We start from the raw sequence: 55,462 nt of genomic DNA on the forward strand, positions 1-55,462 counted from the left end.
TCAGGGCACATGGGTGGCCGTAAGGACACTCGCGGAACATGCAAGGGCGGCACGGCGGATAGTCGGCAAGCACGCGGTGCCGCTCATGATCGAGCGGCGCCCATCGGCGCGTATTGCTGCCCGACGCGACGACGACGGACGCGGTCGCCATGGCCGCGGCGATATGTGAAATACCCGTGTCGTTGCAGACGACGAGTCGCGCGTGCGCGACGAGCGCAGCCAGTCCGCCGAGCGATGTCGAACCGGCGAGGTGCAACGCGGGCGCGGTCATCGCGCCCAGCACCGCGCCGGTCAGCGACGCTTCCGCCGCAGTGCCGGTGATGGCGATCTGCCAGCCGTCGGCGGCGAGGCGGTCCGCGACTTCCGCGAAACGCTCGACCGGCCAGCGGCGCGAGGGCAATTGCGCACCTGGATGAACCAGCACGAGGCGCTGCGCTTCGATGCCGTGCGCCGCCACCAACGACGCGTATTCGTCGCCATCCCGCTCGCAAAGAGGGAACGACAATTGCCGCTCGGTGGTTTCGGCGCCGAGCGCGCTCATCAATGCAAGGTAGCGCTCGGGTTCGGGCAGGTCGTCTGGCCAGTCGATAAACACGCCTTCGCGCGGCTGCTCGTCAGGCTGTACGAAGCCCGCATAAGCGTTGGCACCGAACTGAAGCAGCAGATCGTTTGCAATGCCGCCGCTGCCATGCAGCTGGACTGCGAGATCGAAGCGTTGGGCGCGCATCCACTCACGGAATGCGGGCAGCCCTTCGTCCGATTCGGGTTGCTCGGGAAAGCCTGCGGCTCCTGGAAACACGATCAGTTCGTCGACGAGATCGGCGTAGCGCTCGACAAACGACTGCGCCCACGGCAAGCCGATCAGCGCGATATGGGCTTGCGGCGCGGCTGCGCGCAGCGCTCGCAGCGCGGGCACCGAGCAGAGCATGTCGCCCAGTTGCAATGCACGGAAGATCGCTATGCGGCGCGGCGCGGCAGAGGCGATGAACGAGTCTGCATTCATAAGAAGAGCACCTTGTAACGTACAGCGCCGTAGAGCCGCCAGAAGATCGACAGGAATGGAATCGGGATCGACGTCCACGCCATTTCGGCAATGTGGCGCAAACTGCGGTCCCTCCCTCGCAAACGCATTGCACAGAAATACGCGGTCAATGCGAACCACGCCAGCACTGCTAGCGTCACGGTATTGGCATCGCCCACGAAAACGCCGATTAGCGCTGCCAATGCGGCGCAGAGAATGAGGTAATACAGCAATGGAGGCGACGAGCGAATCCGCGTTTTGAACAGTTCGGGGTGCTTCTTGTAGAGCAACGCGTCGAACTGACTCTTTTTCTGCTGCGAGATGCTCACGCCCCAACGCGCGGGGCGCACCGGGTGCACGACCACCGCATCGCTTGCACGCACGATCTTGCCGCCCGCTTGCAGCAGCGTGAACTGCAAATCGGAGTCTTCGCGCCACGCCGAGGTGAAACGCTCGTCGAAGCCTCCTGTCATCGTCAGAAAGCTGCGCGCTACGAATACGTTTGCGGTCGCGAATTCCGCACGCTCGAGGCCGCTCGCATCCGCCTCGTAGTCGGTCGGCGAAGAGGGCAGCGGAACGACGATCCGGCCCGCGGCGGCTGCCGCTCCCTGGCGAATCGCCGCAAGCCCTTCTTGCAGCCATTGCGGATCGGGCAGCGTGTCGTCGTCGGTAAAGGCGATCACCGGCGAGCGCGCATGTTGCCAACCGGCATTGCGTGCGCCTGCAGGGCCTTGTGTGCGAGTCACCGGCACGTAGCGCACGGCGAGGCCGCGCTCAGCCTGCTCGCCGGAAATGCGCGCGACGCATGCGCCAGTCGCTTCGTCGGGACCGTCGTCGCAGACCACGATCTCGTAGCGATCTGCGGGAAAGTCCTGTTCCGTCAACGCGCGAAGACACGACGCGAGCATGTCGGGCCGCCGATAAGTCGGCACGACCACCGACACGTCGAGGTGCGCGAGCAACACGCCCGGATACCCGGCTGCAATCGGCTCGGCTTCGCTATGCGGATTGCCGAAGCTGCCTCCGACGTCGATCGGTCGCGTAGCGGATGGACTCATGCGCCGCTCCGCGCTTTCTCGACGACGAAGGGGCCGATCACGAGCGCGTCGAGCGGCGAAGTCCAGAACGACTCGACCGCATCGCGGGGCGAATTCACCATCGGCTCGCCGCGCGTATTGAACGATGTGTTGACGAGAATCGGCACGCCGGTGCGCTGGTTGAACGCGGACAGGAGATCGTAGTAAAGCGGGTGCTGCGAGCGGTTCACGGTCTGCACGCGCGCGGTGCCGTCCACGTGACGCACTGCCGGAATGCGCTCGGCCTTGTCGGCGCGCACGTCGAACACGAACAGCATGAACGGCGCGACCTGGCCGTTCACGAACCACTCGCTCGCATGTTCTTCCATGACGACCGGCGCAACCGGGCGGAAGTCCTCGCGATCCTTGATCTCATTGAGCTTCGCCTGCATGTGCGGATCGACCGGCGAGGCGAGGATCGAACGCGCCCCGAGTGCCCGCGGACCGAACTCGGTGCGGCCCTGATACCAGCCAATCACCTTGCCGCTCGCGAGCAGGTCGGCGGTCTCGCCGGCAATGTCGTTGAGCCGCCGATACGGCACCTTCGACCATTGCAGGAACTGTTCGATCTCCTGTTCCGGATATTCGGGACCCAAATACGCGTGGTCCATCACCCAATGACGCTTGCGATCGCCGCGCTCGCTTCGTTCGCGAGAATCGATCCACAACGCTGCGCCAAGCGCGGTGCCCGCGTCGCCCGCTGCGGGCTGAACCCACACATCGTCGAATGGGCCCGCGTCGCGCAGCTTCGAATTCATCACGCAGTTCAATGCGACGCCGCCTGCCATGCTGAGCTTGCTCAAGCGGGTTTTCTCATGCAGCCAGCCCGCGAGTTGCAGCACCGTTTCTTCGAGCACACGCTGCAACGAATGGGCAATATCGAAGTGGCGCTGTTCGAGCGGGCCGCCGCGTTCGCGGGCCGGGCCGAAGCGTTTGACGAGGCGCGGGGCGTCGACCGTATAGCTGCCGTCGCCGCGATAACGCACGATATCGCGGAACACGTCGAGATATTCCGGCTTGCCGTACGACGCCAGTGCCATCACCTTGTACTCGTCGGACGAATGCAGGAAGCCGAGCCAGTCCGTTACCGCTTCATAAAGCAGGCCGAGGGAGTGCGGCAGTTCGACCTGCTTGAGCCGCGTGTATTTCCCGTCGACGAACTGGCCCATGCTGGTCGTCACGCCTTCGCCGCGGCCGTCCATGGTGAGCACCGCCGTATCCTCGAAAGGGGCGGCGAGAAATGCGCTGGCCTCGTGCGCGAGGTGATGATCGACGAAATGCCACTTGAAGCCGTTGTCGCGGTCCACACCCTGAAAGCGCTTGCGCAAATGATGCGGCGCGCCGTCGAGCAATTGGCCCTTGGCGTTCGCGATATAGCTGAGAAAGAGCGGGTCCCACGGCGATGCAGACGGGTCGGACAGACGCGTGTTGGCCGGATCGAAGGGCAACTCGATAGTCGCGCCGGGACGCTTCGGCATGCCGCTAAAGAGGCTCGGATCGTATGAGTAGGCCACATGATCGACGTCGGCCAGCGTGATGCCGGCGGCTTTCAGGCAGTAGTCGATCGCGTCGAACGGCAGTTCCCAGGTCGAGAAGGGCACGGGGCGCTTCGCATGCTTGACGTGCGTGAAGCGTTCGTCTTCGGCGGCGGCGAGCACCACACCGTCGCGCAGCAGGGCTGCGGCGCTGTCGTGATAGACGGCATTGATTCCGAGTGTGTACATGGGCGTTCGCAGTAGGAGTGGGTTTCAGGGAGCCACGGGTTCGTCGGCGAGCGGCGGCGCCGCGTCGCTGTGGTGGGCGTTGAATTCGATAGCGTCCGGGCGGCGAGCGCCGGAGTCGACGGAGGCTGCGCGAGTTCGCGCTTCGGCGCGCAACTCGAGCGCCGCTGTCACGACCTCACCGGGCGTGACGCCCAGCAGACACGCATGATGATGCTGAGGACACACGCTGCGGTAGCACCAGCGGCATTCGACATCGCGAAACAGCACGCGATTGGGCGTCTGCCACGGCGTGTGCTGCGGATTGGTCAACGCATACAGGTCGACCACCGGCGTGCCGAGCGCGGACGCGAGATGCACCGGGCCGCTGTTGTTCGACACCAGCACGCTCGCTTGTTCGATCAGCGCTGCCAGTTCGCCGAGCGTGAGCGCGCCGCTCATATCGTGCAGTTGTGAGCGAACTCGAGGCGCGGCGGCGGCGATCACCGCGTCGACGAGAGGACGCTCGCTCGCACTGCCGGTAATCAGAAGCGGCGCTCCGGTTTCGGTGGCAAGGCGCGTCGCGATCTGACCGAAGCGCTCGGGCGGATAGCGCCGCGATGCGGCGGTTGCGCCGGGGTGCAACACGATGCACGGCGTGTCGGCTTTTACGCCGCTGTGCACGCCTCTCGCGGCCAACTGCTCTGCAAGCGTTCGACGGTCCGGCTCCTGCACCGTGAAGCGCATACGCGTGTCGGGGGCTTCTGCGGCGACCTGGCGCACGAGGTCCAGTTGCCGTTCCACCTCATGACGGGTGCGCTGCTGCGGCTCCGGTTCACGCAGCCAGTCTGTCAGCAACTCATACGGGTTCTCACGGCAATGCGCGAGCCGCCGCGGAATGCCCGCGAGATGGCACAGCATTGCCGCGGGCAACGGGCTCTGGCTATAGACCGTGAAAATCACGGCGGCATCGAAGCCGCCGCGCCGCAAACGTTCCTGCATGCGCTGATCGTCGGCGAGCGAACGCGCGCTCGTCGGCGGATTTGCGACCCAGGGCGCTTCGTATTCGATCACGTCGTCCACATCGTCGAGAAACGGCGCAAGCGCAACGCCGCTGCGCGACGCAAGCAGCGTGATGTGGCGGCCGGGTGAGGACTCGCGCAGTGCGTGCAGCGCGGGCGTAGTCATCAGCACGTCGCCGAGATTGTCGAGCCGCACGCACAGAATGCGTTTGATGTCCTCGCCCCAATGCGCAAGCTGTGGGCTGTCGGGCACGCGAGCGTGAGCGAGTGTCGGCTGGGCGATCAGAAGCGGCGCATTCATTGAGCGGTTTCCTCGCCGGCGGGCGCGGGCGGCGCCACTGCTTCCACAGCGTTTGCGACGATCCAGGCAGCCTCGTGCAGATCCGCGGCGCGCGCGGTCGGAACGCGCTGGGGTCCTTCTATCCACTCGGTCTCATGGCCGTTGTCGAGCAGAATCGTGCGGCATCCGGCGCGATTGCCCGCTTCGACATCGTCGAGAATGTCGCCGATGAACCAGCTGCGCGCGAGGTCCAGCCGATGCTCGCGGGCAGCGCGCAGCAGCAGGCCTGGCGCCGGCTTGCGGCAATCGCAGGCGGTCGCATAAGGGGCAACGATGCCGTCCGGATGATGCGGGCACCAGTACGCGCCAGAGAGCGTCGCGCCGGATTCGGCGAACTTGTGCGTGAGTTCGGCTTCCACGTTCTTTAACGCCGCTCGCGGGAATTTGCCGAGTGCGACACCTGACTGATTGCTGATCACGAACAGCTCGAACGGCTGGGTCGCGAGCAGCGTCAATGCTTCGCGCGCGCCCGGTGCGAGGCGCATCAGCGAAGGTTCGATGTTGTAGGGCACGTCCTCGAGCAACGTGCCGTCTTTGTCGAGAAATACAGCGGGTCGCAGCATGACAAAGGCGGTGCAGAAAAATGTGAGCGGAATCGCCGCAAGCGGACCATGCGTCCGCACCGGCTCGACACAACTGGCTGCGCTATCAGCGCTGCAATGCTGCGCAGCACCTAACGGAACGATGCGCCGGCTGCTGCTCGCAGCGGAATTTCCACGCGGTCTTCCGTGGCTTTGGCGGGCACGAGCCGCGCGGTGCGCATATAGATCTGCGCGAGCGATTCGCCCACGCCGCGCCATGTGAACTCCTTGCGCGCGCGTTCGACGCCTGCTTCGCCCATCCTGCGAGCGAGCGCGGGGTCGCGCCGCAACTGGTTCAGGCGCGCGGCGAGCGCGGCCGGATCGCGCGGCGGCACGAGAAAGCCGGTGATGCCGTCCGCAACCGAATAGCGGATGCCGCCGACATCGGCACCGATCACCGGCGTGCCGCAAGCCATCGCCTCGACCGGTGTGATGCCGAACGGCTCGTACCAGGGCGTCGTCACGAACACGTCTGCCGCGCTGTAGTAGTAGCGCAATTGCGCGCGCCCGCGCCGTCCCACGAAAATGGTTTGTTCAGCCACGCCGCATTCACGCGCGATGCCGCGAAGGCGCGCGATTTCCGGCGTGGCCTTTTCATTCGGCGCGTCGGAGTTGCCGCCCACCACGTAGAGTTGCGCAGACGTTCTGAAGGCTTTCTTCAGTACACCCACGCCGCGAACCACGTTGTCGATGCCTTTACGCTGCACGAGCCGTCCGAGCTGGAGCACGGTGAACTGGTTCTGCTGCCAGCCGAGTGCGTCGCGAGCGGCTGCACGGTCCATCGGGTGAAATTCATCAGAGTCGAAACCGCACGGCACGATCTCGACGCGCGCCGGGTCGGCGTGGTAAAGCTCGATCAGGTCTGCTTCGTCCTGCGGACATTCCGCGACCACCACGTCGGACTGCGCGACGAGGTCGTCCTCGATTGCGAAGCGCTCGTCAGGAAAGCCGTCGCTCGCGCCTTGATGTATCCGCCGAACACGGCCGAGCGCATGAAACGTCGTGACGAGCGGCACGCCGAGCGCCGCTTTGACCTTCAATGCCGCAAGGCCCGACATGAAGAAGTTCGCGTGCATGACGTCGTAAGGGTTTTTCTCGCGGCGGAAGAACTCGATCAGGAACGCGGCGAACTCATCCATGAAGGGCAGTAGCAGTTCTTTCGGCAACTGCATAGGCGGCCCTGCCGGGACGTGGATCACGCGGACGCCCTCCATGTCGGATATGAGCGGTAGCAACGCGCGATCGCGCCGCGTGAACACGTCCACCTGATGGCCCATCTCGGTCAGTTCACGCGCAACATTCGCGACATAGATGTTTTGTCCTCCGCTGTCGACGCCGCCGGCGACGGCGAGGGGCGAGGCGTGTTCACTGATGAGGGCGATCTTCATTGACATTCCTTCGCGGAGATTGGCATTAACGGGGGCGTCCATGGCGCGTTTTGCTGAGCACTCTTATGCAATTTCACGCAATACAACGCTGTTCCCCGGCATCAGCATGCGGTGTGCCTATGCGCTCTGATTGACGCGCGAAGCGCAATGCGGCGTTGGGTGCGGAGAAGCGCTGTAGCGTTCCCTTTTTTCGCGCGAGGAAACGGTGTGGCGTTCCCTTTTTCTACAAGCGGCCATGTAAGTTCGATCAGCGTCAGCGACGTAGACGAACATATTTTCTTCGACGGACGGCGCTCATCGCGTCCCGCTGATGTGTCGTCTATGCTAAGTTTTGTCCGGCGGCGGGCGCGGGGTTTGCTGCGCGGTGTGCTCCGCGGTGTACTCATTACTGCCCTAGGCGCACGTGCCCGATGCACGCTACTCGTCGCGCCGCTTTGCTAATCCGCTTTGTGGAATCTAATGCCGGTTGCAGTTCACGCGCAGCCGCGGCCTTCTCAGGACACCATGCCGAACTCCGCAACGCTGCCCCGTTCCCAGTTGACCCGCCGCATTGCCGCCGACCTGATGCGCGCAGTCTGGCGTTATCGCAACCAGACCGTCGCTGCGTTGCTGCTGATGGTGGCCGCGAAGCTCTCCACCGTTCTGATTCCGCTCGTGCTCAAGCATGTGGTGGACGAGCTGGGGCACCCGGTCGCGCAGGCGCTGTTCCCGGTGTTCCTCGTGTTGGCTTATGCATTACTGCGTTTTCTCGGCGATGCATTGAACGAAGCGCGCGACGTGGTGTTCAGCATCGTCACGCAGCGCACCGTCGCCGCATTTACCGAGCGGACTTTCGCGCATCTGCATCGCATGAGTGCGCGCTTTCACACGAAACGCGAGACCGGCGCAATAGTTCGGGACGTGCAAAAGGGCGCCGACGGCATTGGCTTTCTGCTCGGCGTCGCGCTATTTACGATTGTGCCGACCGCGTTCGAGATTGCCACCATCGTCGCGATCATGGTCCACAATTACGCGCGCGAATTCATGATCGCGATTGCGGCAACCTTCGTTTGCTATGCGGCATATACATTCGTGTTCACCCGGCGGCGCGTTGCGTTCCAGCGCGCGGTGAATGCTCTGGAGGCGCAATCGGACGGCCGGCTCGTCGACAGTCTGCTTAACTACGACACGGTCAAATACTTCGCCACCGAAGACACCGAAACGAAGCGGTTGTCTGTCGTGCTCGACAAGTGGGTGCACGCCAGAACGGCGAATCAGCGCGCGCTGACGGCGCTGCACGTCGGGCAGAGCGCGGTGATCGCGTTCGGCATTGGCGCAATCATGCTGCTCGCGGCGCAGCACGTGGTGGCCGGAAGCATGACTGTCGGCGATCTGATTCTGGTGAATGCGTACATCATCCAGATCTGCATGCCGTTGAATACGCTCGGCTTCGTATTTCGTGAGACAAACGACGCGATGGTCAACGTCGAGCGCATGTTCGAAATATTGGCCGCGCGTGGGCGCGTTGGCGAGGATATCGACGAACCGGCCGCGAAACCGTTGGTGGTCAGCGCAGGGCAAATCTCGTTCGAGCACGTGGACTTCGGCTACGACCCGGCTCGGCAGATTCTGCGCGACGTGGACTTTCATGCCTATCCTGGCAAGACGCTGGCGATTGTCGGCGGCAGCGGGTCGGGCAAGTCGACACTCGTGAAGCTGCTCTTTCGTCTTTATCAGCCAAACAGCGGCAGGATTCTTATAGACGGACAGGACATCGGTCATGTCACGCAAAAGAGCCTGCGCGAAGCAATCGGTATCGTGCCGCAAGACACCGTGCTGTTTAACGAAACCATTGCCTATAACATTGCGTACGGCAGGCCTTCGGCAACGCGCGCGGACGTGGTGCGGGCGGCGCGCGCGGCGCAACTCGACGAATTTATCGAACGTCTGCCCGATCATTACGACACTCGCGTCGGCGAGCGCGGTGTGCGGCTCTCGGGCGGCGAGCGCCAGCGCATCGCCATTGCACGCGCCATTCTGAAGGACCCGCGCATCATCGTATTCGACGAGGCGACCTCCGCGCTCGACACGCGTTCCGAACGCGCGATCCAGACCGAGTTGACGCGGCTTGCGCAAGGCCGCACGTCGATTGTGATCGCGCACCGGCTATCGACGGTAGTCGACGCCGATTGGATTCTGGTGATGGAGCATGGCCGCGTGGTCGAGCAGGGCACGCACCGCGAGTTGCTCACGCGTGAAGGCGTGTACGCGAAGATGTGGTCCCTGCAGTGGCAGCAGGGCGAACTCGAACATGCGCAGCGCAAGCTCACCGCGCAGTCTGTCAGCCTCGCGGCGCTGATGGCCGGCGTGATCGACGCGTTGCACGACGAAATTGCCGCGCAGCGGGTGACGTTGTACCCGCAGATCAGCGACAACGATCTGCGCGTGACCGGCGACCCGAGCGTGCTGCAACCGCTGATCGCCGAACTGTGCCGCAACGAGATCGTGCACGCGAGGCCGGGGCAGCGAATCGAGCTTCGCGTCGAGCGGCATAACAATCAGGTGTGGGTCACGGTACTCGGCATGAGCGAAAAACCCGCTGAACTGTCGCAAGCGGCCGCTCGCTATATGGAGGAAGCGCTGGCTGCGGCGGGCGGCAGCTTCACGCTAATGACGCTCAACGGGCGGCTCGCCTATGTCGCCATGCTGCCGTTGCGTCCGGTGGCCGACGCTGATTCCGGCGCCGGTTCGGCGGCAATACCGTTGACCTCGGAAGTTGACGGCGCAGCGCCGCTAGAAGGTCTCTTTGTCATGGCTATCGACGACCAGGAAGACGCGCTCGACGCATTAGAAGCGGTGCTCGCGTCGAGTGGCGCGCGCGTGCGAACCGCGTCGTCGGGCAAGGAGGCCCTGGACTGGTTCGCCGCCACACCGACCACACAATGGCCGCACGCGTTGTTATGCGACATCGTGCTCGCGGACGAAGACGGTTATGACGTACTGCGCCGTTTGCGACGCCTCGAAGCCGATCGGCAGCTGTCGCTGCAGGATCGCGTGCCGGCGATTGCAATCACCGGCTACGCGGAGGGGGAAGACCGTATGAGAGCGAAGGTGGCCGGTTTCCAGGCGCATCTCTCGAAGCCGGTTGCACCGGAAAAGCTGATAGGCGAAATTCGCAATCTCGCCATGGCGTCCGCGCGCACGGGCGCATAAAAAACTCGAGGCCGTGTGCGTTCGCCGCGCGCGCCTATCCACGCGCGGCGGCTCAGGTACGCGCGTCGACCTTGCTTACCGTTGGCTTTGCGCGGGTGGTGGCTGGCACCGGCGCCGTCATTTGGCGCTCGCCTGTGCGTACTCGTTCGCGCAGGTTTAGCACCTGATGCGGCACTGGCTTGCGGTGTCTCAATGCCCATGCCAGCCCGCGCAACAGCGGAACGGCGTCGCGCGCGAGGGTGCCTTCGCGTGAGAACGTCGCGAGCGCATGCATGGTCGCGCGGCTCGCCTCGGGCCAGGGCAGGCGCAGGCACGCGATCCACGCGGCATTACGCGCGAGTGTGCGGCGCCGCAAGCCGCTATCGCGTGACGGCGACGGATGATGGTGCACGGTCAATTGATCGCAATAGACAATCGCATGCCCGGCTGCCAGCACATCCAGCGCGACGAGTTCTTCTTCGCCGCCGATAAAAAGGCGCGGCTCGTAGCCGCCCAGTTGGCGAAACAGCGACGTGCGAAAAACACATGCACCTGCCATAAAGCCGATTAACGCGGGGCCCGGCAGCCCTTCGCTGCCGAGCGGGCTTGCGCGCATGACCGAGCAGGTTGGGTCCGTGACGTTATCCTCGCCGACCACCACGCGCGCGCTCAGTACGCCCGCGTTCGGCCACGCATCGAGCAGTTGCACCGCGCGATCGAGGGAGCCGGGCTCCCACCACGTGTCGTCGTCGCAGAAGGCCACGTAGTCCGTGCCGACATACGCGGCGGCGCGATTACGCCCGGCGGCGCCGAGATTCGCCCCGCATTCGACGATGCATACAGTGGGAAACAGCGCCTTCACGAGCGCGACGGTGTTATCGCTGGAGCCGTTGTCCGCGACAAAAATGGGCGGGTTCTCGGGAAGGGCGAGTAGGCGCTCGAGGGTGGCCACAAGCTCATCGGCGCGGTTGTACGTCAGCACGACGACCGAAATGCGCCGGGAAAGCGATTTCTTTTCCATGCGGTTCTTTATTCTTGACGAGGCGATGCCCCGTTCAAGCAAACCGTGTGCCGTCCGCTTTCAACTAGCTTGAGGCTCTTTGCAGTCGCCAATACATTTCGGTCGAATAAAGCGCGCTTTGCCCCTGCGGGCCGAATGCGCGCAACTGGCTCGCGTAGGCGGCAATGGCTTCTCGCTTGATCTGCTCATGCGCGCTGAATGCATTGACCGGCGCGCCCATGTCGGTGGTGGGCGACAGCGCGTAGCCGCTGTTGGTCAGTTCTCCAATGCGCTCCGATACCGCTTCTTGCCTCTGCCTATACGGCACGTCTTCATAGGCATGAAATGCGGTGTCAGGCATAACGTCGATCAGCGCGAGACATGCATTCGACACTAAAGTGTGGTCGGAATGGAAGATGCCCAGCGGGAAGAACACGTTCTCTGGACTGTGCTCGTTGAGCGTGCGGCGAAGTGCTTCGACCAGATCATCGGGGCTCGGAGTCAACAGGTATTGCGCGTCGCAGAAGGGCAGATGTACCGGTTGCGCGCCGAGCTTTTGCAACGCCCGAATGTCCTCCTGCTCGCGCATCTGCATTGCCTGGAACGCGTCCGTGAAACCGGATTGCCGATCCCAGTCCGTGGACATGTTCTCGGGTGGTGGCGCGGTAAACACCGTGCACACAACGGCGGATGGTTTAGCTGCGAGCAGCAGCCCGCAACTTAAAACGGCGTCGTCGAGATGTGGAGAAACGACGAGCAGACGGGCACGCGATTGCATCATTTTATGATGGACTTGCTTAAAGACGACAGGAACAGCTGGATTGCAAATAGCGGGCCTGGCACTGAAACATGACCTGAAGCTGACAGGAATGACCTTTGCAAACCCGTGGGCGTATTGTTTCCGATGAGCCGAAGGGATCAGCATGACAGACAACGACAAAACCGGAACCGAGCGGCGCAGGCTTGGCGGCTGGCTGCCATCCAACGAAAAGCATCTCGCGCGATATCGCACCGACCTCGCGGAAAAAGCCCGCGCTCGCGCGGTGCATGCGCCGCGCACGTCGGCGGTGGAAGATCTGGCCGCGCTTCTGAGCGGCGACCCCGTTCTTCGGATGGACATGACGCGTGCAATCAATCAGGCCCGTGAAGCGGGTTATGTGCTCGGCTATTCGTCAATAGACGAGTTGATGGTCATCATCGATTACGTAATGACTTATGCGCCGCCGTTCAGCGAGACCAGTCTGATTCACTGCCCATTGAATGCGGTGCTGGACTGGCCGATGTGCATGCCGTCCGGCTACGCGCTGTTTCGCGACCCGGCATTGAACCAGCGGCTCAAACGCGTGCTCAATTGCTGGTGCGGGTTCCTGAGTGGGCCGCATTCGCGTGAACACCTGAATACGTCGGCGCCGAATGGATGGTTTTCGCCCGAGGCCGATGAGAAAATCGGCATGTCGCAGTTCGTCTGCGATACCGGCAAGCCGTATTGGGGCTTTTCGTCATGGAACGACTTTTTCACGCGCCGGTTCCGCGAGGGCGTGCGGCCAGTCGATCAGCCGGATAACGACAAGATCATTGTCAGCGCCTGCGAGGCGGCTCCGTATAACATCCAGACAGACGTCAAGCTGACCGACACCTTCTGGATAAAGTCACAGCCTTATTCGCTACTGGATATGTTTTCTGCAAGCCAGCGCGAAGTTGCACAGCGCTTTGTCGGCGGCTCGATCTATCAGTCCTTTCTCAGTGCATTCAATTGCCACCGGTGGCATGCGCCGGTAAGTGGTGTCATCAAGAAAGCGTACGCGCTGGACGGCACCTATTATTCCGACGCCGATTCGGAAGGCCGCGACGCCGGCGGTCTGAACGATTCGCAGGGCTACATTACCGCGGTGGCGGCGCGCGCCGTGATCGTTATTGAAAGCGACGATCCCGCGATCGGCCAGGTCGGCTGTCTCTTCGTCGGCATGGCCGATGTGTCGTCGTGCATGATAGAGGCGTTGCCTGGCCAGCGCGTCGCCAAGGGCGATGAAATAGGCTTTTTCCAGTACGGCGGTTCGACCTGCTGTCTCGTCTTCGAACCGGGTGTCATCAGCAGTTTCGTGCCGCAGCCCCCGTTCGACAACCCGCCGCCAGTCAAGGTGAACGCGCACATTGCGACTGCGAAGTAATCCAGCTGCGGTCACCTCTGATTTTCAACGAGCGTGGACATTATGTTCGAATGCCGCGAAGCGCACTGCGCTCCGCGGCATTTTTTCTTCTTGATCGCGACTTCGGCTGCGGCAATTATCGTGTCGAATGCCGCGCAGTTATTGAACGGCGGGGCAGCCCGCCGTGGCAATCGCTTAGCCCGGCTGCTTACCCGAGCCAAGATCGGCGCCCGTCATCGGATCCGATTCCGTATCCGATGCGGTTCTCTCGGCCAGCGCGCCTAGCACTTCGACATCAGCTTGCGTCACGTTGACCGATGGCAGACCGTCGCCGCCATCCACTGCCGGCTGCGGTGCCTCGACGAATTCCCATTCAGGGCCCTCGTTCCACGGACCGCGTGCGTCGCCTTCGCCGGCCGACATGTTGTAGTACACGTTTGTAAATTCCGGAACACCCGGCAGCTTGCCTTGCGGGAAGTTCGGCTGAATTGAGTGCAGTGCTTTCTCGAACGACTTCTGGTGAGCGATCTCGCGTGTCATCAGGAAACCGAGCGCTTCCTTGATGCCCGGGTCGTCCGTGACATTCAGCAGGCGCTCATAGACGATCTTCGCACGCGCTTCCGCAGCGATATTCGAGCGGAGGTCGGCGGTCGGTTCGCCAATCGTGTCGATGTACGCAGCCGTCCACGGTACGCCCGCGGAGTTCGTGAGCGCAGGCCCGCCGCCGTACAGCAGTGCGGTGGTATGCGAGTCGTTGCCGCCGCCTGTCAGTGAGCGATACAGCTCTGCTTCCTGCTCGACGCCTTCGGCGAGTTGGCCTTTCGCGCCCTTGTTCAACATAGCGACGATGGAGCCGATTACTTCAAGGTGACTCAGTTCTTCAGTAGCGATGTCGAACAGCAAATCCTTGCGGCCCGGGTCGTCTTCTGCGACGGCCTGAGTAAAGTACCGGCACGCGGCTGCCAACTCGCCTTGAGGTCCGCCGAATTGCTCGAGCATCAGATTGGCGAGGCCCGGATTGGGGGCGGCGACACGCACGGTATATTGAAGTCGCTTGTTGTGGACGAACATTGGTTTCTCCGTTGAGTATGGTTGGGAAACTTTCGACTGCACGCTTCCTTGCGCATCCCGCATACCTGAGCGATTAAATGGTCATAGCGCGCACGCCGATGTTCTGGCACACGCGTTGCGGATTGCAGGGCTCCTAACCACTACCTTGGGAGTTGCACATGACACAGCGAAAGACCATCGACGATCTGTTCGTTCACATGCTGTCGGACATCTATAGCGCCGAGAAGCAGTTGACCAAAGCATTGGCGAAACTCTCGCGTGCTGCGTCCGATCCGCAATTGAGCGAGGCGTTCAAAATTCACCTGGAGGAAACGCAAGGACAGGTGGAAAGAATCGATAAGGTTGTAGAAACGAGTGGCGTGAAGTTGAAAAGAATGAAGTGCGTCGCGATGGAAGGCTTGATCGAGGAAGGGCAGGAACTGATCGACGAAATGGAAAAGGGCGCAGTGCTCGATGCGGGTTTGGTCGCCGCCGCGCAAAAGGTCGAACACTACGAAATCGCCGCATACGGCAGCCTGTGCGCGATTGGAAAGCAGTTGGGCTTCACGGAGGCCGTCAATCTGCTGAAGGAAACGCTGGAAGAAGAGAAGGCGACGGATTTGAAGCTGACCGAATTCGCTGAGCGAGCCGGCAACGAAAAGGCGAAGCAGCAGAAGTAAATGGGAAGTCCCGCCGACTGAACAACGGCGCGAGGCTGATAGAGCGGTATTGATGTTGTGATCCGGCCCGTTCAGGGCCGGTTTTCTTGCGAGCCACGCGCACCGCATGGTCCGCGACAATTTCGCGCGTCAGGTCTTGTCGCCGACCGCACGGCTGCCGACTGCGTCGAGCTTGCCTTGCAGTTCCATCTTGCGCTGCGCGATTTTCTGACCGAGCCCCTTCACGTTGAGGTTGGCCTTTCGCAATTCCGGAAACAGTTCGGTCTCTTCTTCCTCCACGTGATGTTGCACCATTTCGCTCATCACCTTGAACGTCGCGTCGAAGCCTTTATCGCCTGCCTTGAGCGTTTCGAATTTGCTGATCAGTGTTTTCACGAGAAAGTGCTCGACGTACGCTTCCTCCACGTCGACCACATCGCCTGACGGCAGCGCTTCAGCAGCAGCGGGGTAAAGCAGTTCTTCTTCGATGATGGTGTGAATGGTGAGCTCTTCGCACGCACGTTGTGCGAGCGTGGCTTTCGCTTCCAGATCGTCTTCTTTAGCTTCTTTGAACGCGGTGAATAGTCGCTCGACGGCGCGGTGATCCGCGATCAGCAGTTCGAGTGCATCGTCTGTATTGGGGTTCGGTTGTTTTTCGGGCATGTCGCTCTCCGTGTTGAAACGCCGCCTGGCGGCAGGTTTGAACGGGGTAACGCAAGCACTGTGCCCATGCGCCGCAGTTCAGCTTTTGCTCTTGCGCGGTGCTACAGCGTTCAGCAGCGGATTGAACGCTGCCGTTCTCTTCGGCTGCTGCGTGGGTGCGTCGGAGTCTCTCTCTTTGTTTTTGGCGGTGTCTTTCGCTTTGTCTTTCAAGTTCGCGGCACGGCCGCGCCGCGTAGCGCGAGCACTGCCGGACAGTTGCTGCGCCAGTTCTGCACTGTCGTCGTCCTGGTCCGCGGATTCTTCTTCGTGGTCGTTTACGTCCTCCGCCGCGCTCGCTGGATTTTTAGTTCGCGATACGCCGGCTATGTGCTCGATTACCGACAGGAAGGATTTGCTCGCCGAACGTAACGATTCGCCAGGCAGCATGGTGAGAACAACGACTTCGTGAAGGGAGCGTCCGTCGACCGTGCGTTGAGACGGTTTCGTGTCCCAGTCAGTGTTCTCTTGTGCGAAAACGGCCAATAGTCGTTCGAGGACAGCGGGCGATAGAACGCCGCCGTCGTACAGGCTGATGATTGCGCGCTCGGCAAGAGCGAACGGCGAAGCGGAAGTTTTAGGCATCGTGTTGTGCTCCTCGCCGGGCGCGCTGCTTCGACGATCTGTGGCCGGTCAGACGTTTTGCCTTGCTTCGCTGCCCTTTAGCTCGCCGTGCCGATGCGCGTGCGTGGCCGCGTATTTGAGCTCAAAGTGCGCGCCTTTGCCACTGCGCGTAGGTGGAAAATGTTCTCCCTCCACGCACGTTACTTCGAAGGTGTCTTTGCCGTCGTCGTGAACGACTGAATAGATGCCGGAGGTCTTGACGATTTCGCCGGGCTTGAACGAGTTATCTCCTGCCATTGTGAAACTCCGTGGGTAAGTAAGCGACAAGCGTCGTCATGCAACGCTCGTGCCACGCGTCCAGGTGCCCTCAGAACGCCCGCAATGGGCTCGATCTCCGCGCGGGCCCCATCGGACTGCTCTCTTCCAGAAGGATCTGAACGATGCCGCGAGTCGACACGCTGACCCAAGCCGAATGAATGTCTTTCGCGCTGACCCAGCGGCATCGGCTGATCTCATTGCCTGGTATCGGCTCGACGTGCTCGGGAATGCGCGCGGCAAATACATAGTGTCGAGTGCGGGCGCCCCAGAACTCGAAAATGTACTGCAGCGCCATGTCGCTCATTTGAGTTTCTTCAAGAAGCTCGCGAGCGGCCGCGTCGAACGCGGGCTCGCCCTCCTTGCATCGACCGCCGGGCAGCGCCCACCGTCCGTTGGATCTCGCGACCAGCAGGATGTGATTAGCGCGCAGGCAGAGGACGGTGGCTCGATGCTTCATGGCATGTCGGGGTAATCAGTGCGACTTTGGCGCATGTTGCATGTTGCATGCCTTGCCGATGAGTCCACCGGGAACCGTAAATGCTACTTGCAAAAACGGCTCTTTCGGCCAGGCGGTTAGCTTTTCTCGTGTAATCCAATTCGAATCATTGTCTGCAGAGGTGGTGAATATGTCGAAGCCACATCGGTTTCCTCCCGCACTTGCCGTCCCCGCTGTCGTCTTTATCATTATTGGCCTGGCGCTAGCAGGGGGCGGAGTCCCGCTCGTCGCGCTGGGTGGTTCGTGGTATTACGTGGTGACTGGGATCGCGATTGCGCTGACCGGCGTGCTGCTCAGCATTCGCCGACGTTCGGCGCTATGGTTATTTGCGCTGATTCTCTTCGGTTCGACGATCTGGGCCGTGGTGGAAGCGCGCTTCGACTTCTGGCAATTGCTGCCGCGCTTGTGGGTGTGGCTTGTACTTGCTCTGTGGCTATTGCTGCCGCCCGTCACACGCAAACTGGTGTTTGGGCCACCGGCCGCGCATCGCGAGGGCGTCGTGCCGTTGACTGCCGCCGTGATCCTGACCGTACTTCTCGGCCTCGTCACAGCGTTCAACCATCCGTATGATCGCGCGGGTACCTTGGCTTCCACTGCCGCTCCCCCTACTACGCCAATTGCCGGCGACGCGAACCGGCAGGCGGCCGACTGGACCGACTACGGCGGCTCGCCGCTCGGTCAGCGTTACTCGCCGCTTACGCAAATCACGCCGGAAAATGCGGGGCAATTGAAAGTGGCCTGGCAATTCGAAACAGGCGACAAGCCGGGCCCCGGCGACCCCACCGAAACTACCGATGAGAATACGCCGATCAAGGTCGGCAACAAGCTCTTCCTTTGCACGCCGCACAGTATCGTGATCGCGCTCGATCCGACGTCGGGCAAGGAACTCTGGCGATACGATCCGCATATTCAGAGTCCCGTTGGCTTCAAGCACTGGGAGCATATGACTTGCCGCGGCGTGTCGTATCACGACGACGCCATGTATCCGGCAAATGCCGCGGTAGCAGCGGCGGATAATGCGGCGGTGGCTTCGGCAGCAGCTTCGGCGCCGGCTGAAGGCGCGGCTGCAAGCAGCGATTCGGCTGCGAGCGCTGCCGCTTCGAATCCACAGGCCTCGGCTTCGGCGCCTGCGGCGGATGGCGCATCGGCAACCACTGACGCGGCCAACGGTGCTTCCACAGCGGCGGGCGCAGAGCCATCTGCATCAGCAGCCACGGCCGCCAGCGATACGTCGGCTGCGAGCCAGCAGACGGCCGCCGCTGCCGTGAGCGCCGAATGCCCGCGCCGCATCTTCCTGCCGACCGCCGATGCGCGACTGATCGCGCTCAATGCCGACACGGGCCAGCCATGCACGCATTTTGGCAATAACGGTCAAATCGACCTGCGCACGAATATCGGCCCCTTTACGCCGGGTGGTTATTACTCGACGTCGCCGCCCGCGGTGACTCGCGATCTGGTCATTATCAGCGGCCACGTCACCGATAACGAGTCGACCAACGAGCCCTCGGGGGTTACCCGCGCGTTCGACGTGCACGACGGTCATCTGGTGTGGAACTGGGATGCGGGCAATCAGGAGGAGACGCAGCCGATCACCGGCAATCAGACGTACGTTCGCAATTCGCCGAACATGTGGTCGGTCTTCAGCGTGGATGAAAAGCTCGGCATGGTGTATCTGCCGCTCGGCAATCAGACACCCGACCAGTGGGGCGGCATGCGCACGCCGGCTTCGGAGAAGGTGGCGGCGGGCGTCGTTGCACTGGATCTCGCAACCGGCAAGATGCGCTGGAATTACCAGTTCACTCACCACGATCTGTGGGACATGGACGTAGGCGGCCAACCTTCGCTGATCGATCTGCAGACACCCGGTGGGGTGCAACCTGCGCTGATCGCATCGACGAAACAGGGCAGCTTGTATGTGCTGAACCGCGAGACCGGCAAGCCGATCGTGCCGATCACGGAAGAACCGGTGCCGCAGGGCGCGGGAACCGGCGATCACACTTCGCCTACGCAACCGTTCTCCGCACTGAACTTCAAGCCGCCGAAAGTACGGGAGCGCGACATGTGGGGCACCAATCCTTTCGATCAGCTGTGGTGCCGCGTCAAGTTCAAATCGCTGCGATATGACGGCATGTTCACGCCGCCGTCCGAGCAGGGATCGCTCGTATTTCCAGGCAACTTCGGGGTGTTCGACTGGGGCGGCATTGCAGTGGATCCGGTTCGGCAAATACTGATCGCGAATCCGAGTTACATGGCTTTCACTTCAAAGCTGGTGCCGCGCTCGCAGATTCCGTCCGATAACGGAGAGAAGAAGGGCAGTGAAACAAGCGGCATCAAGCTCGCTCGCGGCACGCCTTACGGTTTCGAGCTCAATGCGTTCCTGTCGCCGCTCGGCATTCCATGCCAGGCGCCGCCGTGGGGATATGTCGCGGGCGTCGATCTGCGCACGAACCACATTGTGTGGGAACACAAGAACGGTACGATCCGCGATAGCGCGCCGCTGCCCGTTCCCATGCCGCTCGGCGTGCCGAGTCTGGGTGGCATGATCACGACTGCTGGCGGTGTGGCATTCCTCTCCGGTACGCTTGATTACTATCTGCGCGCTTACGATGTACGGACTGGCGACCGGCTGTGGCAAGCCCGCTTGCCCGCAGGCGGGCAGGCAACGCCAATGACCTACGCCGACAGCAACGGCAAGCAGTATGTGCTGGTCACCGCGGGCGGGCACGGCTCGCTCGGCACGAAGCAAGGTGATTACGTGATCGCGTACACGCTGCCCTGAAACAACGTTTTTGAGGATCGCGCGCGAGCGGGTGCCGCTGGAACATCGCGGTTCGGGCCCGCCGCGCGCTTGCGACAGGCGCGCGAGTTTCTGCGTCAAGTGAGCGAATGCATTCGAATGTGCATCCGGTTGAAAACGTTACGCGTCAGCGCGCAAACATTTCAGCCGCCGTGACACGTGCAGAAGGTTCGAAGATCGCTCAATGCGTAGCGGCCTGTAATACAGCTTTCAGTATGCCTGCGACGAGGGCGACGGTTGCAACGCCCAGCAACCACAGGCCGACAAACCATGCGAATCGTCGCCACATGTTAGTGATATCCCTCGCCGGGACGCATTTTGCCTTTGAAAACCGAATAGGCATACACCGTATAGCCGAGAATCATCGGAACGGTAATCGCTGCACCCACCAGAAGAAATAAGAGACTCGCGTGCGGCGCGGCGGCATCGCGGAAAGAAATGGCAGGTGGCACGAGATACGGATACAGACTGATCAGAAGACCTGCATAGCAAAGAATGAAAATGCCATAGGCGAAGAGTAGAGGCAGCGCCTGGCGCCGCGCCGAAAGGCTGCGCCAGAAGCCGGCCGCGAGAAGAATCAGCAATACCGGCACGGCGGCGGTGAAAGCAATGTCCGGCCAGCGAAACCAGCGCGCAGCGAGCGAGCCTTGAAGCATCGGCGTCCAAAGCGTGACCACGACGATCAGCGCAAGCACTGCCACTGCCGTGGTGCGCGCATAACGCCGGCAGCGCTCGTGCAGCGGTCCTTCGGTGCGCCAGATCAGCCAGCACGATCCAAGCAATGTATAGCCGACGACCACGGCGAGGCCGCACAGCACCGTGAAGCCGGTAAGCCAGTCCCACCAGCCGCCGGAATACGACACTCCTTTCACATGGATGCCCTGAAGCAGCCCGCCCAGCACGAGTCCCTGGCACAAGGCGGCCACGGTGGAACCGGAGAAGAAAGCGACGTCCCACCACGCCCGGCCAGAACCTGTTGCGCGGAAACGGAATTCAAAGGCCACGCCGCGAAACACGAGTGCGAGCAGCATGGCGATGATCGGTGGATAGAGTGCAGGAAGGATGATCGAATACGCGAGGGGAAACACGGCGAAAAGCCCGCCGCCGCCGAGCACGAGCCATGTTTCGTTGCCGTCCCATACGGGCGCAATGGTGTTCACCATCAGGTCGCGATCGTCCCGGCTGCGCTCCATGGCGAACAGGATGCCCACGCCGAGATCGAATCCGTCGAGCAGCACATAGGCAAGCACGGCAAACGAGAGGATGGCCGCCCAGACGAGCGGCAGATCAATCGTGGCGGTCATGGCGATCGTCCCGTGCAGAAATGTTGCCAGTGGTGGTCGATGCGGGCTGCCGTTGCGCCGGCCCGGGCGTGATGCCTGCGCTGCGATGCGGCTTGTCCTTGGCGGGCCCTTCTGTCGCGAGCGATGGCGGCCTCGCCATGAGACGCAGTACAAATACCATCGCCGCGCCGAATACGATCAGATACACGACGCCGAAAGCCGCAAGCGATGTCGCGACGCCGGGCGCGGCGATGGGCGACACGCTGTCGGCGGTGCGCAAATGGCCATACACCGTGTAAGGCTGACGGCCCACTTCGGTCACGGTCCAGCCGCATAACAGGGCGATGAGGCCGGAAGGTCCCATTGCGACCATCAGCCGGTGCAGCCAGCGCGCGCGATAAAGCGAATGACGCGCCCGAAGTGCCAGACTTGCGAAGCCGGTCAGCGCCATCAGCACGCCAAGGCCGACCATGATGCGAAAAGCCCAAAAAATAAGCGGCGAAAAGGGGCGGTCTTCTCGCGCGAATTCCTTGAGTCCTTTTATGGAGCCGTTCCATGTATGTGTGAGGATCAGCGCGCCCAGGTGCGGGATCTCGACGGCGTAGTCGGTGGTCTCGGTCTTCATGTTCGGCATGCCGAACAAAATCAGCGGTTGGCCCGGCTTCGACTCCCAGTCGCCTTCAAGCGCGGCGATCTTTGCGGGCTGATGCTTGAGCGTGTTCACCCCGTGCGCATCGCCGGCGAGAATCTGGATCGGCGCGACGATGCACGCCATCCACAGCGCCATGGAAGCCATTAGGCGCGCGGGCTCGTTACCGGGATCGCGCAGCAAATGCCACGCACCCACCGCGCCGACGATGAACGCCACGCTCAGATAGGCCGCGAGCACCATATGCACGAGCCGATAGGGAAACGACGGATTGAAGATGATGCTGAGCCAGTCGGTGGGAACAAAGCGGCCGTCGACCAGCGCGAATCCTTGCGGCGTTTGCATCCATGAATTTGCGGCCAGAATCCAGAAGGCGCTTAGCAAAGTGCCGATAGCAACGAGCACCGTGGCAAGAAAATGCAGCTTGGGACCGACGCGGGTCGTGCCAAACAGCATCACACCAAGAAAGCCGGACTCCAGGAAGAACGCGGTCAGTACTTCGTAAGCCATAAGCGGGCCGACAACAGGTCCTGCCCGATAGGCAAAGCCCGCCCAATTGGTGCCGAACTCATATGACATGACGAGGCCAGAAACCACGCCTACGCCGAATACCACTGCGAAAATCGTCAGCCAGTAGCGGAAGACGGCTATGTAAACCGGCTTGCCGGTGAAAAGCCATGCGCCCTCGAGCACTGCAAGATAGCTGGCGAGCCCGATGGACATTGCCGGGAAAATGATGTGAAAGGCGATGGTGAAACCGAACTGCGTTCGGGCAAGAAATAGTGCGTCGACCGAGGGTGGCATTACGGTACCTCGAATAAGGACGTGGCTGACCTGATGGACGGATTTGCAATTTTGCGCCGCAACGCATGCTTCTGAATATAAGCAAATGTAAAGGCAAATGCGTGGCCCGATTGTGTCCGCCGGCACAGCGCGGACGCCGACGCAAGACGCCGCGAAAGACTCGTAATCCTATTGTTAGCAGCATGCGCTCTTTGCGCCAACAGGTACACACTTTGCTCACGTTGTGTACTGACGTTCGCGCGGAGACCGTGATGAAAGAAAAGGACACGACACGAGATTACCCCTACGCATCGGGCGGATGGGGATCGCTGAAGGCAGTCACCACCATTCTGGCGCAGGAGCATGTCGGCCTGAAAGACAGTGCTGTGCTAGCGAAGCAGAATAAGCCGGACGGCTTCATGTGCGTGAGCTGTTCGTGGGCCAAGCCGGCCGACCCGCACGTATTCGAATTCTGTGAGAGCGGCGCGAAGGCTACCGCCTGGGACCTTACGTCGAAGCGAATGACGCCAGAGTTCTTTCAACTGCATACCGTGACCGAATTGCTGTCATGGCACGACCATGACCTGGAAGAAGCAGGGCGGCTTACCGCGCCGATGCGCTACGATCCAGCCACCGACAAATATGTGCAAGTGGAATGGCAACAGGCGTTCGATGAAATTGGCCGCGAGCTCAACAAGCTCGAGCCGGACAGTGTGGTGTTCTATGCGTCGGGCCGCGCGTCGCTCGAAACGTCGTACATGTACCAGCTTTTCGCACGCATGTACGGTACGAACAATCTGCCCGACAGCTCGAACATGTGTCACGAAAGCACCAGTGTCGGGCTGAAGGAAGCAATCGGGGTGGGCGTCGGCACTATTACGCTCGAAGACTTCGAGAAGACGGACCTGATGTTCTTCTTTGGCCAGAATGTGGGTACCAATAGTCCGCGCATGCTTCATCAATTGCAGGACGCGCGCAAACGCGGGGTGCCGATCATCACATTCAATCCGCTTCGTGAGCCGGGGCTGGTGCGTTTTGCGAATCCGCAATCGCCGGTGCAGATGCTCACGCCCGACAACACGCAGATCAGCACGCAATATCATCAACTCAAGACCGGCGGCGATACCGCTGCAATTCTCGGCATCTGCAAGGCGGTGATTGCCGCGGACGATCTCGCCATCCAGCAAGGTGCGCCGCGTGTCGTCGATGCGGATTTCATCCGCGATCACACGACCGGTTACGAAGCATTCGCGAACTATGCACGCGAGGCTTCGTGGGCGGACATCGAGAAGGTCAGTGGTCTGACTCGCGACGCGATACAGGCGGTCGCAGACGAGTACATGAAGGCGAATGCGGTGATCGTCCACTACGGGATGGGACTGACGCAGCACCGGCTGGGCGTGCAGAACGTCCGTATGGTGTGCAATCTTCTCTTCCTGCGGGGCAACGTGGGCAAGCCCGGTGCTGGGCCTTCGCCTGTGCGCGGTCATTCCAACGTCCAGGGGCAGCGCACGGTCGGCATTACAGAAAAGCCCGAACTGGCGCCGCTCGACAAGCTCGCAACCCAGTTCTCCTTTGAGCCGCCCCGCAAAAAAGGCATGAATACTGTCGAGGCGTTTGAAGCCATGCTCAAAGGCGAGGTGAAGGGCGTATTCAACCTCGGCGGCAATCTCGTGCGTTCCGTGCCGGACCGCTTGCGGATAGAACCCGCGTGGCGAGGTTTGCGCCTTAATGTGAACGTTGCGACCAAGCTCAATCGCAGTCACCTCGTACACGGCGAGATCTCGTACATTTTGCCGTGCTTGAGCCGCATCGAAATCGACCGGCAGGCGAGTGGCGACCAGGCTGTCTCAATGGAAGACAGCACCGCCTGCATGCACGGTTCGCGCGGCGTGGCGGAACCGGCCAGCGACAACATTCGCTCGGAGCCCTATATCGTCGCGGGAATCGCGAAAGCGACACTGGGCACTCGCTTCAACGTAGATTGGGATGCGTGGCGAGACGATTACTCGGTGGTGCGCAATGAAATAGAAAAGACTTATCCCGACATATTCCACGACTTTAACCAGCGCATGTGGACGCCGGGCGGATTTCACAAACCTCTGCCCGCGCGCGAGCGGCAATGGAAGACGAAAAGCGGCAAGGCGGAGTTTCAGGTGCCGAAGGCACTCGGCGAAGATCCCGACATGCCCGAGCGCGAAACGGACGCGCTCAGACTAATGACACTGCGCTCCGACAGCCAGTTCAATACGACGATCTACTCGCTGGACGATCGCTTTCGCGGCGTGAAGGGTAACCGCATGATTGTACTGATGAATGAGGACGATATGGCGGCGAGCGGTCTGACCGAAGGCGACAAGATCGGCTTGCAGACCATTTCCGACGACGGCTTTGACCGGCGCGTAAGCGGCCTTACCGTCAAGGCTTACGACATTCCGCGTGGCTGCATTGCCGGCTATTACCCGGAATGCAATCCGCTGCTGCCGCTCTGGCATTACGCCGAAGAAAGTAAAGTGCCCGGCGCCAAGTCCATTCCCGTGCGGATTGTCGAAAAGCCGGTTGCTACATCTGCTGCATGACAGACCCGCCGGGCGAGGATTGCCCGGCGGATTCGGGATCCGCTTTCAGGCGTGGTCAATCGGCGTAGCGCGATCTGCGTGACTTCGGCAAGCATTGCGTCGCGCCAATCACGAGCAGAGACCCGAGCAGGAAAGTCGCAATCGGGAATGTGCCTGCGGTATTCACTGCAATTTCGCGAGGACGCTCACCAAGAAGCTGCATTCTACGGCGTGTCATTTTCGAGCCGAGCGAACGCAGCTGGCCTTTCAAAGCCCGCTCGGCCGCGGGCAGTAGTACGGTTTCTTCGTCGGCGACATGATGCATAACCTCGCGCATCAGTTGCTGGAAAAGACCGTCGTAGGCGGCATCCTCGGGTCCGCTTGCGCGTAGCTTTGCGATGGTGGCTCGCATTTCGTCGTGTTCGGGCTGGCTCTTTTCGAGTGTTTTATCCTCGCTCATTACACCGGCCAATGCTGGATAGAAGATTTCTTCTTCAAGTAGCGCGTGAATTTCCAATGCCGCAGAGACCGAATTGACGATTGCGCGCTTGCGCCACCACGGCGTGTCTGTGTGATAACGATGAAACGCGGCAAGTACATGCATATGATCGAGCCGGATCATCGCGGTAATGGTGGGAGACATCGACGAATTGGTATCGGGCATGGCATTTCTCCAGAATGACGCGGCGCCGCGCGTCGGTTTGTGGGGATTGTCTGCACGCGGAGTCGACATGCACAACAAGCACGCGAATCCGGCATGCGGGCGCTCGCGGATGCGCCACACACCGCATTCGCCATACCTGCAACGTCCCGCTAACCGGGAATCCTTTCAATGTCGCGCAGCCAGACCGTTGCCTCGCTGTCGCTCGGTGCACGCCAGTCGCCGCGCGGCGACAATGAGCCACCCGATCCAACCTTGGGCGCATTCGGAATGCAGGAGCGCTTAAATTGGCTGGTGTGGAAAAAGCGCTCGGCGAAGGTCGCCAGATTGCGCTTGATGTCGCCAAGCGTGTATTCGTTGCGCGCCACATGTGGACCCGCCGGCCAGACGCCGCGCTCGCGGGCGGCCCATGCGCAATGCGCGAGGAACGCGACCTTCGACGGTGAAAAACCGAAGCGCAACAGGTAATAAAGGTTGAAGTCCTGCAACTCATACGGACCGATAATGCTTTCGGTCTTCTGGTCGATGACTTTGTCGACCTTGCCGGGCACCAGTTCCGGGCTGATCTCAGTCGCCAGTATCTGCTCCAGCACATGCGAGCCCGCGTCGCCGACCTGCCCGGACTCGGCGACCCAGCGCACCAGATGCGTAATCAGCGTCTTTGGCACGCTTGCGTTGACGCTGTAATGCGACATGTGATCGCCCACGCCATAGGTGCACCATCCGAGCGCCAGTTCGCTCAGGTCGCCTGTGCCGATCACGATTGCCTGATGGAAATTGGCTAGCCTGAAAAGATGGCTGGTGCGCTCGCCTGCCTGAACGTTTTCGAACGTGACGTCGTATTGTTTTTCGCCCGACGCAAACGGATGGTGCAAGTCGTGAAGCATTTGCATGCAGCTCGGGCGTATGTCGATTTCCTCCATCGAGCAGCCCACGGCTTGCATCAGATCTTTCGCTTGTTGAAGCGTGCGGCTGCTGGTCGCGAAGCCCGGCATCGTGTAGCCGAGAATGTTCGAGCGCGGCAGCTTCAACCGGTCCATCGCTTTTGCGCACACGAGCAGCGCCTGCGTGGAATCGAGGCCGCCCGAGACACCAATAACCACTTTTGAAATTGCGGCCGCACCGAGTCTTTGCAGCAGCCCCTGCACCTGAATGTTGTAGACCTCGGCGCAGCGTTCGTCGCGCGTCGCGGGATTTGACGGCACATACGGGAAACGGTTGATTGAACGCATGAGCGGCAAATGCTCCGCATCGGGAAGCGAAGCCGGCACGCTGATCGCCTGGAATTTGCCGACCTCGTTTGCGTGGCGGCGCGTGGACTGGCCGAAAGTGGTTTGCCTCATCCGTTCGCGCGACAGCCGTTCAAGGTCGATGTCGCCGTAAATCACATGGGACGTGTCGACGAAACGCTCCGATTCGGCGAGCAGTTCGCCGTTTTCGTAGATCAGCGCCTGGCCGTCCCATGCGAGGTCGGTCGTGGATTCGCCGCGGCCCGCGGACGAATACAGATACGCGGACAAGCATCGCGCGGACTGCTGCCCGACCAGTTGATGCCGATAACCGGACTTGCCGATCACGATGTTGGATGCCGAAAGATTGACGAGCACCGTTGCGCCCGCGAGCGCCGCAAACGACGACGGTGGCACGGGGACCCATACGTCCTCGCATATTTCTACATGGAAGCGAAAGAGCGGGGCGTGCGGGACGTCGAACAGCAATGACGCGCCGAAGGGCGCATCCTGTCCGCATAACGTCACTTCGGAGCTCGACGCGTTCTCCGCCGCACTGAACTGGCGCGCTTCGTAGAACTCGCCGTAGTTCGGCAGGTAGCTTTTGGGGACCACACCGCACAGCTTGCCGTTCGAAATCACTAATGCGCAATTGAACAGCTTATGCTCGATCTTCAGTGGTGCGCCGATGACCAGTACCGCGGGAATACTCGTAGAGGCCGCAACGATCTCGCCGATTGCCGATTCGCAAGCGTCGAGCAGTGCTCGTTGATGGAAGAGGTCGTCGCACGTATAGGCCGATATGCCGAGCTCTGGGAACACGACCAGCAGCGCGCATTTTTGTGCGGCCTCGCGGGCGAGTTTCAGCGTCTGCTGCGCGTTAAATTGCGGATCGGCCACGCGGCACACCGGAACTGCAACCGCGACACGTGCAAAATCGTGACTGTACAAATTGAAGAATGATTGCGTCATGATGTGCGGCGCCTATGAATAGCCGGTCGGACGCGGAAGCTTCTCCGCTCCAACCAGTGTTGAACACAGCCCGATGCAGCGTTCGCGACGCGTTCAGGCGGATTGCGCCGAACCGGGTCGCGCGTTTCGTAAGTTCGGCAACTGATTGAAGTAATACTCGACTCGCGAAAGCGCGTAAAGCGCTGCGTTTCGCCGGATGGTGGTGCGGTCTCCATCGAACACTCGCGTTTCGGCAAACATGAATTCGCCGTCCCGGCGCTTGTAGCGCCACGCAAAGCATTGTGTGCCTGCCGGCAGATCCGTGCCTTTGGGCGGCGGACCGGCGAGGCCCGTATTCGAGACTGCGATATTGGCCGAGCACCCTTCGAGTGCGAGTACACCTGTGGCCATCTCGCGGGCGACTGCCTCGCTCGTCAGGCCATGTTCTTCGATCGTCTGCGACCGCACGTTCAGTACACCGCATTTACCCGTCGGCGAGTACACGACAAGGCCCACGTCGAGGCATGCGCCGCTGCCCGGTACGTCTGCCAGCAGGGATGCAATGAGACCGCCGGTACACGATTCGGCGGTGGCGATCACAAGACCGCGCGACGAGAGAAATCCAACCACGCTGCGGGGAATGTTCATTTTTGCGTCCTCGTTTATCCGGGCTCGTTTGTTCACGATAAGCCAGTCATTTGTCATCGAGCAAGTGCAATACCCGTTGCGCATTCGTCGTCAACCAGCGGCACGGCGATTGCTCGACACCCTTGTCCCTTCACCGGGACGCCATGGTTGTTTGTTCGGTTAGGCTCGCCACACGGCGAGCCGCTTTTTTGGCGCTGCATGTGCTGCGTTTGCGCGCCGCTTTGTTGTCGGTACAGCGCTTGCTCTTTTTGCTTCGCATGCGACGGCAAAGGAGGCGACGTACATGATGTTTCCAACAATCGTTATCAACCGCGAGGATCCGTCCTCGACTGACGCGCAGACGCTACTCGACGAACTGAGCGCCACGCTGGCCGTGTTTACCGGCGACGGCGGACAGAGCCGCTTTTCCATTCACGACGTCGCGCTTGAGCGCTCGCGCTTTCTCGTTGCGAGGACCGGTTTTTCAACGCCACTGGGCTGTGGCGCGTTTCGTCCGTTAGGCGAGCACATCGCCGAGATCAAGCGTCTCTATGCGCGCCCCGGTGCGGAGGGTGCAGGCAGTGCGATTCTCGCGCGACTCGAAAAAGAAGCAGCAGAACTAGGCTATCAGGCGTTATGGATCGGCATGCACGTGAACAATCGTCGCGCGATCGAGTTCTACGAGAGACACGGTTTCCATCGCATCGCACCCTATGGGCCATACGTGAGCAAAGACGATTCGTGCTGCTTCGAAAAGCGCCTCGACGGACAGGCGCCCGATAACCAGCGCGAGGCCACCACGCGCGGGGCGTAATGCAAATCGGATCGCGCGGGCTGCGAGCCGCGCTACTTGTGAATTTTCTCGCGCAACGACTGAATGTCGTTGGCCGTTACAGGTCGCGCGTCATTACCCCATGAAGCGCGGATCCATGAAAGAACGTTCGCCATTTGCGCATTGGTGAGCGTTTGAGCGAAGCCCGGCATTGCTTGACGCGGTGGCCCACTGATAGTCGCGGGACTGTTGCCGCCTTCCACCATCAAGCGAATCAGCGAGGTCGTATCTTCGGTGATCACTGACGGGTTGCCTGCCAGCCGCGGAAATACATTGGGCACGCCCGCACCTTGCACACCGTGGCACCGCGCGCAGAACGAGATATAGACTCGCGCACCGACCGATTGAGGCGCATCGACTCGATTGCCGTTGCGCGACGGCAAGTCGGGCTGCGCATGCGGCTCATAGCTCCCGGAGGGCTTTTGCGCCGGCAGGGACTTCAGATAGTGCGCCATGGCGAGCGCATCTTCGTCGGTCAGATATTGGGTGCTGTCTTCCACTTGCTCGACCATAGAGCCGAATGCGACGAGACCCGCACCGTGTCCCGTTTTCAGAAATGCGGCAAGATCTTTTTCGCCAATACGTCCGAGGCCCGAGCCCGGATCGCCGGTGAGATTCGGCGCGAACCAGTTGTCGTTGACTCCACCCGTCAAATACATGGGCGACGACTCGTCGTAGCCGCGTTCCTGAAAGCCAGGCCCACGAGGTGTGTGACATGCGCCGCAATGACCCGGACCTTGCACGAGAAAAGCCCCGCGATTCCACTGCGCGTCACGTCCGGCCTTGGGCTGATAGGGTTCTGTCGGTGCGAACGCGAGTTGCCAGAAATAGAGCACCCAGCGCTGATTGAAGGGGAACGCCAGCTTGGTGGGCGGAGCCGGTTCGGGCGCCGGTTTTACTCCGTGCATGAAATACGCGTAAAGCGCGCGCATGTCGTCGTCGGACATTTTTGAAAACGACGCATACGGCATGGCCGGATAAAGCCGCTTGTTGCCCGGCGACACGCCCTCCCGCACGGAGCGTGCAAAATCTTCGTAACTGTAGGCGCCAATGCCGTATCGGCGGTCCGGCGTAATGTTGCTGCTCATGATCGTGCCGAATGGCGACGTGAGTCCCAAGCCGCCGCCATAGGCTTGTCCGCCGACGGCCGTGTGGCAACCCGCGCAGTCCGACGCTTTGGCGAGATATTCTCCACGCGCCACAAGGGCCGCGAGCGCCGGGTCCGATGCGCCGGCGAGCTCGGCGGTGACGCGCGGAGCCGTGAACACGCCGAGCATCGCCGTGCCGGCCAGCACGATCAGTTTGAAGCGCCGCATCATGAGGTGCTATCCCGACGCGCGGCCAGCGTGTTAGGCATGAGCGTCACTGGCGCACGGTGCATCAGCCAGCGCGCGCCAGTCAGAAGCGCCGCGATCAGATACGCCAGACCGCCAGGCACCCACATCACGAGGCCGCCGAGTTGTTGATCCTGCAACGGATCGAAGCCGAGCGCCGAGGCTGGCTCGATATATGCCGGGTACCAGAGCCCCGGCGCAAGCGTCAGTAACGCGCCCAGCGCGCCGGTGTGAACCATCGTCGTGAAGAGCGACAACATCGCGTAGCCGCTTTGATCGCGCCGCGCGCCTTCGCCGAAAACGACCCACCAGAACAGGAGCGCGCTTAGCAGGAAGCTCGCGTGCTGAAGCGTATGAATACCGGGCGACGCGAGCGCCGCTTCGAAAAAACGCGGCATATGCCACGCCGATAACGCGGCGGCGTGCAGCAGCCATGCGACGGTCGGCGCACACAGCGCGCGCCACAGTCCGTACAGCACCGGCGTGCGGACGGCGGTGGCTATCGCGTGCCGTGCCGCGGGAGGAAAGGCCCACAGCCATACCGCGAGCGGTCGGCCGAGCACGAGCAGCGGAGCGGCCACGATCATCATCAGTTCATGTTGAACCATGTGCGCGGAAAAGAGCGCCGCGCTCAAGGCGTCGAGTGGCGAGTTGAGCGCGGCGACGAGCGCGAGCCATCCGGTTACGAACGCGCATAGCTGACGCGTGCGAATGCCGCGCCCGCGTCGGCTGCGCGCGCGCAGGCGCCGGTAGCCGGCTGCATAGAGGCCGAGGCTCACGACCAGCAGTGCGACGACCCATGGTTCGAAAGTCCAGCGCAGCACGGGCGGCGCGCTTCGCTCCGCGGCAGTCAACACATGCGCGTGTACGCCGGGCGGAATACACAATGCGGCGAACACGAGCGCGCTGCGCATTGATTCGTTCATTGCACGCAGGGGGAAATAAGCCATTGCGGTATCCACATTGCGACGAGTGCGAGCGTCGAAAGCATGCCGACCCAAGTGGCCGCGCACGCAAGCATTGCCGGACGCGCGGGGAGCGCGGTCGCTGTCGCGGGGGCGATCATGCCGGCCTCGCGCCAGCGGCGCCACGCCAGCAGCGTCGCGACCATCGAAAACAGCAGCGCGGTGCCGGTCACGCTGCCCAGAGGCAGGACCGTTCGCCACGCACAGGAGGGCGTGACGAGCGCATAGTCAGCGCTCAGCGCGGCGAGTACCGCGGAAGGCGCACCGAGGAGCGCGAGCCAGGTTCGCATGGCAAACCTCCATCACAAGCGGGGAGCGAGGTAGATCACCGCATAGATCGGCAACCAGCTGAGTACGACGAAGTACCAGTACAGCGCGTTCTCGCTCACGTCGACGAAACGTTTACCTTCAAACGGACCGGTGAACAGCAGCACGGCGAGCACCGCGGTATCCAATGTGTCCGTAATGAGGTGCGTCGTGTGCAGGCCGAGCAGCAGCCACACGACCGAGCCGTAGGCGTTCGTGTACCAGCTCACGTTCAGTGCGGCGAACTCTACGCCGCGCACCACCAGAAAGCCCACGGCGAAGACCAGGCATACGCAGAGCCACAGTCGCGCGCGGGCGCGCTGCTGGCGGTCCGCCGCGCGCTTCGCAAGCTGGTTTGGCCACATGCTCACGAGCAGAATCGCGGTGTTTGCGGTGCCCCACAGAAGGTCGGGCGGCGCCGCGTTGAGCGGCCACTTTGCAGTGAGACCGCGCAGATAGAAGTACGTCATTGCCGCGATGGCAAAAACGGTGCCCTCGATCAGCATCAGGCAGACGGTGCTCCACCACATCAGGCTCCGATGCCCGAAGCCGAAGCTCGGCAGATGGCGCACGTCCAGCATCAGCGCGGGAGTGGCGCCCGCGTCGTTTGATACCGCGTTTACCGGCGCCTTGCGCAATTCCGTCATGGCCGCTGCTCCAGTTGGACCGCTTGCTGGTTCTGGCCGCGATTCGGCCAGAACCACCCGATCAACGCGATCGTGACCGGCACCGAGCCCCACACGACAGCCCACGGCGAAAAGATCGAGCCGATAAACAGCACGGTGGTCGCCACCGCACTGATAAACGGCCAGATGGAAGGCGACGGAAACAGCAGACGCAGATCGGGCAGCGCGTCGAGCGCGGTAGTCGACAACACCTCACGCGATTCGGCAGCAAGGCCGCTGACATAGGCAGGCTGCGCGGAGGGCTCCCACAAGGGGTCGCGTCCGTGAACCACGGGCAGCGCGTCGAAGTTGTGCGGCGGCGGCGGGCTCGTGGTGCTCCACTCGAGCGTGCCCGCGCCCCACGGATCGGCGCCCGCCACTTCGCCATGCCGGTAGCTGTGCACCGCGTTGACAATAAACAGCAGCACGCTGACACCTATCGTTATCGCGCCTATCGTGGCAACCAGATTCATGCCGTCCCAGCCCATGCCGTGCGGGTAGGTCCAGACGCGGCGCGGCATGCCGTGCAGACCGAGCACGTGCATCGGAAAGAACGCGACGTTAAAGCCGATGAAGAACAGCCAGAATTGCAGACGCCCGAGCGTCTCGTTCATCAGCCGGCCAGTTGCTTTTGGATACCAGTAGTAGAACGCGCCGAATAGCGGAAATACCGCGCCGCCGAGTAAGACGTAATGCAGATGCGCGACCACGAAGTAGGTGTCGTGTACCTGCAAGTCGAGCGCCACCGAACCGAGCATCACACCGGTCATGCCGCCCAGCACGAGAATGAAGAAGAAGCCGAGTGCAAACCATAGCGGCGTCTTCAGATTGAGGCGGCCGGTCCACAAAGTAGCGATCCAGCAGAAGATCTGCACGCCTGACGGGATGGCGATTATCAGACTGGCGGCTGTAAAAAAGTTCTTGCCGAGCGCCGGAATGCTCGTCGCAAACATGTGATGCACCCAGAGACCGAACGCGAGAAAGGCCGTCATGATCAGCGCGAGCACCATGACCGGGTAGCCGAAGATCGGGCGGCGCGCGAAGGTGGGAATGATCGACGAAAGAAAGCCGAGCGGCGGGATGAAGATCAGGTACACCTCGGGATGCCCGAAGAACCAGAAAAGGTGCTGCCACAACAACACGTCGCCGCCGCGCGCCGCGTTGTAGAAATGCGTTCCCACCAGACGGTCGAGAATCAGCGCGGTGCTGCCGAGCATCACCGCCGGCATCGCGAACAGCACCATGAATTGCGTGATCAGCGTGGCCCACACGAATAAGGGCATGCGGTTGAGCGACATGCCGGGCGCGCGCATCTTGAAGATCGTCGTAATGAGCACGACCGCTTCGAGCAGCGAGGCGAGCTCGGTGAAGGTGATCATCTGCGCCCAGATGTCGACGCCCTTGCCCGTCGAGTAATCAGGCCCGGCGAGCGGCACATAACTGAACCAGCCTGCATCCGGACCGGCGCCGAGCACGAACGCCACGTAAAGCGTCACGCCGCCGAACAGGAAGACCCAGTAGGCGTAGGCATTCATTCGCGGGAAGGCGACGCTGCGCGCGCCGATCATCAGCGGCACGAGCCAGGTGGCGACGGCCTGCATGATCGGCACGGCGAACAGGAACATCATCGTCGTGCCGTGAATCGTGAAGAGCTGGTTGTATAGCTCGGGACCGACGAGACGATTGCCGGGCCGCGCGAGCTGCAGTCGCATGGCGAGCGCGAGCAGGCCGCCCAACAGGAAGAAAACGAACGTGGTGATCACGAAGCGCCGCGCCACGGTCTTGTGGTTGACAGCGGAGAGCCGTCCCAGCCAGCCCGGTGAATCGCTCCATGTGCGCGCAAGCGCTTCGGCGACCTGCTGGCCGGCGGCGGGGCCGTCCACCAGATGCGCGGCCGGCCGCCCGGGCGAAGTTTGACGTTCGCTCATTGGAGAGTTCTGATCCATGCGATAAGGGCATTCAGGTCCTGCGCCGACAGCTGGCTTGCCGGCATCGTGGTTCCGGGCTTCATGCTGCCGGGCGCCTTGATCCAGGACTCGAGGTTGGCGGGCGTGTTTTCGAATGTTTCGGCGGCCAGCATCGGACGGCTCATCACGTGGGTGAGGTCGGGCCCGAGCACCCCGTTTGCGGAGGTGCCCCGCACGGTATGGCAGCCGGCGCAGTTGCCGGTCGTGAAAAGCCGCTCGCCTTGCGCCTGTAGCGCATCGACCGGCTGCGGCGCAGGCGTCCGCTGGCGTGCGACCCACGCGTCGTACTGGGCGGGCCGCTCGGCGACCACTGTGAATGCCATCAACGCGTGTTCGAGGCCGCAGAATTCGGCACACTGCCCGCGATACGTGCCGGCGCGGTCGGCACGGAATTCGATCGTGGATTCGCGACCTGGAATCATGTCCTTCTTGCCGTGCAGATTCGGCACCCAGAACGTATGAATCACATCGTCGGCTTTGAGCGAAATGACGACGGGCCGCCCGACTGGCACGTGCAGTTCGTTCGCGACCGCGAATCCGCTGCCGGGCGTGTCGTCCGCGTAGCGCGCCTCCCACCACCATTGATGCCCGGTCATCTCCAGATGAACCGCGTCGGCGACGGGCAGTCGCGAGAGCGCGCGATCGGTCATGATATCGGCGAGCAGCAGCCCGAAGAGCAACACCACCGACGCAATCGACGCCCCGCTCACCACGCGGCCCACGCGTCTCTCCGGGCGCTCGAGCGAGCCCAGATCCGGGCTCGCATCGCGGCTGGCACGCGGCGCCCGCGCCACGGCGAAGAGCAGCGCGATCAGCACCGCCGCGAATACGAGCGAGCAGACGGTCAGCGTGACGGTCCAGAGTGAGAAGATGTGTGCGGCCTGCACGCCTGCCGGACGCAGCGCATCATGAGCCGGGGCGGCGGGCGCTGCGAACGCAAGGCCGCCGGATAGAGCAGCCGCGAGAGCGGCTGCGGCCCTGAGCGCAATCGCGCCGCGCGGCGGCCTGCCTGCAACGCTCTGCAGATCGGTTTGGGGTGCTTGGCCGGTTTTCATCTTGGGCGCAATGGCTCGTGGGGCGTTTGTGAGTGGCTTAGCAATCCCTGTACCGGTCCGGATCAGGCGTTGGGCGTACCATGAGCGGCTCAGGCCGCTTACACTCGCTTACGCTCGTCGTGGCGGTCTTACGGAAACACTCTTCATATCGCAGGCGTTCGCTAATAAAATGTCAGATGCGCATAAAGCCGCAAAGGACCGGCTTGCCTTGGGCTTTAAGTGCAATACAACGAGAACAGTAGAAAACAACATACGGTGCGCCGTCAGCGGCGCGCCAAAAGCAGATTAGGTCCACAGCCTATTCTCGATGGAGCAGGTTAATGGCGCATGCATACGAGCCCGATGACATCGTTCAGAACTGGGCCAACATCTGGGTTCAATCCCTGCGCGACTACGCGGTGATCGGCCTGTCCGAAGACGGCCACATCCGCTCGTGGAATGCGGGCGGTGAAGCCATTCACGGCTTTCGCGAGGACGAGGTCGTCGGCAAGCCGCTAGATATCTTTTACACAGCTGAAGAGCGCGCGAAGGGCTCGCCGCAAAGGGCGCTCGACACGGCGCGTAGCGAAGGGCGCTTCGAGGGTGAAGGGTGGCGCCTGCGCAAAGACGGTAAATCATTCTGGGCGAGCGTCGTGCTCACGGCGCTGCGCTCGCAGGACGGCGCGCTTCTCGGCTATGGCGAGATCGTGCGCGACATGACCGACAAAAAGACGGTGCACGACGCGGTGCTCGAAAGCGAGCGCCGTTTCCGCCTGCTGGTGGACGGCGTGACCGATTACGCGATCTTCATGCTGTCGCCGGAAGGCATGGTGACCAACTGGAATTCGGGCGCGCGCCGTATCAAGGGCTATACGGCCAGTGAAATCATCGGCTCGCATTTTTCGCGCTTCTATACGCCTGAAGACGCCGGCAGCGGACTGCCGCAGCGCGGGCTCGCCGCCGCTGCACGCGACGGCCGTTTCGAAGCAGAAGGCTGGCGCGTGCGCAAGGACGGCTCGCGTTTCTGGGCGCACGTCGTGATCGACGCGATCCGCGACGGCGGCGCGCTGGTCGGATTCGCCAAGATCACGCGCGATATCACCGAGCGCATGGAAGCGAATCGTCTGCTGGAAGAGACTCGCATCGCGCTCGTGCAGTCGCAGAAAATGGAAGCCATCGGCAAGCTGACGGGCGGCGTCGCGCACGATTTCAACAACGTCATGCAGATTTTGCGCGGCAACCTCGAATTGCTGGAAAGCCGGCATAAACGCGACGGCTGGACACGCGAGCGCCTCGACAAGGCGATCGACGCGGTGGAGCGCGGCGCAAAGCTCGCGTCGCAATTGCTCGCGTTCGGGCGCCAGCAGCCGTTGCGGCCTATCGTCATCAATCTTGCCGCCGCGATTCGGGGCATGGACGACCTGCTGCGCCGCGCGCTCGGTGAAACGGTCGAGATCGAGACCGTCGTGTCGGGTGGATTGTGGAATACCCTTGTCGACGTACACCAGATGGAGAACGTGATCCTCAATCTCGCGATCAATGCACGCGACGCGATGAAGGAGGGCGGCAAGCTCACGATGGAAGTGTCGAACGCCATGCTCGACGATCAGTACGTCGCGGGCTTCCCGGACGTGCCCGCCGGGCAGTACGTGATGCTCGCCGTAACCGACACCGGCACGGGCATGGCGCCCGATATCGTGCAGCGGGCGTTCGATCCGTTTTTCACGACCAAGCCCGAAGGCGAGGGCACCGGCCTCGGCCTGAGCATGGCCTATGGCTTCGTCAAACAGAGCGGCGGCCACATCAGGATCTACAGCGAAGTCGCACACGGCACGACCGTGAAGATCTATCTGCCGCGCTCGATGGAGGACGCGGTCGAGGCACCGACCTCGCCGCCGGTCACATTGACGCTGCTTGGGGGGACGGAAACGATCCTGGTGGTGGAAGACGACCAGGAGGTGCAATCGACGGTGGTCGACACGCTGTCGGGTCTCGGCTATAGCGTGCTGAAGGCCAACGACGCCGAGCAGGCGCTCGCGGTGGTTCGCAGCGGCGTGCACATTGACCTTCTCTTTACAGACGTGGTGATGCCTGGCCCGTTGCGCAGCCCCGCCATGGTCGCCCAGGCGGTGCAGTTGTTGCCGCGTATGAAGGTGCTGTTTACGTCCGGCTATACGCAGAACGCGATCGTGCATGGCGGGCGGCTCGATCCCGGCGTTGAGTTGCTGAGCAAACCATACAGCCGCGAACAATTGGCGTACAAGATCCGGCAGATACTCGGCGTCGCTCCGCTCGCGCGTGACGATGACACCAGTGAGAATCAGGGGGGAGCGGCCGACAAGGGTCTGCGCCTGCTGCTAGTGGACGACGATCTCGATACGTCCGAGGCCATCGGCGAGCTGCTGAAGCTGCTGGGCCACGACCCCGCTGTCACCGGCTCGCCGCAAGAAGCGTTGCGGCTCCTCTCGGAACAGCCGTTCGACGTGCTGATCACCGATCTGTCCATGCCGGTCATGTCCGGTCTCGAACTCGCGCGACGGGCTACCCAAATCCGGCCCACATTACGTGTGATTTTTGCTTCGGGTCACGAGATGCCGTCGGTGGACAAGCTGCCGTTTCGCTGGAAAGCGCTGCGCAAGCCCTATAGCATGGACGAATTGGGCGCGATGCTGCGCGTTTTCGACAAGTAGTCCGGGCAGGCCCAACGCGCGTCATTGCCCCGTGCAATTGCAAACGAACTTGAATTGAGCGACCGCAAGCGCGGCTTCCTTCTTGCCGCGTTGTCGCAATTCTTCTGCGAGCAGCTTCTGGAACAGGGGCAGCTTCGTTTCGCCGTACAGGTCGCAAAACTCGCCGACCGTCTCGACGATTGCGCGCCTTTCTGTCTCTGGACTTAATGTACTGCTAATGTGCGAAGCGCCGCGCGCGAGTTCAAGCGCGTAAGTAACACGGGCAGTCGCGGCGGCGGCGCCTGAAGATCCCTTCGGCATAAGGGTTCTCTCGTATTTTTTGATGTCCGGCGAGCGTTGCTCGCCAGTGTCGCGTGGCACAAGGCTTTCATTAAATTTATCGCGCAATTCTGAAGGAAATCTTAAGGCAGGGCTTTTGCGGCCAACATGCTTAGTTTTTGCTGCGCATAGCGTCAACGGTGTCGGAAAACTCCAAGGTGCCTTGTGCCGCTGTCGGTGAGCGCAGATAGACCCGATGCCGACCAGGAGTCAGCCAGTCCGAATTGAATTCCATGCCTGTTTCTCCGACACTTTGATCTCGCACGACTATGTAATTTCCGTTGTGTTTTTCAAGGCCAAAAATTTTCGCGAAAAGGTCTTGAAATCGTCGTGGCCGAATCTATTTTAGATTCCGCTCAGGCAGACGCGCCGTTCCGGCGGCGCGCTGCGTGTTTCGATTTGTCTGTCAGCGGGTGCGGGCAGGCGGACTGGAGCGCGTAGGCCCGTCCGTCTCCTTGCCCCGGTACTACCGAGGAGAAAACGATCATGAGTGACCTTTACTTCGCGACCGACCTGTTCAGCCAGCTCGACCGTTTGCAGCAGCAGATGTCGGCGGTGTTCGGCGGTTTCCCTTCGAGCATCCGCTCTGGCCGTCTGTCGGCCTTTCCGCAAATCAATATCGGCACCACCGACGACTCGATCGAGATCGTCGCGTTTGCGCCCGGTATCGATGCGTCGCAACTCGACGTATCCATCGATAAGGGCTTGCTGACAATTGCCGGCGAGCGCAAGCGCGTCGCGCCGGAAGCGGACGAGTCCACGCGCCAATATGCGCAGGAGCGTTTTACAGGCTCTTTCCGCCGGGTAATCGAACTGCCGCAGCAGGCCGACCCCGACAAGGTCGAGGCGCGCTACACGAACGGCTGTTTGTCGATTAGCGTCGGCAAGCGCGAGTCGTCCAAACCGCGTGCAATCACCATTCAATGACCTCACGATGATGGAGCGAATCATGAGCGATACAACCGAAGTTGTTCAAAAGGAGCAGCAACCCGTGGCGCGCGGCGAGCGCGAGCCGGCTGAGCAGCGCGCGACGCTGACGCCGCCCGTCGACGTGATCGAAAACGCGCACGGCGTCACCCTATGGGCCGACCTGCCGGGTGTGGCGAAAGAGAAGCTGGAGGTGCGCGTGCACGACGGCAATCTGCACATCGAGGCCGAAGCGAGCGTGCCGACGCGCGCCGGCTTGCGTCTGCAACACGCGGAAATCCGCGCGCCGCATTTCTCGCGTTCGTTCACGCTGGGCGCGGAATTCGATACCTCGAAAATCGAGGCGAACCTTCAGGATGGTGTTCTGAAGCTCGTCATTCCGCGCCGCGAAGAAGCGCGGCCACGCCGCATTGAAGTGAACGTCGGCTAATGCTGTTTGCCACGGCCCCGCAAGGGTCGTGGCTGATCGGTTCGGCCCGGCAGATTGCTAGCCGAAAAGTTGTGCGCCCGCGCCGGTGTCGGATGCCGGCACCGGCGCATGCGTTCCCGCGAGAAGATTTTCATAAACGCGCAGATAGTCACCTGCCATGCGTGCAGCCGTGAAGCGCTGCTCGAACGAACGACGGCATTGTGCGCGGTCTATTTCGCCGATGCGCGCGACCGCGCTGACAGCCTGCTCGACGTTATCGACGATGAACCCGTTCACGCCATGCGCCAGCACTTCGGGCACCGCGCCGCGTCCAAATGCAATGACCGGTGTGCCGCATGCCATTGCCTCGATCATCACCATCCCGAACGGCTCCGCCCATTCCACCGGAAACAGCAGCGCTCGCGCATTCCCGATGAGTTGCCTGCGCAGTTCACCGCCGACTTCGCCGAGGTAGTCGGTGAAGTCGCGCGAACCTTCCAGCAGCGGTTCGATTTGCTGTGCGAAGTACTCCCGCTCGCCGGGATGGATTTTGCCGGCCATTTTCAACGGCAGTCCGGCGCGCCTTGCGATTTCAACGGCGAGGTCGGGCCGCTTGCCGGGCATTAAGCGGCCCAGAAAGAGCAGATACGACGCAGGCTCCGGCTGAAACTCGAATTCGTCGAGCGGCAGACCGTGATAGATCGTTGCTTGCCAGTTGGCGGAGGGCACCGGCTTGCGCTGATCGTCCGAAATCGACACGAGCGGTGCTGACGCGAATTCGCGAAAAAGCGGCCCGTGATCCACAGGCAGCAATTGCCCATGAAGCGTGGTAAGCGACTTGCATGGTAACGCTCGTGCTAGTGGAAAGTGCAGCGGATCGCCATGAAAATGCACGACGTCGAACTCATTCGCGAGATCCGCAACACGCGCCAGCTGCCTCACGTGGTGCGTGAGCGTGTCCCAAACGGTCGTATCGCGCCATAGTCCGCGCTCGCAGATCGGCACTAGACGTGCAGCCGTGCTCGAGTCGGCGGTAGCGAACAGCGTGACATCGTGGCCACGCCGAACGAGTTCTTCGGTGAGGTAAGACACTACGCGCTCGGTGGCGCCGTAAGCAAAGGGCGGGACGCATTCGTAGAGAGGGGCGACTTGAGCGATTCTCACGGGGCAGTCGTGTCTTGAGGTTGGGTTGCAGCCGCGTCCGCGGGACATACGAACGCGGCCATCGTCGCGGGCTTCACGAGTTGTCTTTCTTCACTTCGGACAGATCGTCCTCTTTGACTTTCGCTTGCCGGACTGTGGTGCCCTCGTCGTCGGTTTCGGAGACATCGGTTTCAAATGTTCCTTCTCCGGATTGATCGTCGCCTGTTTGCGCGGTGTCGTCTGGGTCATTCGGTTTCGTCGCCATTGCATTCTCCCGTGGGTTGGTTGGAAGGCAACGGGAGTCGAGCAAGGGACGCTCCCGGCTAGCATCACGAGATTCCTTTACATGACCCTGATTCTCGTCAAGCACGCTTGTAATCGTTGCGATAAAACCGCGCAATTTCTGCTTGGGGAATGCCGCGATCACGAACACGCGTCGCGGCAGGAGCAGCTTAATACGTATCACGGCCGCAGGCGCGGCATGGCGGTTGCTGCGTCTCTCATGTCGCAACGAACATTGCGCCGCTTTTAGCTACCCGTTAGAAAATCAGTGAGGAAACGCATGAAAAAGATGACAGTAATTGCAGTAGCGTGCGGTTGTTTCAGCCTGCTTCCGGTCGCCGCGAATGCGCAGACCCAAGCCGCTTCCACCACCGCCGCCAATCCGCTCGCACAGGTGGACAAAGACTTCGTTCAGGCCGCTTCAATGTCTTCGTCGACGGAGATTGACGCGGCAAAACTCGCGACTAGCAATTCCAGTGATAAAGACGTGAAATCCTTCGCGCATCACATGATGCTCGATCACACGAAGCTGACCGTTCAGCTGAAAATGGCCGCACCGCATGGCGTGGAAGTACCGAAAGACAATTCGGACCCGAGTGTGCTCGACGCATTGAAGCCGCTGAAGGGCAAGGAATTCGATCAGGCGTATATCCAGAAGGTCGGTCTCGAAGGACACAAGCAAGCTATTGCCGCCTTCGAAAAGGAAATTGCAGAAGGGCAGAACGCCGACCTGAAGAAGGCCGCGCAGAAGGCGTTGCCGACAATCAAGGAGCATTACCAGCGGGCTCAACAACTTGCGGCCAAGAAGGGCGTGACCCAGTAGTAGTGTTGCTGCCTGCGATTCGGGCTCGACGTAAATGCTCGAATCGCACAGGAAATGGTGCGCGCGCGGCGGGCGGCACGACGCGTGGCACGCAGCCTGCTGCGCCGCTCGGCGGGCGGCCGGCATCGCGTTGAATCGGGCTCGCGAGTCTGAGCGAGTCTGGCAATGGAAAACGCAAAAAATGGCAACCAGTACCGTGCCCAAAGGTTAGCGCAACATCGTATTGGGAGAGCGATATGCACACTGAGGACGCCCCGCGCTCGGCGGCCAATCAGACGGCGCAGACCGGTGGGTGCGCCTGCGGAGCCGTGCGGTTTGAGGTTAATGCAGCGCCGAGGCGCGTCTCTCTGTGCCATTGCATGACCTGCCGTCGCGTGCATGGCAGTGCATTTGGCGCATATGCGATGTTCGCGCGCGACGCCGTCCAGTTCACGGGGCCGGTCCAGAAGTGGCAAAGCTCGCCGGAAGGCAGGCGATATTTCTGCCCGACCTGCGGATCGGTTGCGTTCATGGAGTACCTAGAAAGCGATGAACTGGACATACCGCTAGGCGCGTTTGATAGCGTCGGCCTTTACGAGCCGACTTACGAATTATGGTGCTGCCATAAAGAGCCCTGGCTGCCGCAGGGGGTTCGTACCGAATACGAGGAAGAAAGTCCCAATTAGTCTTGCAAGCAGTGCGCAGTACTTCGACGAACTACTTCGTGAATGAAGGAGCTGAAAATGACCGATCCAAAGCAATCCAATACACAACCGGGTAATCCGAAAAACGCGGGCAAGCAGAGCGGGCAGCAACAGCAGAATCAGCAGAAGACGCCGCAGCACCAGGGCGGTCAACGTCAGCCCTGATCGGCCGCTGAACGTTTCACCGGCGCCGTAATTCAGGCGCTGATGTCCCGTTCCGCGGGAGAGGGCGCGGCGCGCATTCGATGTGCGCCGCGCCTGCGTTTGACGGATCGGTGCGCGTTTTTTCTGGCCCCTGAAACAGTCGACTCGCAATTGCAGGAATCGAGATGGTGAGAAGGAAGTTGCACTTTCACAATGGTTCGCTGCGGCATCCAGCATCGCCCGACGGTATAGCCGTTACCGCCAGCGATTACAGAATCTATCCGACGTATCGGCGCACCGTGACCGGCACATTTACCGGCGACCTGAAGGTCGTACGCACAACAGACGACCGGCTGATATTTCCGTACGACGGCGCGCCGATGATAGGTCCGTTCGAAACCGCGCTGGAAGCACGTGAGGCCGCAGCGCGCAAAGGCGCCGAAGTTGTCGCGGCGGACCTGCTGAATCCGGAGTACTGATCCGCCTGATTGGCCGGGAGCCATCGCATTGCGCTAATAACAATGGAGACGTCAATGAAGTCACTGGACATTGATCGTTTGCGCCCCACGCAAGTCACGCACGGATTGCGCGAAGTAGAGGAGAAAACGCGCTTCTATCAGTCGCTGTCCGGTCATGACCTTGACATGGCCATCGCGGAGAAACCCGTCCCGATCGTCCTTGGGCCCCAGGAAGAACCGTTCGTGATCGACCATCACCACGTGGCCGCGGCTCTTTGGCAGGCTGATATAACGTCGGTACCGGTCGTGCTGATTCGGGATCTATCCACGTCTTCGCTTGCCGAATTCTGGCTCACGCTCGAAAACAATCGTTGGACATATCCATACGATCAGCGTGGCCACAGGGTGTCCTTTGCCGATATGCCGCTGCACGTCTGGGAGATGATAGACGACGAATTCCGCAGCCTCGCCGCTTCGGTGCGCGATGCCGGCGGTTATCAGAAGACGAGTGTGCCTTTGGCGGAATTCCGTTGGGCGGATTTCTTTCGCCAACGGCTCGCGCTTCCCGCAGACGCATCGGAATACCGTGCACTGGTGCAACGAGCGGTTGAACTGGCGAAAAGCCAGGCTGCGCTTGGCCTGCCTGGCTATGTCGATCCCGACGCCGATGTACAAGGTGCCTCGACCGAGTCGGGCGAGGCGCAGAATTAAGCGCGTTCGTGCTCTTTGCCCTCTGCGGCACCCGTTTCTTCCACGCAGGCATCCACGTCGACAGTGTGCTTGCCTTGCGTGCCTACCCGGCTCGCCAACCGCAAGTATGCTTCGGCCAGACGGCGAAGATCGTCCTCGGATGCGTCTTCAATACCAATTAGCTGATTGTTCGCCGCGCGATGCGAAGCCAGCAATTCGTTGAGCTTCAGATGCATCGCAACGCTGTCCTTGTTCTGACTTTGCTGGATCATGAAGACCATCAGGAAAGTAATGATGGTCGTGCCGGTATTGATGACGAGTTGCCAAGCGTCGGAATAGTGGAAGAAGGGTCCCGTGACGGCCCAGACGATAACCGTGATGACGGCGATACCGAATGCAATCGGTGATCCGGCGAGCCGCGTAACCGAACTCGCGAAGTTGTCGAACGCGCGCGTGACGGGATTGCGCGCTGCGTAGGCAGGGCTGGACGTCTGCGGAACGGTGTCAATGCTATCCGCGCTTGAGCGGGATTCTCCTGGTCGCATTTCTTTCTCCGGGATGTTGCTCATGACCGGGAGATAGCACATTGCGTGCCGACATCTCAGCAGCAGGAGCACCCACCGAAATGCCGCATCCCATAGCCTCCGGTTTCCTCGCGGGCGTCTGGCGAGCCGCCACCGAGCGACGGCGCGCCGATTACCACGCGTGCAGCTGTGGCCCCGCACTGAGGGCACGCCACAGGCTCGTCACGCTCCGCAATGCGGCGCACCGTTTCGAAAGCGCCGCATTCGGCGCACTCATAGTCATAAACTGGCATGGCGTGTGGCTCTGTTAGGTCAGTAGTCACTGGAGTCTACTGACCGCGGGTTAAGTAAACAGTCTAGTCTGCATCGGTGCGCAATTGTTCGAGCTTTGCGCGCACGCGGTCGGCGAGTACTTCGGGAGCAAAGGGTTTGCGGATTACTTCCATATCGGAGAGCGCATCGCCTGGCGCATAGCCGGTGACGAGAATGACCGGCATCGACGGATACCGTTGCCTCACGGCTTCGGCGACCTGCCGGCCGTTGATCGTGCCAGGCAAAGCGACGTCGCTGATCAGCAGATCGAAACGCGCGCCTGCATGCAGCAGCCGCAGTGCCGCGGCCCCGCTGTCCGCTTCCAGTACCCGGTAGCCCTGTTCCCTCAATTGCTCCGCGGTGACTTCCCGCACGATTTCTTCGTCCTCGACAAGTACGATGGTTTTTGCGGGATCCTTGGACTCGTCCTGCATATCTTCCTTCTGCACGGAGGCGGGCAGGCACAGGCGTACGGTCGTTCCTTTACCGAGAGCAGTCTCCATCTGCACGATTCCGCCAGACTGCCTGACAAAGCCGTAGATCTGGCTGAGGCCAAGACCGACCCCCTGGCCCGACGGCTTTGTCGTGAAGAATGGCTCGAACGCGTGTTCCATGATTTTTGGTGACATGCCGGTGCCCGTGTCCGACACAGCAATGCAGCAGTAACGTCCGGGTTGAGCGTCGTCGAATCCGGTGACTTCTGCGTCGGTCAATATGACTTCGCTCGTGCTGATGGTCAGCCACCCGCCGTCCGGCATCGCGTCGCGAGCATTCACGCACAGATTGACCAGCGCGCTTTCCATCTGGTTCGGGTCGCACAACACCAGCCAGGTTCCGTCACCGAGTTTGAGTTCCAGGTTGATGCCCGAACCGACGACGCGGCGAATCATGTCTTCCATGTCATGCGCAATCGCATCCAGGCTCACGAGGCGCGGCTCGAGCGTTTGTTGGCGTCCGAACGCGAGCAGCCGGTGTGTCAATGTCGCCGCACGGCTTGCGCCTTTTTCCGCCCGCTCTACCAGCGTGACGACGTCGGTTGGCCGGCCCTGCTGCATGCGCACCCGGATCAGACTCAGGCAACTCATGATGGCCTGCAGCATGTTGTTGAAGTCGTGGGCGATGCCGCCGGTGAGTTGGCCAATGGCCTTGAGTTTCTCGCTGTGGCGCAAACGTTCTTCGGCGCGCGAGCGTTCGCGGCTTTCACGATGAAGCGTATCCACCGCCCGCTGCAATTCTGCGGTGCGCTCGGATACACTTCTTTCGAGCTCCTCGCTGCCGCGTTCGAGCGCTTCGCGCGCGCGAACCTGGTCTTCGATATCGGTCGATGTGCCGAGCCATGCCGCGATGCCGCCTTCGGCACGCAACGGCTTCGCGCGGGTCTGGAACCAGCGGTACGTGCAGTCGGACGCGCGCCGAATGCGGTGCTCGACCGCATATTCGCCTTTCACACCGCAGGTGCTCCACGCCGCAATGGTTGCCTCGCGATCGCCGGGATGCACCGCGTCCAGCCATCCGAAGCCGAGGCTGTCCTGCTCCGAAATGCCGCTGTATTCGATCCACTGCGGACTGCCCCACGTGCGCTCGCCAGTAATGAGGCATGTGAACACCAGTTGCGGTATCTGTGTCGCAAGCAGGCGGTAGCGTTCTTCGCTCTCGCGCAGCGAGACCGCATGCTTGCGCGTCTCGGCCGCGATCCGAAGCCGCTCGACCGCGGCGGCGAGCAGGTTCGCATACGAGCGCAGGAACTCGGTGTCGAGGTCGTTGAAGTCGCGCGGCGTGCGACTGTCGACTTGCAACACGCCGTATGCAGGCCGTTCTTTTCCGCCGAGAATGACGACGTTGATCAGTGCCTTCACGCCCGCATCGACGATGAACTGCGCATAACGGAAGCGCTTTTCATTGGCGATGTCGGGCGAAATTGCGGGCTTGCCAGTTTGCAGCGCATAACCTTCCGACGAGCCGCGCTCCGCTCGCGCCGTGGCACGGCCCACCACGCCCGGCGGCCAGCCCACGCCGGCGCGCACGAGAAGCGTAATTCGATCGGCCTGCAATTCCATGACTTTGGCCATGTCGGCTTGCAGCGCCTGGGCGACGAGACGGCATGCTTCGCACAGTATTTCGTCGAGGTCGTCGGAGCGAAGCGCAAGCTCGCCGAATTCCGCCAGAATCGCTTGCTGGTTGAAGAGAATGGCTTCGCGGTCCGCTGTGCTCACGACAAGATCCCCTGCTTGCTATGGTGAAGAAAGTGAGCCATCCAAACTAACGGAGGCTCTTTGAATGTAATTGTCGAGCCAGATTCATTCCTGCTATGCCGATACACAAACTACGTTGTGCATTGCGGCGGCAGAACGCACGTGAGGGCCGGACGCCCGTGAGGAACGCGCGATGCTGAATTAGCGAGACCGCATACAAACCAAGGAGAGGCACATGGCGACGTCTAATTCAAGTTCGAACGGCGGTCCCATCCGCAAATTCATCGATGTCCAAAAGGCGCTGAAGGGCGCTTCGTATCCCGCCGACAAAGCGAGCCTGCTGGACATTGCGAAGGGCAATGGCGCCGACGATGAGGTGCTCGATGCACTCGAACGCTTGCCGGATCAGGAGTACGGCAGCCCCGCCGAGGTGTCGAAAGGCGTGGGCGACGAATAGCGCCCGGTGGACCTACCCGGGCGCGCGACGCGCGGAGTCCGCTGTCTCCGCTGTCAAATGTGCAAGCGTCCGGGAAGTAAATACACGTGGCTCGCGCGTCTTTGTTAAGGCATTGCCATGGAATCTCAGACGGGTGTTCCAGGCGTGTGCGCGATCACCGTTGCTCCGGCTCGTCGAGCATCACCGACAGCGTGCCCGAATCGTTCTGGATCCCTGCATCGAGATTGATCGCCCCTGGCGTTTCTTTCTCGATTGCACGCAGCAGGCGTGGGGTAAACGATGCGCCGAAGCGCGAAATCATCGCCTCGCGCGCCATATCGTCTGCGTGGGCGAGGTTGCGTAACTCGTCCAGCGGCACCCCGACGAAGAGGTTCAACGGATATGGCGGCGCTTCGGGGTCCTCAGATGCCGCGTCCGGCGCTGGGGCACGGATGCGCAGTCCGGGTTGCAGATGCGCCTCGAATTCGGCGGTGACTTCATAATTCGGTGCGAAGTTGAGCGACGTCTTCGCCTCGCTCTCGAGAAACGGCGCGACGCCGTCAAGGCGCGCAAGTTCTTCGTCGCTAAGCAGCATGATCCGGTTCTCCTTGGGTTCGGAGTGCAGTGTGCGGTATGTGGTGCACGTAACAGGAGTCGCAGCAAACCGCTTGCCGCGCCGCGTGGATTGATCTATTAGTTTCACCAGGCACAGTCGATGCTGCGCCGTTCTGCTATCGACGAAGTCATGCCGCGCCTCGCGCAACGACGAATCGAAACCGAATGGGTGCCACCATGCATTGCAATCCGAAGAGCGCGTTACTCGCCATATCCATTGCGGCGCTGGCCGTGGGTGCGTCTGGCTGCAAGAAAGAGGACAACACCAGCAAGGACACGATGAGTTCCGCGAGCAGCGGCGTAATGAGCAATTCGGCGGGCGCGAACGGAACCAGTGGCCAAAGCGACGCCGCGAAGCGCGCGAGCGAGAGCGCAGCCGCGGGCGGCACGAGTCAACCCAGCAGCGCGGCGCCTGCTGCCTCCGCAAGTCAATAGTGTGCGCGCGTCTGAGTGCATGCGCGGTTCGATCCGCGGTCATTCAAGCTGCGTTTGCCGAACCTGCAAGGGGATGTCATGAGCGAATCTTTGCATCGACCGTCACTCGGCGCCGCTCTCTATTACAAAGATCCGCTGGCCGCTCTTGAATGGCTCGAACGGGCCTTCGGTTTCACCCGGCAACTCGTGATTACCGACGACGCCGGGCAACTCGCACACTCCGAAATGCGTTTCGGCGACAGCTACGTGATGATCAGCCGTGAATGGTCGGCAGACTCCGTGAGCCCGGTTACTGTGAGCGGGAGAAATACTCAGTCGGTGCATGTGCAACTACGCGACGGTATCGACCAACATTGCGCTCGCGCGCGTGCGGCGGGCGCGGTCATTACCCGCGAACCCGCGGATCAGTTTTACGGCGACCGCGTTTATGCGGCGCGGGATCCGGAGGGGCATATCTGGAGTTTCGGGCAAACCGTGCGCGCTATATCGCGGGAAGAGGCTGAACGCGCGAGCGGGCTGAATATCGAAGGCTGGATCTAGCGGTGAATGCGGAGGAGCAAACGCAGGTCCGACAGCGCCGCGCGATTCTCGAAGAGGCGCGCACAGAAAGTAAGCTGAAAGCACTTACTCAATGAATGCGCGAGCGGCTGTTGACGAGTCGCCACAACGCGCTTGCGATCAACGATCCGACGCCGAGCGCGACGCCCAACAGTACGATGGAACTCATGTGATCGCGCACGAGCGGCACGTTGCCGAACAGGTAGCCGGCCGCGACGAGAGAGCCGATCCACAATGCCGCGCCCGCGGTCACGAACGACACGAATCGCGCAAACGTCATGCGCGAAACGCCGGCCGCGAACGGCGCGAAAGTACGCACTACGGCAATGAATGGCGATAACAGAAAAGTCAATCCGCCGCGAGCTTCGTAGAAGGCATGCGCGCGGCGCAGCGCATTCTTGTCGAGCCACCGGTAATCGGCCGTATAAACCTTTTCGCCGATCGCGCGCCCAATTGCATAGTCGACGATGCTTCCCGCCACCGTAGCCGCGAATAGCACGGAGATCACGAGCCAGACGTTCAACGCGCCGGTGGCTGACAGACCGCCGCAAATGAAAATGAGCGGGTCGCCCGGCAGAAAAAATAACGGCAGAAAGCCGATTTCGACGAACACAATGATGAACAGCATCGCGTACACGGCGGTACCGTATTGGACGATCAGGCTGCTCAGGTGCTGATCGAAGTGCAGAGCGATCTGCAGCATTTGCATGAGTTGCATGCTGGCCCCAGGTTGTCGGATGTTCAGCAGTGTAGTCCGGCGGCCGCGCGGATACTTGTGTATTTGGCCGCGTGGATGTCAATATCGCGTGTCGCATCCGTGAGCGGGCCGAACATCAACCATCGAAAAACACCATGCAACATTTAGCCGATGTGACCTTCCGTCTTGCCGCGCCCGGCGATGCCGAAACGGTTCGCACGATCGAATTCGAGGCAAGCTTGCGCTTTGTCAGCGTCGGCATGCCGGGCATTGCGGATGCGCCGCCGATGAGTCTCGCTTTCGTGGAACGGAAGATAGCGGCACAGGAGCTGATCGTGGCGGTGAATGCCGAGGGAACATGCGTCGGATTCGTGATGTTCGAGCCGCAGCCCGCGCGTATCTATATCCAGGAGCTCGATGTACTGACGTCGCATGCCGGTCGACGCATCGGCGCCGCGCTGATCGAACAGGTCGCGCAACTCGCGCGCTCGCGGCAGATCATGCAACTGGTCCTGTCGACGTATCGCGAAGTGCCGTGGAATGCACCGTATTACCGGCGACTCGGTTTCCGCGACATAGACGAAGCCGAACTCGACGTGGCTCTACGCGCACGGCGCGATGCACATATCGCAAGAGGCCTCGACGAGTCGAAACGCGTATTCATGCGACGCGATCTTGGCTAACGGTGTGCCTTACAGAGGCGAGCGACCCCGAAGACGGAAAAAAGCGGCGTTCGCCGCCGGAAAATTCACTCTCCGACCACGCCCGCCGCTTTTCGCTTCGTTTTACAGCCGCTGCTTTTACAGCCGCATTACGGCTGCTTCACGATCGCGCGTTTGCGCTTACTCCACCGTTTCAAGCGTGGGGTAATCGACGTAACCCGTCTCGCCACGTGCGTAGTACGTGGAGGGGTTCGGCTTGTTCAACGGTGCATTGGTCGCAAAACGGCGCACGAGGTCCGGATTTGCGATGAACAACTGGCCCCACGCCACCGCGTCCGCTTCGCCCGCGTCGAGTACTTGCTGCGCAGTTTCCTTCGTGAACTTCTCGTTCGCGATGTACGGGCCGCCGAACTCTTTCTTCAGCTGCGGGCCGAGACGGTCCTCACCCAACGCTTCGCGCGCGGCGATGAACGCGATCTTGCGCTTGCCGAGTTCGCGAGCCACATAGCCGAAGGTCTCAGCCGGATCCGAATCGCCCATGTCGTGCGAGTCGCGGCGCGGCGCGAGATGCACGCCGACGCGATTCGCGCCCCACACGTCGATACATGCGTCGGTGATTTCGAGCAGCAAGCGCGCGCGATTTTCAATCGGGCCGCCGTACTCGTCAGTGCGCTTGTTGGTGCTGTCCTGAAGGAACTGGTCGATCAGATAGCCGTTTGCGCCGTGCACTTCAACGCCGTCGAAGCCTGCTGCTTTCGCGTTTTCGGCACCTTTGCGGAATGCCTGCACAACGCCCGCGATTTCGTCGAGTTCGAGCGCGCGCGGCGTGACATACGGGCGCTCCGGACGCACGAGGCTCACGTGGCCTTTCGCGGCGAGCGCGCTCGGCGCGACCGGCAATTCGCCATTGAGGAACAGCGGATCGGAAATGCGGCCGACATGCCATAGTTGCAGGAAGATCTTCCCGCCGGCTGCATGCACTGCGTTGGTGACGAGCTTCCAGCCTTCCACCTGTTCCTGCGACCAGATGCCCGGCGTCTCGGCGTAACCGACGCCCTGCGGCGTGACCGAGGTGGCTTCGCTGATGATGAGGCCCGCCGTGGCGCGTTCAGCGTAGTACTTCGCCATCAGCGCGTTCGGCACGCGGATTTCCTCGGCGCGCTGACGCGTGAGCGGCGCCATGATGATGCGGTTGGACAACGTCAGGTCGCCAATTTGCAGCGGATCGAAAAGAGTCGGCATAAATGTTCACCTTTGGCTGAGGCGAGGACGCCTTGAGCCGGGAAATAGTTGCATTGAACGAAAGAGTGAAAAGAAGCGGCGATGCAACACCGGTCAGAGCTTCGAATTCATATGCTCGAGAAAAGCCTGAATCACGGGCTCGTTGCGTTTGAAGAACACCCATTGCCCCACGCGTTTCGACGTGACGAGCCCCGCACGCTGCAACGCTGCGAGGTGGGCCGACACGGTGGACTGCGAGAGTCCGCAGCGCGCGTCGATTTTGCCGGCACATACGCCATGGTCGAGCGGAAGTTCCTGATCGGCGAAGTGCGCATGCGGCTCGCGCAGCCAGCCAAGAATCTCGCGACGCACCGGATTGGCGAGCGCCTTGTGGATCGCGTCCATGTCAGGCGCGATGGGAGTTCGTTTCATTCGTCAACTACCAGAGCTGCTTTAATGGTCAGGCGTGGGCTAATTGCCGCCCACAGGTTTGCATCGCTACAGAACGAAGTATATATCGGAATTAAACGATATGCTTGAAGGCATTACCGGCAGCAGGGAAAAGACTGGTGGCTATGCCAAAAAATGCAGCCGCGTCATGCAAAATGAGCACATCTAGGATGTGGAGAGTGACTCGTGGGCGTCAATTTCGATTTGAACGACTTGCAGGCGTTTCGCGCGGTGGTGGAACTGGGGAGCTTCCGCAAGGCCGCCGAGGCTGTCAGCATCTCCCAGCCGGCTCTGAGCCGTCGCATTGAAAAACTGGAGGAAGCGCTCGGCGTGCGCCTCTTCGAGCGCACCACGCGCAGCGTCACGCTCACGACCGTCGGCCGCGTGTTCGCTCCAAGCGCCGAGCAACTGCTCGACGATCTCGACGTCGCGTTGCTCGGCATCCGCGATGTCTCTTCTAGCCGGCTGGGTCATGTGACCATCGCCTGCGTGCCGTCGGTGGCGTACTACTTTCTGCCCAATGTCGTCGCAAGCTACCATCGCCGCTTTCCGCGCATCAGGGTAAAACTGCTGGATTCGAGCGCGAATGAGGTGCTTGGCGCAGTGATCAGCGGTGAGGCCGATTTTGGCGTGAGTTTCATGGGTAGCCAGGAGTCCGAGGTCGAGTTCAAGGTGCTGCTGCAGGAGCGCTTCGTTGCAGCTTGCCGTCGCGATCATCCGCTCGCGCGCAAGAAGCGCGTCACCTGGAACGAGCTTTACGAGCATGAGTACGTGTCAGTGGACAAGACTTCCGGGAACCGTCTGCTGCTCGATCAGGCACTCTCGGCAGTGGCGCCCCGCGCACCGAGCGTTTGCGAGACCCGTCACGTCACGACCATGCTCGGCCTCGTCGAAGCGGGGCTCGGTGTCGCCGCCGTGCCGTCGATGGCCATGCCCGGCCGCGATCATCCGATCCTCACGAGTGTGCCGCTCGTTGAACCGGTGGTGAAGCGGCGCGTGGGAATCGTGAGGCGCCGGGGGCGTCCGCTTACTCCGGCCGCGCAGGAGTTTCACAGAACGATTGTCGAGATGAGGCAGGGCGGCGTCGAAGGCAGCGATGGTTCTGACGTCAACACGTCTGCGAAAGAACGACCAGCCCGGAAGACCGCATCGTGAGGTCGGCAAGGCCGCTTCGTTCGCTTTATGTACAGGTGCTGCTGGGCATGGTGCTCGGCGTGGCAGTCGGTCATTTCCTGCCGCAAGCGGGCGCGCTGCTCAAGCCTTTCAGCGATGCGTTCGTCGGCCTCGTAAGGATGATGATTGCGCCTATCGTCTTCTGTACGATCGTCTCCGGCATCACGTCGCTCGCAAGCGGTAAGGCTATCGGGCGGACGATCTTCAAGGCGCTGGCGCTCTTTTACTTGCTCACCGTCGTGGCGCTAGCCTTCGGGCTCGTCACCGCCATCGTTCTGCGACCGGGCGCGGGTATGCACATCGACGCGCACGGTCTGGACACGAGCATCCTCGCGCAATATGTGAAGCACGCACAGCCGGGCGGCCTGGTCGCATTTGCGCTGAGCGTCATCCCCGAGACGATGCTCGGCGCCTTCGAGAAGGGTGACGTACTGCCGGTACTGCTGCTCTCGCTACTCTTCGGCTTTTCGCTGAACTCCTGCCCGAAGGCGGGCCGGCCGGTGCTCGCGCTAATCGACGGCGTCGCGCACGTCCTGTTCCGGATCCTCGCGATGATCATGCAACTTGCCCCGCTCGGCGCATTCGGTGCGATGGCGTTCACGGTGGGCCGCTTCGGCATCCGCTCGGTCGGCTCTCTCGGCATGTTGATGGTGTGCTTCTACGTGGCATGCCTGCTGTTCATTGCGCTGGTGCTCGCTTCACTCGCGCGGCTGCATGGTTTCGCGCTTTGGCGGCTGTTGCGCTACATGCGGGAGGAGTTGCTTATTGTTCTCGCGACATCTTCCACGGAGCCGGTACTGCCGCGCCTGATCGTCAAGCTCGAGGCGCTCGGTTGCGACAAGGGGGTCGTGGGGCTCGTGCTGCCGGCCGGATATTCGTTCAATCTCGACGGCACCGCGATCTATCTGACACTCGCTTCGATGTTCATTGCGCAGGCATGCGACGTGCCGCTTTCCGCGTTTCAGATCGCGATGATGCTCGCGGTCATGCTGCTCACGTCAAAGGGGGCGGCCGGCGTGTCGGGTAGCGGACTCGTCGCGCTGGTCGCGACGCTGACGGTGATCCCGGATCTGCCCGTAGCTGGTGTGGCGCTACTGGTGGGCATCGACCGCTTCATGTCCGAGGCGCGTGCCCTGACGAGCGTGATCAGCAACGCTTGCGCTGTGATCTTCGTTTCCATGTGGGAAGGTGCGTGCGACCGTGCGCGTCTCGCTCAGATGCTCGGGGCGGAAGCGGCAGCTGCAGGCGACGCGGACGGTGCGGACGACTCAGCGAGACGAACCCCGGGAATGTGACAGGAAGGCCGCAGCAAGCAAGCCTTCCTTCAGGTTTGCGTCAATGAGCGGAAACGGTATCGAGTCCGGTCGATTTCACTTCTGGCTGGACGCCGGGCGACGCGAGATAGTCGAGCAGAGCTTTTGCTTCTTTCGGGTGCTGCGCACTGACCGGAATGCCGGCCGCGAACCGCGTGACTGACTGCAGCGATTCGGGAATCTTGCCGACGAAGGTCGCGCCCTTGACAGGCAGCAACTCACTCACCTGCTGGAAGCCAATTTCGTAGTCGCCGTTCGCCACGACCGAGGCCACTGGAATGCGCGGGATCATCTTCGCCTTCGCTTTGACCTGATCCTCGATGCCAAGCTTCTTGAACAACTCCCGCTCGATATAGACACCGCTGGCGCTGTCCGAGTAGGCGATCGACTTCGCATGCAGCAGGGTCTGCCGGAGCCCGTCTACGGAACTGATA

At 61.5% G+C, this 55,462-nt stretch carries 55 protein-coding genes (2 of these 55 running past the window's edge); 20 read left to right on the forward strand and 35 right to left on the reverse strand.

Annotated features, from left to right (window positions below):
* The 6 genes from BCA01S_RS15420 to BCA01S_RS15445 all read right to left on the reverse strand — a co-directional run.
* Positions 1-1,003: the 5' portion of a glycosyltransferase family 9 protein gene (locus tag BCA01S_RS15420; RefSeq protein ID WP_027777673.1), read on the reverse strand. The gene continues 137 nt to the left of window position 1, outside the view; the window shows 1,003 of its 1,140 coding nt (coding positions 1-1,003); the start codon lies at positions 1,001-1,003; its stop codon lies off the left edge, out of view.
* Positions 1,000-2,079, reverse strand: coding sequence for a glycosyltransferase family 2 protein (locus BCA01S_RS15425; protein ID WP_027777674.1), 1,080 nt, complete (start codon positions 2,077-2,079; stop codon positions 1,000-1,002). Before BCA01S_RS15425 ends, BCA01S_RS15420 begins: the two co-directional genes overlap by 4 nt.
* On the reverse strand, positions 2,076-3,821 hold the full coding sequence (locus BCA01S_RS15430) for a carbamoyltransferase family protein (protein WP_027777675.1): 1,746 nt from the start codon (positions 3,819-3,821) through the stop codon (positions 2,076-2,078). The genes BCA01S_RS15425 and BCA01S_RS15430 overlap by 4 nt, the downstream gene beginning before the upstream one ends.
* A gap of 24 nt (positions 3,822-3,845) precedes the next feature.
* The gene (gene waaF / locus BCA01S_RS15435) at positions 3,846-5,120 is read right to left on the reverse strand and encodes a lipopolysaccharide heptosyltransferase II (RefSeq protein WP_027777676.1); all 1,275 of its coding nucleotides are present in this window, start codon (positions 5,118-5,120) and stop codon (positions 3,846-3,848) included.
* Positions 5,117-5,722: a D-glycero-alpha-D-manno-heptose-1,7-bisphosphate 7-phosphatase gene (locus tag BCA01S_RS15440; protein WP_027777677.1), complete on the reverse strand. Its 606-nt coding sequence runs from the start codon at positions 5,720-5,722 to the stop codon at positions 5,117-5,119. The genes waaF and BCA01S_RS15440 overlap by 4 nt, the downstream gene beginning before the upstream one ends.
* A gap of 110 nt (positions 5,723-5,832) precedes the next feature.
* Complete coding sequence (locus BCA01S_RS15445; protein ID WP_027777678.1) at positions 5,833-7,128, reverse strand: glycosyltransferase family 4 protein; 1,296 nt, start codon at positions 7,126-7,128, stop codon at positions 5,833-5,835.
* 504 nt (positions 7,129-7,632) lie between these two features.
* Between BCA01S_RS15445 and BCA01S_RS15450 the strand changes: the two genes are divergently transcribed.
* On the forward strand, positions 7,633-10,320 hold the full coding sequence (locus BCA01S_RS15450; protein ID WP_027777679.1) for an ATP-binding cassette domain-containing protein: 2,688 nt from the start codon (positions 7,633-7,635) through the stop codon (positions 10,318-10,320).
* A gap of 52 nt (positions 10,321-10,372) precedes the next feature.
* Here BCA01S_RS15450 and BCA01S_RS15455 read toward each other — a convergent pair whose 3' ends face one another.
* Entirely contained in the window at positions 10,373-11,320 is a 948-nt protein-coding gene (locus BCA01S_RS15455) for a glycosyltransferase family 2 protein (RefSeq protein ID WP_027777680.1), read from the reverse strand.
* Positions 11,321-11,384: 64 nt separating this feature from the next.
* The gene (locus BCA01S_RS15460; RefSeq protein ID WP_425176455.1) at positions 11,385-12,224 is read right to left on the reverse strand and encodes a PIG-L deacetylase family protein; all 840 of its coding nucleotides are present in this window, start codon (positions 12,222-12,224) and stop codon (positions 11,385-11,387) included.
* Between BCA01S_RS15460 and BCA01S_RS15465 the strand changes: the two genes are divergently transcribed.
* Positions 12,223-13,467 carry a phosphatidylserine decarboxylase family protein gene (locus tag BCA01S_RS15465; protein ID WP_027777682.1) on the forward strand — a complete coding sequence of 415 codons (1,245 nt, stop codon included), beginning with the start codon at positions 12,223-12,225 and terminating at the stop codon, positions 13,465-13,467. The two genes, BCA01S_RS15460 and BCA01S_RS15465, sit on opposite strands and share 2 nt — an antisense overlap.
* Before the next feature lie 174 nt (positions 13,468-13,641).
* On the opposite strand, the gene BCA01S_RS15470 is transcribed toward BCA01S_RS15465, so the two are convergent.
* Positions 13,642-14,517: a manganese catalase family protein gene (locus BCA01S_RS15470; RefSeq protein WP_020068334.1), complete on the reverse strand. Its 876-nt coding sequence runs from the start codon at positions 14,515-14,517 to the stop codon at positions 13,642-13,644.
* 158 nt (positions 14,518-14,675) lie between these two features.
* Here BCA01S_RS15470 and BCA01S_RS15475 point away from each other — a divergent pair, with 158 nt between their 5' ends.
* Complete coding sequence (locus BCA01S_RS15475) at positions 14,676-15,176, forward strand: YciE/YciF ferroxidase family protein (protein ID WP_027777683.1); 501 nt, start codon at positions 14,676-14,678, stop codon at positions 15,174-15,176.
* A 129-nt stretch (positions 15,177-15,305) separates the two neighbouring features.
* Here the strand turns inward: BCA01S_RS15475 and BCA01S_RS15480 are convergent, their stop codons facing one another.
* The 4 genes from BCA01S_RS15480 to BCA01S_RS15495 all read right to left on the reverse strand — a co-directional run bounded on the left by BCA01S_RS15480 (position 15,306) and on the right by BCA01S_RS15495 (position 17,193).
* Positions 15,306-15,818, reverse strand: coding sequence for a hemerythrin domain-containing protein (locus BCA01S_RS15480; RefSeq protein WP_027777684.1), 513 nt, complete (start codon positions 15,816-15,818; stop codon positions 15,306-15,308).
* A 78-nt stretch (positions 15,819-15,896) separates the two neighbouring features.
* Entirely contained in the window at positions 15,897-16,439 is a 543-nt protein-coding gene (locus BCA01S_RS15485; RefSeq protein WP_027777685.1) for a hypothetical protein, read from the reverse strand.
* 48 nt (positions 16,440-16,487) lie between these two features.
* Positions 16,488-16,715: a hypothetical protein gene (locus BCA01S_RS15490; RefSeq protein WP_027777686.1), complete on the reverse strand. Its 228-nt coding sequence runs from the start codon at positions 16,713-16,715 to the stop codon at positions 16,488-16,490.
* A 70-nt stretch (positions 16,716-16,785) separates the two neighbouring features.
* Positions 16,786-17,193 carry an NUDIX hydrolase gene (locus tag BCA01S_RS15495; RefSeq protein ID WP_027777687.1) on the reverse strand — a complete coding sequence of 136 codons (408 nt, stop codon included), beginning with the start codon at positions 17,191-17,193 and terminating at the stop codon, positions 16,786-16,788.
* Between the two features lie 169 nt (positions 17,194-17,362).
* Between BCA01S_RS15495 and BCA01S_RS15500 the strand changes: the two genes are divergently transcribed.
* Entirely contained in the window at positions 17,363-20,011 is a 2,649-nt protein-coding gene (locus BCA01S_RS15500) for a glucose/quinate/shikimate family membrane-bound PQQ-dependent dehydrogenase (protein WP_027777688.1), read from the forward strand.
* Positions 20,012-20,319: 308 nt separating this feature from the next.
* On the opposite strand, the gene cydB is transcribed toward BCA01S_RS15500, so the two are convergent.
* Complete coding sequence (gene cydB / locus BCA01S_RS15505; protein ID WP_027777689.1) at positions 20,320-21,333, reverse strand: cytochrome d ubiquinol oxidase subunit II; 1,014 nt, start codon at positions 21,331-21,333, stop codon at positions 20,320-20,322.
* A complete protein-coding gene (locus BCA01S_RS15510) occupies positions 21,317-22,765 on the reverse strand; it encodes a cytochrome ubiquinol oxidase subunit I (RefSeq protein WP_027777690.1) in 1,449 nt (482 codons plus the stop codon). Before BCA01S_RS15510 ends, cydB begins: the two co-directional genes overlap by 17 nt.
* A gap of 251 nt (positions 22,766-23,016) precedes the next feature.
* On the opposite strand from BCA01S_RS15510, the gene BCA01S_RS15515 reads away from it, so the two are divergent.
* Entirely contained in the window at positions 23,017-25,323 is a 2,307-nt protein-coding gene (locus BCA01S_RS15515; RefSeq protein ID WP_027777691.1) for an FdhF/YdeP family oxidoreductase, read from the forward strand.
* 55 nt (positions 25,324-25,378) lie between these two features.
* Here BCA01S_RS15515 and BCA01S_RS15520 read toward each other — a convergent pair whose 3' ends face one another.
* From BCA01S_RS15520 to BCA01S_RS15530, 3 genes are all read right to left on the reverse strand, one after another.
* Entirely contained in the window at positions 25,379-25,966 is a 588-nt protein-coding gene (locus tag BCA01S_RS15520) for a hemerythrin domain-containing protein (RefSeq protein ID WP_027777692.1), read from the reverse strand.
* Between the two features lie 149 nt (positions 25,967-26,115).
* Positions 26,116-28,164, reverse strand: coding sequence for an NAD(+) synthase (locus BCA01S_RS15525; protein WP_027777693.1), 2,049 nt, complete (start codon positions 28,162-28,164; stop codon positions 26,116-26,118).
* 93 nt (positions 28,165-28,257) lie between these two features.
* The gene (locus BCA01S_RS15530; RefSeq protein WP_027777694.1) at positions 28,258-28,791 is read right to left on the reverse strand and encodes a CinA family protein; all 534 of its coding nucleotides are present in this window, start codon (positions 28,789-28,791) and stop codon (positions 28,258-28,260) included.
* A 283-nt stretch (positions 28,792-29,074) separates the two neighbouring features.
* Here BCA01S_RS15530 and BCA01S_RS15535 point away from each other — a divergent pair, with 283 nt between their 5' ends.
* Positions 29,075-29,584, forward strand: a complete 510-nt coding sequence (locus BCA01S_RS15535) for a GNAT family N-acetyltransferase (protein ID WP_027777695.1) — start codon at positions 29,075-29,077, stop codon at positions 29,582-29,584.
* A 32-nt stretch (positions 29,585-29,616) separates the two neighbouring features.
* Here the strand turns inward: BCA01S_RS15535 and BCA01S_RS15540 are convergent, their stop codons facing one another.
* From BCA01S_RS15540 to coxB, 6 genes are read right to left on the reverse strand one after another with little or no spacing between them, the layout of a single operon-like run.
* A complete protein-coding gene (locus BCA01S_RS15540) occupies positions 29,617-30,921 on the reverse strand; it encodes a cytochrome c (RefSeq protein ID WP_027777696.1) in 1,305 nt (434 codons plus the stop codon).
* Complete coding sequence (locus tag BCA01S_RS15545; RefSeq protein WP_027777697.1) at positions 30,918-31,886, reverse strand: cytochrome c oxidase assembly protein; 969 nt, start codon at positions 31,884-31,886, stop codon at positions 30,918-30,920. The genes BCA01S_RS15540 and BCA01S_RS15545 overlap by 4 nt, the downstream gene beginning before the upstream one ends.
* Positions 31,859-32,191: a hypothetical protein gene (locus BCA01S_RS15550; protein ID WP_020068352.1), complete on the reverse strand. Its 333-nt coding sequence runs from the start codon at positions 32,189-32,191 to the stop codon at positions 31,859-31,861. Before BCA01S_RS15550 ends, BCA01S_RS15545 begins: the two co-directional genes overlap by 28 nt.
* 12 nt (positions 32,192-32,203) lie before the next feature.
* Positions 32,204-32,854 (reverse strand): cytochrome c oxidase subunit 3, encoded by a 651-nt coding sequence (locus BCA01S_RS15555; protein ID WP_027777698.1) that lies wholly within the window; start codon positions 32,852-32,854, stop codon positions 32,204-32,206.
* Positions 32,851-34,800, reverse strand: coding sequence for a cytochrome c oxidase subunit I (gene ctaD, locus BCA01S_RS15560; protein WP_027777699.1), 1,950 nt, complete (start codon positions 34,798-34,800; stop codon positions 32,851-32,853). The genes BCA01S_RS15555 and ctaD overlap by 4 nt, the downstream gene beginning before the upstream one ends.
* On the reverse strand, positions 34,797-35,894 hold the full coding sequence (coxB, locus tag BCA01S_RS15565) for a cytochrome c oxidase subunit II (protein ID WP_027777700.1): 1,098 nt from the start codon (positions 35,892-35,894) through the stop codon (positions 34,797-34,799). The genes ctaD and coxB overlap by 4 nt, the downstream gene beginning before the upstream one ends.
* 320 nt (positions 35,895-36,214) lie before the next feature.
* Between coxB and BCA01S_RS15570 the strand changes: the two genes are divergently transcribed.
* Positions 36,215-38,563 carry a hybrid sensor histidine kinase/response regulator gene (locus BCA01S_RS15570; RefSeq protein WP_027777701.1) on the forward strand — a complete coding sequence of 783 codons (2,349 nt, stop codon included), beginning with the start codon at positions 36,215-36,217 and terminating at the stop codon, positions 38,561-38,563.
* A 21-nt stretch (positions 38,564-38,584) separates the two neighbouring features.
* On the opposite strand, the gene BCA01S_RS39060 is transcribed toward BCA01S_RS15570, so the two are convergent.
* Complete coding sequence (locus BCA01S_RS39060) at positions 38,585-39,019, reverse strand: hypothetical protein (protein WP_244145997.1); 435 nt, start codon at positions 39,017-39,019, stop codon at positions 38,585-38,587.
* Positions 39,020-39,367: 348 nt separating this feature from the next.
* On the opposite strand from BCA01S_RS39060, the gene BCA01S_RS15585 reads away from it, so the two are divergent.
* Both BCA01S_RS15585 and BCA01S_RS15590 read left to right on the forward strand, forming a co-directional pair.
* Positions 39,368-39,808, forward strand: coding sequence for an Hsp20/alpha crystallin family protein (locus tag BCA01S_RS15585; RefSeq protein WP_020068359.1), 441 nt, complete (start codon positions 39,368-39,370; stop codon positions 39,806-39,808).
* Positions 39,809-39,830: 22 nt separating this feature from the next.
* The gene (locus tag BCA01S_RS15590; protein WP_027777703.1) at positions 39,831-40,238 is read left to right on the forward strand and encodes an Hsp20/alpha crystallin family protein; all 408 of its coding nucleotides are present in this window, start codon (positions 39,831-39,833) and stop codon (positions 40,236-40,238) included.
* Between the two features lie 57 nt (positions 40,239-40,295).
* Here BCA01S_RS15590 and BCA01S_RS15595 read toward each other — a convergent pair whose 3' ends face one another.
* Both BCA01S_RS15595 and BCA01S_RS38505 read right to left on the reverse strand, forming a co-directional pair.
* A complete protein-coding gene (locus BCA01S_RS15595) occupies positions 40,296-41,381 on the reverse strand; it encodes a glycosyltransferase family 4 protein (protein WP_027777704.1) in 1,086 nt (361 codons plus the stop codon).
* A gap of 73 nt (positions 41,382-41,454) precedes the next feature.
* Entirely contained in the window at positions 41,455-41,625 is a 171-nt protein-coding gene (locus tag BCA01S_RS38505; protein WP_169740529.1) for a hypothetical protein, read from the reverse strand.
* Positions 41,626-41,922: 297 nt separating this feature from the next.
* Between BCA01S_RS38505 and BCA01S_RS15610 the strand changes: the two genes are divergently transcribed.
* From BCA01S_RS15610 to BCA01S_RS15630, 5 genes are all read left to right on the forward strand, one after another.
* Complete coding sequence (locus BCA01S_RS15610) at positions 41,923-42,465, forward strand: DUF4142 domain-containing protein (RefSeq protein ID WP_020068364.1); 543 nt, start codon at positions 41,923-41,925, stop codon at positions 42,463-42,465.
* A gap of 236 nt (positions 42,466-42,701) precedes the next feature.
* On the forward strand, positions 42,702-43,130 hold the full coding sequence (locus tag BCA01S_RS15615; RefSeq protein WP_027777706.1) for a GFA family protein: 429 nt from the start codon (positions 42,702-42,704) through the stop codon (positions 43,128-43,130).
* Positions 43,131-43,187: 57 nt separating this feature from the next.
* Entirely contained in the window at positions 43,188-43,313 is a 126-nt protein-coding gene (locus tag BCA01S_RS39065; RefSeq protein ID WP_255218474.1) for a hypothetical protein, read from the forward strand.
* 164 nt (positions 43,314-43,477) lie between these two features.
* Positions 43,478-43,771, forward strand: coding sequence for a DUF6723 family protein (locus BCA01S_RS34900; protein ID WP_027777707.1), 294 nt, complete (start codon positions 43,478-43,480; stop codon positions 43,769-43,771).
* 54 nt (positions 43,772-43,825) lie between these two features.
* A complete protein-coding gene (locus BCA01S_RS15630; RefSeq protein ID WP_027777708.1) occupies positions 43,826-44,461 on the forward strand; it encodes a ParB-like protein in 636 nt (211 codons plus the stop codon).
* On the opposite strand, the gene BCA01S_RS15635 is transcribed toward BCA01S_RS15630, so the two are convergent.
* From BCA01S_RS15635 to BCA01S_RS15645, 3 genes are all read right to left on the reverse strand, one after another.
* Positions 44,458-44,985 carry a low affinity iron permease family protein gene (locus tag BCA01S_RS15635; protein ID WP_027777709.1) on the reverse strand — a complete coding sequence of 176 codons (528 nt, stop codon included), beginning with the start codon at positions 44,983-44,985 and terminating at the stop codon, positions 44,458-44,460. The genes BCA01S_RS15630 and BCA01S_RS15635 overlap by 4 nt on opposite strands.
* Positions 44,986-45,041: 56 nt before the next feature.
* A complete protein-coding gene (locus BCA01S_RS37125) occupies positions 45,042-45,257 on the reverse strand; it encodes an FmdB family zinc ribbon protein (protein ID WP_020068370.1) in 216 nt (71 codons plus the stop codon).
* Between the two features lie 63 nt (positions 45,258-45,320).
* Positions 45,321-47,489, reverse strand: coding sequence for a response regulator (locus BCA01S_RS15645; protein WP_027777710.1), 2,169 nt, complete (start codon positions 47,487-47,489; stop codon positions 45,321-45,323).
* A gap of 214 nt (positions 47,490-47,703) precedes the next feature.
* On the opposite strand from BCA01S_RS15645, the gene BCA01S_RS15650 reads away from it, so the two are divergent.
* Entirely contained in the window at positions 47,704-47,925 is a 222-nt protein-coding gene (locus BCA01S_RS15650) for a DUF2795 domain-containing protein (protein WP_027777711.1), read from the forward strand.
* Positions 47,926-48,079: 154 nt separating this feature from the next.
* Here the strand turns inward: BCA01S_RS15650 and BCA01S_RS15655 are convergent, their stop codons facing one another.
* Positions 48,080-48,499 carry a hypothetical protein gene (locus tag BCA01S_RS15655; RefSeq protein ID WP_027777712.1) on the reverse strand — a complete coding sequence of 140 codons (420 nt, stop codon included), beginning with the start codon at positions 48,497-48,499 and terminating at the stop codon, positions 48,080-48,082.
* 185 nt (positions 48,500-48,684) lie between these two features.
* Here BCA01S_RS15655 and BCA01S_RS15660 point away from each other — a divergent pair, with 185 nt between their 5' ends.
* Positions 48,685-48,954, forward strand: coding sequence for a hypothetical protein (locus tag BCA01S_RS15660; RefSeq protein ID WP_244145998.1), 270 nt, complete (start codon positions 48,685-48,687; stop codon positions 48,952-48,954).
* A gap of 78 nt (positions 48,955-49,032) precedes the next feature.
* Entirely contained in the window at positions 49,033-49,494 is a 462-nt protein-coding gene (locus BCA01S_RS15665; RefSeq protein WP_027777714.1) for a VOC family protein, read from the forward strand.
* Positions 49,495-49,582: 88 nt separating this feature from the next.
* Here BCA01S_RS15665 and BCA01S_RS15670 read toward each other — a convergent pair whose 3' ends face one another.
* Positions 49,583-50,230 (reverse strand): VTT domain-containing protein, encoded by a 648-nt coding sequence (locus BCA01S_RS15670; RefSeq protein WP_027777715.1) that lies wholly within the window; start codon positions 50,228-50,230, stop codon positions 49,583-49,585.
* A gap of 134 nt (positions 50,231-50,364) precedes the next feature.
* Between BCA01S_RS15670 and BCA01S_RS15675 the strand changes: the two genes are divergently transcribed.
* Positions 50,365-50,892: a GNAT family N-acetyltransferase gene (locus tag BCA01S_RS15675; protein WP_027777716.1), complete on the forward strand. Its 528-nt coding sequence runs from the start codon at positions 50,365-50,367 to the stop codon at positions 50,890-50,892.
* Between the two features lie 159 nt (positions 50,893-51,051).
* Here BCA01S_RS15675 and BCA01S_RS15680 read toward each other — a convergent pair whose 3' ends face one another.
* Complete coding sequence (locus BCA01S_RS15680; protein ID WP_027777717.1) at positions 51,052-52,113, reverse strand: alkene reductase; 1,062 nt, start codon at positions 52,111-52,113, stop codon at positions 51,052-51,054.
* 93 nt (positions 52,114-52,206) lie between these two features.
* Positions 52,207-52,524 carry an ArsR/SmtB family transcription factor gene (locus BCA01S_RS15685; protein ID WP_027777718.1) on the reverse strand — a complete coding sequence of 106 codons (318 nt, stop codon included), beginning with the start codon at positions 52,522-52,524 and terminating at the stop codon, positions 52,207-52,209.
* A gap of 204 nt (positions 52,525-52,728) precedes the next feature.
* On the opposite strand from BCA01S_RS15685, the gene BCA01S_RS15690 reads away from it, so the two are divergent.
* Together BCA01S_RS15690 and dctA are read left to right on the forward strand one after the other, a co-directional pair.
* Entirely contained in the window at positions 52,729-53,697 is a 969-nt protein-coding gene (locus BCA01S_RS15690; protein WP_027777719.1) for a LysR family transcriptional regulator, read from the forward strand.
* Positions 53,694-55,010 (forward strand): C4-dicarboxylate transporter DctA, encoded by a 1,317-nt coding sequence (gene dctA, locus BCA01S_RS15695; protein ID WP_027777720.1) that lies wholly within the window; start codon positions 53,694-53,696, stop codon positions 55,008-55,010. The genes BCA01S_RS15690 and dctA overlap by 4 nt, the downstream gene beginning before the upstream one ends.
* A 40-nt stretch (positions 55,011-55,050) precedes the next feature.
* Here dctA and BCA01S_RS15700 read toward each other — a convergent pair whose 3' ends face one another.
* Positions 55,051-55,462 carry the 3' portion of a substrate-binding domain-containing protein gene (locus tag BCA01S_RS15700; protein ID WP_027777721.1) on the reverse strand. 371 nt of this gene lie beyond the right edge of the window, so only the last 412 of its 783 coding nucleotides appear in the window; the start codon falls outside the window, past its right edge; its stop codon occupies positions 55,051-55,053.

This window comes from Paraburkholderia caledonica NBRC 102488 (genome assembly GCF_000685095.1).
Classification (GTDB): Bacteria; Pseudomonadota; Gammaproteobacteria; order Burkholderiales; family Burkholderiaceae; genus Paraburkholderia; species Paraburkholderia caledonica.

Bases quoted from the DNA above. Each gene is read 5' to 3' on its own strand.
- BCA01S_RS15425 (WP_027777674.1), bottom strand. From the start codon at position 2,079: ATGAGTCCATCCGCTACGCGACCGATCGACGTCGGAGGCAGCTTCGGC.
- BCA01S_RS15430 (WP_027777675.1), bottom strand. From the start codon at position 3,821: ATGTACACACTCGGAATCAATGCCGTCTATCACGACAGCGCCGCAGCC.
- waaF (WP_027777676.1), bottom strand. From the start codon at position 5,120: ATGAATGCGCCGCTTCTGATCGCCCAGCCGACACTCGCTCACGCTCGC.
- BCA01S_RS15440 (WP_027777677.1), bottom strand. From the start codon at position 5,722: ATGCTGCGACCCGCTGTATTTCTCGACAAAGACGGCACGTTGCTCGAG.
- BCA01S_RS15445 (WP_027777678.1), bottom strand. From the start codon at position 7,128: ATGAAGATCGCCCTCATCAGTGAACACGCCTCGCCCCTCGCCGTCGCC.
- BCA01S_RS15450 (WP_027777679.1), top strand. From the start codon at position 7,633: ATGCCGAACTCCGCAACGCTGCCCCGTTCCCAGTTGACCCGCCGCATT.
- BCA01S_RS15455 (WP_027777680.1), bottom strand. From the start codon at position 11,320: ATGGAAAAGAAATCGCTTTCCCGGCGCATTTCGGTCGTCGTGCTGACG.
- BCA01S_RS15465 (WP_027777682.1), top strand. From the start codon at position 12,223: ATGACAGACAACGACAAAACCGGAACCGAGCGGCGCAGGCTTGGCGGC.
- BCA01S_RS15460 (WP_425176455.1), bottom strand. From the start codon at position 12,224: ATGCTGATCCCTTCGGCTCATCGGAAACAATACGCCCACGGGTTTGCA.
- BCA01S_RS15470 (WP_020068334.1), bottom strand. From the start codon at position 14,517: ATGTTCGTCCACAACAAGCGACTTCAATATACCGTGCGTGTCGCCGCC.
- BCA01S_RS15475 (WP_027777683.1), top strand. From the start codon at position 14,676: ATGACACAGCGAAAGACCATCGACGATCTGTTCGTTCACATGCTGTCG.
- BCA01S_RS15480 (WP_027777684.1), bottom strand. From the start codon at position 15,818: ATGCCCGAAAAACAACCGAACCCCAATACAGACGATGCACTCGAACTG.
- BCA01S_RS15485 (WP_027777685.1), bottom strand. From the start codon at position 16,439: ATGCCTAAAACTTCCGCTTCGCCGTTCGCTCTTGCCGAGCGCGCAATC.
- BCA01S_RS15490 (WP_027777686.1), bottom strand. From the start codon at position 16,715: ATGGCAGGAGATAACTCGTTCAAGCCCGGCGAAATCGTCAAGACCTCC.
- BCA01S_RS15495 (WP_027777687.1), bottom strand. From the start codon at position 17,193: ATGAAGCATCGAGCCACCGTCCTCTGCCTGCGCGCTAATCACATCCTG.
- BCA01S_RS15500 (WP_027777688.1), top strand. From the start codon at position 17,363: ATGTCGAAGCCACATCGGTTTCCTCCCGCACTTGCCGTCCCCGCTGTC.
- cydB (WP_027777689.1), bottom strand. From the start codon at position 21,333: ATGACCGCCACGATTGATCTGCCGCTCGTCTGGGCGGCCATCCTCTCG.
- BCA01S_RS15510 (WP_027777690.1), bottom strand. From the start codon at position 22,765: ATGCCACCCTCGGTCGACGCACTATTTCTTGCCCGAACGCAGTTCGGT.
- BCA01S_RS15515 (WP_027777691.1), top strand. From the start codon at position 23,017: ATGAAAGAAAAGGACACGACACGAGATTACCCCTACGCATCGGGCGGA.
- BCA01S_RS15520 (WP_027777692.1), bottom strand. From the start codon at position 25,966: ATGCCCGATACCAATTCGTCGATGTCTCCCACCATTACCGCGATGATC.
- BCA01S_RS15525 (WP_027777693.1), bottom strand. From the start codon at position 28,164: ATGACGCAATCATTCTTCAATTTGTACAGTCACGATTTTGCACGTGTC.
- BCA01S_RS15530 (WP_027777694.1), bottom strand. From the start codon at position 28,791: ATGAACATTCCCCGCAGCGTGGTTGGATTTCTCTCGTCGCGCGGTCTT.
- BCA01S_RS15535 (WP_027777695.1), top strand. From the start codon at position 29,075: ATGATGTTTCCAACAATCGTTATCAACCGCGAGGATCCGTCCTCGACT.
- BCA01S_RS15540 (WP_027777696.1), bottom strand. From the start codon at position 30,921: ATGATGCGGCGCTTCAAACTGATCGTGCTGGCCGGCACGGCGATGCTC.
- BCA01S_RS15545 (WP_027777697.1), bottom strand. From the start codon at position 31,886: ATGGCTTATTTCCCCCTGCGTGCAATGAACGAATCAATGCGCAGCGCG.
- BCA01S_RS15550 (WP_020068352.1), bottom strand. From the start codon at position 32,191: ATGCGAACCTGGCTCGCGCTCCTCGGTGCGCCTTCCGCGGTACTCGCC.
- BCA01S_RS15555 (WP_027777698.1), bottom strand. From the start codon at position 32,854: ATGACGGAATTGCGCAAGGCGCCGGTAAACGCGGTATCAAACGACGCG.
- ctaD (WP_027777699.1), bottom strand. From the start codon at position 34,800: ATGAGCGAACGTCAAACTTCGCCCGGGCGGCCGGCCGCGCATCTGGTG.
- coxB (WP_027777700.1), bottom strand. From the start codon at position 35,894: ATGAAAACCGGCCAAGCACCCCAAACCGATCTGCAGAGCGTTGCAGGC.
- BCA01S_RS15570 (WP_027777701.1), top strand. From the start codon at position 36,215: ATGGCGCATGCATACGAGCCCGATGACATCGTTCAGAACTGGGCCAAC.
- BCA01S_RS15585 (WP_020068359.1), top strand. From the start codon at position 39,368: ATGAGTGACCTTTACTTCGCGACCGACCTGTTCAGCCAGCTCGACCGT.
- BCA01S_RS15590 (WP_027777703.1), top strand. From the start codon at position 39,831: ATGAGCGATACAACCGAAGTTGTTCAAAAGGAGCAGCAACCCGTGGCG.
- BCA01S_RS38505 (WP_169740529.1), bottom strand. From the start codon at position 41,625: ATGGCGACGAAACCGAATGACCCAGACGACACCGCGCAAACAGGCGAC.
- BCA01S_RS15610 (WP_020068364.1), top strand. From the start codon at position 41,923: ATGAAAAAGATGACAGTAATTGCAGTAGCGTGCGGTTGTTTCAGCCTG.
- BCA01S_RS15615 (WP_027777706.1), top strand. From the start codon at position 42,702: ATGCACACTGAGGACGCCCCGCGCTCGGCGGCCAATCAGACGGCGCAG.
- BCA01S_RS39065 (WP_255218474.1), top strand. From the start codon at position 43,188: ATGACCGATCCAAAGCAATCCAATACACAACCGGGTAATCCGAAAAAC.
- BCA01S_RS34900 (WP_027777707.1), top strand. From the start codon at position 43,478: ATGGTGAGAAGGAAGTTGCACTTTCACAATGGTTCGCTGCGGCATCCA.
- BCA01S_RS15630 (WP_027777708.1), top strand. From the start codon at position 43,826: ATGAAGTCACTGGACATTGATCGTTTGCGCCCCACGCAAGTCACGCAC.
- BCA01S_RS15635 (WP_027777709.1), bottom strand. From the start codon at position 44,985: ATGCGACCAGGAGAATCCCGCTCAAGCGCGGATAGCATTGACACCGTT.
- BCA01S_RS37125 (WP_020068370.1), bottom strand. From the start codon at position 45,257: ATGCCAGTTTATGACTATGAGTGCGCCGAATGCGGCGCTTTCGAAACG.
- BCA01S_RS15650 (WP_027777711.1), top strand. From the start codon at position 47,704: ATGGCGACGTCTAATTCAAGTTCGAACGGCGGTCCCATCCGCAAATTC.
- BCA01S_RS15655 (WP_027777712.1), bottom strand. From the start codon at position 48,499: ATGCTGCTTAGCGACGAAGAACTTGCGCGCCTTGACGGCGTCGCGCCG.
- BCA01S_RS15660 (WP_244145998.1), top strand. From the start codon at position 48,685: ATGGGTGCCACCATGCATTGCAATCCGAAGAGCGCGTTACTCGCCATA.
- BCA01S_RS15665 (WP_027777714.1), top strand. From the start codon at position 49,033: ATGAGCGAATCTTTGCATCGACCGTCACTCGGCGCCGCTCTCTATTAC.
- BCA01S_RS15670 (WP_027777715.1), bottom strand. From the start codon at position 50,230: ATGCAACTCATGCAAATGCTGCAGATCGCTCTGCACTTCGATCAGCAC.
- BCA01S_RS15675 (WP_027777716.1), top strand. From the start codon at position 50,365: ATGCAACATTTAGCCGATGTGACCTTCCGTCTTGCCGCGCCCGGCGAT.
- BCA01S_RS15680 (WP_027777717.1), bottom strand. From the start codon at position 52,113: ATGCCGACTCTTTTCGATCCGCTGCAAATTGGCGACCTGACGTTGTCC.
- BCA01S_RS15685 (WP_027777718.1), bottom strand. From the start codon at position 52,524: ATGAAACGAACTCCCATCGCGCCTGACATGGACGCGATCCACAAGGCG.